Below are 57,671 nucleotides of genomic sequence, written 5' to 3'. Positions count from 1 at the left end.
TGGAGACGACGCCCGTCGAGACGATGATGTCGAGCACGCATTCGGTGAAGGCGTCGGACATGGTCTTGGCGCGGAAGTCGTCGAGGGCCTGACGGCCGAACTGCAGGAGCGGCTCTTGGCAGGCGCATGCGAGCTGGGCGCCGAGGAGCGGTGTGTGGAAGAGGTGCTTGCCGCGCGTGCAGTAGAGCACTTCGATCTGCTTGGAGAGCGCGTCGCCGAGGCCCGCCCAGAAGAGGGGCTCGGGGCTGTCCATGATGACGGACGTGTTGATGAAGCAGTGGGCGGGGCAGGCCTTGCCGAAGTGGTAGCCGTGCAGAGAGCCGTCCTCCTTGTAGAGCACGGCGATGGCGGAGACCGGCGCGCAGTTGGAGGCGACGGTCGGGCAGGTCATGACGGGCTTGCCCATCATGTCAGCCGCAGTCTTGACGGCGTCGCAGCAGCGGCCGCCGCCCACGGCGAGGATCACGTCGGCATTCCTGACGCCGGAGCGGGCCTTGATCGCCTCGACGTTGGCGACCGTGGAGTCATGACCGTAGACGTGGACGTCCGTGACGGTGAGGCCGGCCGCCTCGAGCGCGGGCAGAAGGGAGGGATTGGCCTTCGTCATGGCCGTTTCGCCGCCGACGACCGCAACGCGGGTGCCGTAGGGTCGAATGATGTCGCCAACAAGGCTGTAGGCTTCGGGACCGACGGAATAGTGCGGGAGGCTGACGGAGTAGTTCGGCTGCATGATGAAATCCTTTTCTTTTTTCTGCAGGGGTTGTGCGGGTTCGATGCCGTCTTTTTCAAGCGGCGTAGGGTCCATTGTCACGCGGAATCGGGCCGGAGAGATCCGACAAACGCCTTAGTGGTCCTGCGGATAGTCAGGGAGGCGTCAAAAAAGATGCGCGAAGGGCACGGACGTGCGATTCGCGTGTGGAGAAGGCGTTTGCAAAATAAAAAAAAGAGGGAGGTCCGCAGTGCGAACCTCCCTCTCGTAAGGCTTCATTGAAGGAAGAGGCTTCCTTCAGAACCCTTGCTTCGGGCGAAGAAGATTACTTGGCCTTGGCGAGGGCGTCCTGAACGGCGGCCTTGATGCCGTCGGAGGACATCGTGGCGCCGCCGACGCTTTCAACGCCTTCAACACCGTTCTTGGCGACGATTTCCGGAATCATCGTTTCGATCGGAGCAGCGATGATCATGTCGGTCTCGCCGTGCTTGAGAACCTTGACAGCGGCGATCTTGCCGCCGGCGACGTCGACCTGGACCTGGATCTGGGATTCGCGGCCCTTGCCTTCGCCCGTGTAGGAACCGTCCTTGTAGGAGGCGGCCTGGGCGCCGGCGGCGACGAGAGCGGCAGCGGCGACGACGATAAGCTTCTTCATCATGATGTAAAAACCTCGGTTTGTAGTGGTTTTGAAATGCGTGTGTGCGTCTTCCCGAGGCCGGCCGATCGGTTTGTGGAGCGGGCGTCGGAGAAGCAGGCGCGGCGATAATAGCACATCGAAAGGCAAGAAAAGCGAGCATGCCGCAGAAAAAATTGCAAGCACTCCTTTCGGACTAGAGAGGTTGTCCTAGGGAAGCTGTCCAAAGTCAAATCCGGCACGGGGCGACATTTATATATAAGGATCGATGCCTGTGTCTGAGAACATTTTTGTCGGGGGGAAGGTCCATGAGAGAAAGGAAAAACGAAAAGACGACGGGAGCGGACGAGGAGGGCGCCGTCGTGCTCACGGGACTCGTGCCCGTCGTGGGCGAGGCGCCCCTCATCCTGATTCTCGGTAGCATGCCGGGAGCGGCGTCGCTCGCCGCAGCACAGTACTACGCGCATCCCGCCAACCGCTTCTGGCCGCTGATGGCGCTGCTGTTTCCGGAGGAGACGGCTCGTCTCTCGTCTCCCGACTATGAGGAGAGGCTCGAAGGACTCAGGCGGTCGGGCGTTGCGCTCTGGGACACGATCGGCTCGTGCGAGCGGGCGGGAAGCCTCGACAGCAGCATCCGGAACATGACGCCCAACGACGTGGCGGGTCTTCTGAAGTCGCATCCGACGATCGGGACGGTGGTTCTCAACGGCTCAAAGAGTGCGGTGGTCTGGAGGCGGCATGCGCAGCGGGAGGCGCTCTTGGAGCGGCCCGACCTTCGCGTTCTCGCGCTTCCCTCGACGAGTCCCGCGAACGCGCGCCTGCGGCTCGCTGATCTTGAGATGACCTGGCGGGAGGCGCTGGCTGTCGGGTAAAACCCGCTTGGCCATAGGGTTTGGGAGGATGGCGAAATTTCGGTACGGATGGGTAAAATTTCCGGATTGCCGCCCTGCGGATATCCACCAACGATTGTCCCGCAGGGCGCAACCCGACTTGAAACCATAAGGAGACAGACATGAAACCGACGCTTTCCGAAGCAATGAAGGCCCGCCTTGCCGACCTGTGCGGCGACGACCGCGTGAAGACCGCCCTGCAGGTCTGTGTGGATGAAGCGGACCGCGCGATGGAGGAGCAGATTCACATTTCCGAGATTGAATCCCCCACGTTTGCCGAAGGCGTCCGCGGCGAGGAAATCGCCCGTCTTCTGAAGGAATACGGTCTGACCGACGTCGTGATCGATCCTAGCGGCAACGTCGTCGGCCGTCGTCCGGGCACAGGCTCGGGCCCCGTGCTCGCCATCGCCGCCCACCTTGACACGGTCTTCCCGGCCGGTACGAACCTCAAGGTCCGCAAGGAAGGTCATCTCTACTACGGTCCCGGCATCGGCGACAACGCCTCCGGCCTCCGTTCCATGCTTCAGGTGCTCCGCGCCCTTGAAAAGGCCGGCATCGAGACGGACGGTGACATCCTCTTCGTCGGCACGGTCGGCGAGGAAGGCAACGGCGACATCCGCGGCGCCAAGGCCCTCTTCGACGGCTCCCGTAAGATCGACGGCTTCATGGCCCTCGACATGGCCGACGTCTTCACGGTTCAGAACGGCGCCACGGGCGCTCATCGCTGGCGTCTTGCCATCGAGGGCGAAGGCGGCCACTCCTACCTCGACTACGGCCACGTGCCCTCCGCCATCCACGCGATGTGCCGCGCCGGCGCGATGATCGCCGACCTTGACCTGCCTGAGGATCCTAAGACCACCTACACGATCGGCACGATCAAGGGCGGCACGACCGTCAATACGATCGCTGCGCGCTGCGAAGTCGACGTCGACATGCGCAGCGTCGACCTGCCGACCCTCGAAGCGCTCGAAGCCAAGGTGCTCGCCGCCTTCGAAGAGGCCGTCCGCATTGAAAACGCCCACTGGCCCAAGGCCGACGAAGCCCACCAGCTCAAGCTCGTGAAGACCCAGATCGGCAATCGTCCCGCCGGCATGCGTCCCGCCGACTGCCCGGCGGTCCAGGCCGCCCTCGGCGCCCTTGACGCCCTCGGCATCGAAGCCCGCCACGTCAAGTGCAGCTCCACCGACGCCAACCAGCCGATGTCCCTCAACATCCCGGCCATCTGCGTTGGCACGGGCGGCGAGACCTTCCTCGAACACAGCCTCAAGGAATACTTCGACTCGACCGACATGCACCTCGGCCCGCAGCTCGCTCTGCTCGCTGCGCTCGCCATGGTCGGCCGCAAGGGCGAAAAGGGCTCCCTCGCCGCCTGAGGCAGGCCCCTGCAGCATGAAGAGGGTCTGAGCCTCAGGCCTGTCTTCTGAATGAAAAGGACGGACACCTCCGCGGTCTCCGTCCTTTCTTTGTGCCCGTGAAAAACCATTTCCGCATGTGTCCGGCGGTTCTGCAAAACTGAACGAAACCGGGATGCCCGCCTTCGTCGGACCGGATCGAGGGCCATGCTGATGAATGCATGCCGCCTTCATGCATCACCATGAACAACTGTTCAGGAGGGCTTCAGGGAGCGTTTTACAACCTTAAGATTCGCGCCCCGGCAAAGCGGCTCGAGCCTTCGCCCGAGTGCGGGAAAATTCGTGCCAAATCGAAAAAACGGCACTCTTTCAGGCGAAGAGAAGGTGCGCGGGCGCTGTTTCAATGAATCCGAACACGACGTTCGGACCTTAAGATAAGCCGTTTTGTGCGATTGGAAAAAATAAATCGAGAGATCTTAGTCATAGAGGATCGCAATCGAAACGGCGGTTTTTGCAGGTCGACATATCCCCCTTTCGCTATGTTCGGAAAGATCGAACGATGGGTTCAAGCAAATGTAAATGGCTAAGTGAAAACTAGGGGCTAGCGAGTAGAGGCGCCGTTTTGCGAAACCATGCGTTCCGATAAGTGAAACGGAACCTCGCCAACCCTTAGGGATTTGGCGTCGAATACTCCCAAAGAGGTAGTTCCTCAGAGAGGGGTGAAAAGGGACGGGAAAAGGATATCCCAGTACCATTGATTTTTCAAAATGCCTGTGGGACAGTTGTTTTTGTGGTGTTATGGTGGCCGTGTCAGGGTTTGCTTGCCCCTGATTGATCTAGGTCAACTGAGATGCGAAACAGGGCATTTTCAGAATTACCTAAGCAAATCGACTGATGCATCATACCGTTGCGGTTCTTCGGGACCGCATTGACCCCATTGCCTCTCCTCGTTTCCCGGGGAAGGGATAACAATCCCCGCCCGATTCTCAGATCGGAAAGGGAAGACAACCAAAAATCGATGTTGCTCGTCGCGCTGAAGACGACGGCCTCTTCTTCACGCGATGATGCCTTTTCCGATCTGGGGAACGGAGAAGACAGACATTAGGAGATAAAACTATGCAATCCACTACCAGAAAAGCAGCGGCTTCCGTCCTGTTTTGCTCGGTCGCCATGGCTCTGGCCGCTCAGGCTGTTGCTGCGGACGCCCCGGGTGTCGGTAACAAGAATGTGAACGCGCTCACGCAGCCGATTTACGCGAACCCGGACGGCGACGAAGCCACGAAGGGCGTCAAGACGCTGCAGGACTACATCGTTCAGGAAAAGGAACTCTTCGACTTCCTCTTCGAAAACCACCCCGTTTTCAAGTACGCAGCCGAAAACCGCATCAAGGGCGTCTACAAGGTGTCCACGCGCGGTTCCGAATTCCTCGGTGAAGGCAATGCCCAGAAGTACACGAAGGCCGCCGGCGCCAAGCCGTCCGCTTCCCAGTACCGTCTCGCTGCCAAGTCCATTCTCGACTACCCGAACAAGTTTGTGGGTCCGGAACGTTGCGGCGAATGCCACGCGGTCCAGTACCAGAAGTGGAAGCGCTCCCGTCATGCTCAGACGATCCGCTTCCCGGGCGAACATCCGGAAGTCGACAACGACCTGAAGAAGAAGCTGTACGGCTCCGACGCTTCGATCCTGCCTGACGGCATCACGCCTGATGTCATCTACGCTACGGTCGGCACGCCCCGCACGAAGTACGGCTACGTCGACGCTTGGCTCGTCCGCGGTTCCTACCATATCCGCGACGGCCTTCTCCGTGACGGTACGGGTACGCTCGTCGCCGGCGGCAACCAGTTCTCCCGCGGCTGGGCTTCCTGGCTCTCCCCGGAACGCTGCGCTGAAATCGCCAAGGTGATCCCCGACTTCCCGACCAAGATGGAAGACTTCGGTGCGTCCGGCTCCCACCAGTGGGGCATGACCTCCTACGGTTCCAAGTACGAAAAGGAATTCCTCTTCCAGCCGGCTTCCTCCTACTGCGAAGTCTGCCACGCCTTCAAGTTCGACTTTAAGGACAAGAAGGAATTCTTCGCCGCTCTCGGCAACCCGAAGGAACTCCAGAAGCACACCATCTCCAAGGGTATTGCTTGTGAAGAATGCCACGGCGCCGGCGGCCACCTTGTTGGTGCCGAGTCCAACGGCTTCCAGACGAACTGCGAACGCTGCCACCAGCGCTCCAACTTCATCCCGGAAGACGTGAACACGGAAGCCGGTCAGGGCAAGATCGAAAACGGCTTCAACGTCAAGACGAAGTCCTCCTGCCCGTCCTGCGGTACGGAAGGCTCCCAGCTCATGATGTCCAAGCATTATGAAAAGGGCATGCGCTGCGTTACCTGCCACGACCCGCATGAAGTCACCAGCAACGACTGGAAGGACTACTACACCAAGCCGGCCATCAAGCAGACCTGCCAGGACTGCCATAAGGAACAGGCTGATGTCGTCGCCCAGACCGACACCCACAAGAAGATGGACTGCATCGACTGCCATATGCCGTTCACGATGTCCTGTGAAAACTTCACGGCCATCCAGCGTCCGGACATGGCCGGCTTCGACGCCGTCCGCCGTTCGCACGTGTTCAACATCAAGGTCGACCCGACCGCCAAGATGATGAACCCGGCCGAAGGTCAGTCCCGCGCCTCCAACTCCAAGGGCTGGCGCATTGCCAAGGACGAGGAAGGCCACGGCTACCTCGACCTTATGTGGTCCTGCGCCCGTACGGCCAACGCTGAAGTTGCCGTTACGGAAAACAAGGGCTGCCACTCCGTCTTCATGTCTGAACTTGAAAAGGGTCTCCAGTACTCCGATCAGAAGCAGGCCTATGACGACGTCATGGAATGGCAGACCCCGGTCAAGGACGGCTACAAGGCTGCCGTCGGCGCTCAGGAACGCATCGTGAAGCTTCTTGAAGTCACGAAGCTCGACGCCACCGCCAAGACCGAAGTCCTGATGCTCCTCGACAAGTCGAAGGACATCACGAAGGAAATCGAGAAGGACGGCTCCTGGGGTGTCCACGCTCCGAAGTACCTGAAGCAGCGTGCTGAAACCGCTCAGGCTTACCTTGACAAGGCCCAGTCGATCATCGACCAGGCTGCCGCCAAGTAAGTTTGGAAGTCACGTTTGCTTCCAGCCTTAAATCCCCGGGCCTCTCATGAGGTCCGGGGGAAAGACCAAGAAGGAATTATGAAAGCGCATCTGAAACGGTCGGTCATGGGTTTGATCATGGCCATCAGCGCATCGGCCGCCATGGCCGGTGCCGACGGTCCGATCGAGCCGGCCCCCGTCTATGACGAAGTTCTCAATCAGATTTCGCTTCGGGAAGCTGAAATGCTTTTCGAGGAAGGCGTGCAGTTCTACGATGCCAACGAGTTGGAGATCTGGGCCCAGGGTTACATCCCCGGCGCGATCTTCTTCAACGTGAAGGATTGGAAGAAGCTGCTCCCCGAGGACAAGAGCACCACGCTCGTGTTCTATTGCGTCAACCCGCTCTGCACGAGCAGCGAGATGGCAGCGCGCGAAGTCATGAAGCTTGGTTATACGGATGTTCGTCAGATGCCCGAGGGCATCGTCGGCTGGCGTCGTTCAAACCGGCCGATCGAGCTTCCGTAAGATGCGTGCCTCGCCTCAGGGCGGGACGGTAATTCACACAGACATTCAATTGAGAAAATTATGTTTACCCTGAAAAAAGTCATTCTCTCTGCCTCGCTTGCGCTGACCGTGAGCTCCGTGGCATTTGCACAGGCTCCGCAGACGCAGATCCAGAAGGAGTCTTACAGTATGGGTGCTACGCTCGGCAACGTCATTGCCGGGCAGGTCTATCGCCAGACCGAACTGGGCGCCGAAGTCGACATGGCTGCGGTCGTCCAGGGCTTCAACGATGCTCTCAAGGGCAAGACCGAGCTTTCCGACGACGACATGCTGAAGATCCTCAACGTGCGCGCCGAACAGCTCAACAAGCTCGAAGAGGCTCACCTGGAAAAGGTCGCCAAGGCCAATTCCGAGAAGTCCAAGGCTTACCTCGCTGAAAACGCCAAGAAGAAGGGCGTTGTCACGACCAAGTCCGGCCTGCAGTACGAAGTCCTGACCGAAGGCAAGGGCGACAAGCCCCGCGTGGAGGATGTGGTTACCGTCAATTACGTCGGATCCTTCATCGACGGCAAGGAGTTTGAAAACACCTGGCAGACGAAGGAACCGGCCCGCTTTGTGATGATGTCCGTGATTCCGGGCCTCGCCGAAGGCGTCGCCCTCATGACCCCGGGCTCCCGCTACCGCTTCACGGTTCCGGCCGAGCTTGCCTACGGTCATGACGGCGCAGGTCAGATTCCTCCCGAATCCGCCCTCGTCTTCGACCTCCAGCTCGTCAAGGTCGAAAAGGTTGGTGCTCATCAGCAGAGCTTCGGCATGCCCGGCATGTCCGGCGGCATGTCCAAGGAAATGATGGAGAAGATGAATCCCCACAAGTGAGGATGATTCTTCGCAATCGCATGGAGAACGCGTGATGAACATGCTCGCAGCCCTCTTCGCAGGCGCCGCCCTCCTCGCAGGTGCGGTTCTTGCAGGCTACCGGATGCGGACCCGTGGTCCGGCCGCCGCAGGCAAGAGCGTGTTCCTCGCCGGTTTCGCAGGCGTGCTGCTCGTCTCAAGCCTCGGCGTCTATGCAACGCTTGGACGCTGGAGCGACTGGGACAAGGCAGAGGTCGACCACGACGTCGACTATCTGCTCGCCGCGAAGCTGACGGATGCGCGCCGTCTGGTCCAGATGACCCCCGACAGCGCATACGCTCAGCAGCAGCTCGCACTGGTCTCGCTCGAAGTGGGCCGGTACGAGGATGCAGTCTCGGCGATTGACCGCAGCATCAGCATCGCGGGAGAAACTCCCGAGCTGCTGGGCATCAAGGTCTTCGCCCAGTACTATCGCGACGGCAGGCAGTTCGCCCCCGAGACGCAGGCCGCCGTCGGGCGGGTGTTCGACATGAACCCCCTTGAGGTCCGCACCAGGATGCTCCTCGGTCAGGACGCCTTCCTCAACGGCAGATACGCCGAAGCGGTTGTCCATTGGCGGATGCTTCTGGATGCGGGAGCGGCTCCCGACAAGGAGCGCGCCCTCAAGACTGCGATTGCCAAAGCCGAAGCCAGGATGACTCGGTAAGCAATTTAACCGACAGATTCTCCTAACCCCGGGAGGTCTGTCATTGGAGAACATCGTGAGCGAAAAGATCGACAGGAGAAAATTTCTCGCTGGCGCCGGTGCTGGCTCCCTGGTCCTCGTGTCCCTCGGCGGATGCGGCTCCAGCCAGGTCCGTCAGCCCGGTACGCCTCACTATGGTATGGTCTTCGACCAGAACAAGTGCGTTGGCTGCCGCGACTGCAGAATCGCCTGCAACGAAACGAACAAGCTTCCCAAGGGAGTGACTCGTCTGTTGCTCGAGTTGCAGGACGACAAAATCGAAGGCAAGCGCGGCTATGCCGCCGACCGCCGCTACGTGCGCGTGTCCTGCCAGCAGTGCTCTGACGCCCCGTGCGTCACGGTCTGCCCGACGGGCGCCGCCCATCGCGACCCGAAGACCGGCATCGTGACGATGTACGCCGACAAGTGCGTCGGCTGCAAGTACTGCATCGTCGCCTGCCCGTACAACGCGCGTTTCATCAATGAGGAGACGAAGGTCGCCGACAACTGCGACTTCTGCCTGCACACGCGACTCGAAAAGGGTCAGCAGCCTGCATGCGTGGAAGCCTGCAAGTACGACGCCCTCGTGTTCGGTGACCTCAACGATCCGAACTCGTACATCAACAAGCTGCTCGCCGTCAAGGATTCCGTGCGCATCCGCCCGGAACTCGGCACGGAGCCCAGCCTGCGTTACATCCCCATTGTTAAGCAAGGAGTGTAAAGATGGACATCGCCATGAACTTTACACTTGGTCTGAGCCAAGGGATCGCCTGGCCGTGGCCGATCGCCGTGTACCTGTTCCTCGCAGGCATCTCGGGCGGCGCCGTGGCTGTGGCGCTCATGCTTAACCGCTACCGCAACCAGGTTGCGGAGAACACGCCGGTTCTCAAGGCCGCGACGCTCGTCGGCTTTGTCACCATCGTGCTCGGCATGATCTGCCTCGTGGCCGACTTGACGAATCCGCTGGTATTCTGGCGCATTCTCATCTACTACAACCTGACCTCCGTGATGAGCCTCGGTGTTATAGCGCTTCTGTTCTATATCCCGCTCGTCTTCGTGCTCATGCTCGTCGCCTTCCGCAAGGAAGTGAAGGGCTGCGGCGCGCTGGCCTGGCTCGACGGCATCATCGGCGCCTTTGACGGCATCCGCGGTGCGCTTCAGTGGATCGTCCTGATTCTCGCAATCACGATCTGCGCGTACACCGGCTTCCTGATCTCCGCCCTGATCCGCTTCCCGCTCATCAACACGGCTGTGCTCCCGGCGCTATTCATCGCCTCGGGTCTGTCCGCCGGTGCCGCTGCTGCCAAGCTCGTCGCCGTCGGCTGCTTCGGCGAAGAAGAACACAGTGCCGACATGAAGCTCCTGCACGGCGCCGAATGGCCGATCATGGCCGCCGAAGCGCTCTGCATCTTCATGATCGCGGTCTCCCTGATCTCCGGCAACGCCGCTGCTCAGGCTGCCGTCGAGGCCTTTGTCTCGGGTACCTGGTCCACCGTGTTCTGGGTCGGTGTCGTCGGCGTCGGCTTCGTGCTGCCCGTGCTGCTGAACTTCGTCAAGAGCACCGCGAGCTTCTACCTCGCCGGTCTCTGCAGCGTCGTCGGCATGCTCTGCCTGCGTCACTTCATCCTGTACGCCGGTCAGATCTTCGGTCTCTAATGTCCCTCGCGGTCATCTGAACCGAAGCGTGTGAAAGCACGCGACCAATCAACCATCCGCCCCGCCGGCAACGGCGGGGCAGATGGCTGAGAAAAAATCGAGAATTCCCCCGAGCCCGTCAACGGGCCGTTTTTTTATCAGGAGACCCGTCCGCATTTTCGAACGCATCGTTCGAGAACGTCGTACGATTGGATTTTTCCCCGAAGCTTTCCGCCAACCATATGAGGAGCGTGCAATGACGATGCAGAAGAAGATGTTGAAGACCGCCGCGGCCGCCTGCGCTGCGGCTCTCGCGGCCGTCCTGCTTGCAGGATGCGGCGATGAGGCCTCGAAGAAGACCTACTCGCCTGTCCCCTTCACCAAGCACGACCGCTGCCATCTCTGCGGCATGGTCCTTGCACACTACGAGGGCCCCAAGGCCCAGATCATCATCAAGGGCGCAGAAGACACACCGCTCATGTTCTGCAGCGGTCGCGACGCCTTCACCTACGCGCTCCAGCCCGAGAACCAGCGCAGGCTTCTCGCCTTCTTCATCCACGACCTCGGCAAGACCTCCTGGGAGACGCCCGCCGACGACGCGCTCGTGCTCGCGGCTTCCGCCATGTACGTCTACGGCCACGGCCGCGAGGGCGTGATGGGGGACGAACCCGTCGCCTTCACCGAAAAGTCCAGGGCCGACGCCTTTATCGCAAAGTGGGGCGGCCAGGTCTACAAGTACGAGGAAATCACCCTCAAGCGCCTTGACTGAGGAAGCCCGGCATGAACGCATTTGCGCGGCTTCTCCTTTGCACGGCCCTCTCGGGCCTCGCCCTCGGGGCGCAGGCGCGCACCTTCGAGGTCTCCGACTTCGCCGAGCTTGACAACGCCGTCATCGAGGCCGAGGACGGCGACGAGATCGTGATCAAGAAGGGCGTCTACGAACTCGAGGCTCCGCTCGAAATCTTCTCGCGCGTCACCGTGCGGGGCGAGCAGGGCGCCGTCATCGACGCGGGCGGTCGGGGCTCGGGCTTCATCGTCCGCGTCCCGAAGGTCAGGATCGAGAACCTCACCGTGCGCAACTACGGGGGCGACCTTTATGCGCGCGACGCGGGCGTGATGGTGGGCGACGGCGCCGACGGCACCGAGCTCGTCAACCTCACGCTTCAGGGCCCGGGCTTCGGCGTCAGGGCCGACCGCATGAACGCCCTCGTGGTCGAGGGCTGCACGATTGAGGGCGACGCGGCCCGCCACGTACTCGACCGCGGCGACGGCATCTTCCTCTCCTACGTGAAGAACGCGCGCCTCAACCACAATTCGCTTCGCAACGTGCGCGACGGCTACTACCTCGAAAACGTCGACGCCGCGAAGTCCGACTTCAACTACTTCACGGGCGCCCAGTACGGCATCCACTACATGTACACGCGCGACTGCACCGCCACGGGCAACCGCGCCGTGGGCGTGCGAGGCGGCTACGCCCTCATGAGCAGCGACCGCGTGACGCTCACGAAGAGCTACAGCTCGCGCAACATCGAGTTCGGCATCCTCCTCAACGTGGCCGACGGCTGCCTCGTCGAGGAGAACACCGTCGAGGGCGTGCACAATTCCAAGGGACGCGCGGCGCTCGACAATGAAGGGAAGGGCATCTTCATCTACGGTCCCGGCAAGAGCCGCGTAACCCGCAACTGGATCGCCGAAAGCGACATCGGCATCGGCGTCGCCCTGGGCGGCGAGGGCAACGTCCTCTGGGACAACGCCTTCGTCGACAATCAGATCCAGGTCCGCTACGTGGGCGAGACGCCGCTCGAGTGGAGCTTCGAGGGTCGCGGCAACTACTGGAGCACGAACCTCGGTTGGGACGTCGACCATGACGGCATCTCCGACCGCGCCTATCAGCCCAACGACAGCCTCGACCGCATCTTCTGGATCTATCCCGAGGCCCGCTTCCTGATGGACAGCCCCGTGACGGCGCTCCTCAGGTGGCTCGCCAGCCAGTTTGAAATCGACCGCGGCAAGGGCGTTACCGACTCCCACCCGCTCGTGCGCCCGCCCGTCGGCCCCGACGTGCACGAAATCAAGACAGACAACGCGAAGAACAAGGAGCCTGCCAAATGAACGCCATCACATGCGACGACCTCGTCTTCCGCCGCGGCGACAGGACCGTCCTCAACAGGATCGGCTTCGAGCTCGCTCCGGGAAGGCTTCTCGGCCTCATCGGTCACAACGGCGCAGGCAAGTCGACCCTCATCAAGCTGATCCTCGGCCTTCTCAAGCCCGCTTCGGGCAGGCTCGAGGTGCTCGGCGGTGCGCCGGGCGCCTCGCCCCTTGACGTGGGCTACCTGCCCGAGAACGTGAGCTTCTACGACGCCATGACCGTCGAGGAGCATCTCCGCTACTTCGCGGGCCTCAAGGGCGTCGCGCGCCCGCGCATCGACGAGCTCGTCGAGGAGCTCGGGCTCGGTGTCGTGCTGCGCCAGCGCCTCGGCCAGTGCTCGAAGGGCCAGCGCCAGCGCCTCGGCCTTGCACAGGCGCTTCTCACCCGCCCGCGCCTTCTGATGCTCGACGAGCCGACCGTGGGCCTCGACCCCGCCGCCTCGTCCCTCATGTACCGCGAGCTCTCCGCGCTTCGCGACGCGGGCTGCGCCGTCGTCGTCTGCACGCACGAGCTTGCGCTCGTCGAACCCTATCTCGACCAGGTGCTGCTTCTGGCCACAGGCGAGTGCCGCGGCAGCGGCACGCTTGAGGACCTGCGCGCCAAGGCCGCGCTGCCCGCGCTCATCACGAACGTCGGCAGCGGCGACGCGCTTGCCGACCCCGAGCTCGCGCCCTACGTGCGCGGCACGCGTCTCGCCGTTCCCGAGGGCGACGTCGCCCGCGTCGTCAGGCGCCTCACCGAGGCGCACGGCGTCTACGACTTCCAGCTTCGCAAGGCGGATCTGGGCATGATCTTCGCGCACTTCGTTCTGGACGTGCCCGTGGAGGAACTGTAATGACTTCTAGCACTTCATCCGCCATCGGCACCGGCTCCCGCATCGGCGCCCTCGCCACCGTCTCCATCGTGGCGGGCAAGGAGTTCCGCGACTGCTTGAGAAGCCGCTGGCTCGTCTTCGGAAGCGCGCTCTTCGCGATTCTGGGTCTGGCCGTCTTCTTCGGCACGGCCGCCATCGGCGGCACGCTTCAGTACCAGCCGCTGCCTTCCGTGATGAACTCGCTCCTGAGCCTCACGGTCTTCCTGCTGCCGCTTCTCGCGCTGCTCCTCTCCTACGACGCCTTCGTGGGCGAGGCGGAGTCGGGCACGCTTCTTCTGATGCTCACCTATCCGCTCTCGCGCCTTCAGTGGCTCGCAGGCAAGGCGCTCGGGCAGGGGGCGGCGCTCCTTCTCGTTCTCGTGCTGGGCTTTGCGGTCCTGCCGCTCATCCAGGCCTTCCTGCCGGTGCCCTACGGCATGGGTGAGTTGCTTTCGTCTCTCTGCGTGCTCGTTCTGAGCGGGTGGGCGCTCGGACTCCTCTTCATGCTCGCCGCCTACTGGGTGAGCCTTTCGGTTCGTCACAAGGCGCAGGCCCTCGCGCTTCTGCTCGTCGTCTGGTTCGTCGCCGTGCTTCTCTACGACCTCGGTCTTCTTGTCGTGACGGTTGCGGGTGCGGACGTGCTCGGCCGCGGAACATTGACGGCCCTCATGCTCGCCAATCCCGCGAGCGTCTTCAGGCTTCTCAACCAGTCCGTGATCGGTGTCCTCTCCTTCGAGGTGCCGTCCGCTGCGGTCCTCTCGGGCATTCTCGCCGCATGGATTGCGGTGCTCTTCGCGATCTGCGCAAGGACGCTCGCCGTCCGCAGGCTATAAGCTCCGCAGAAGGTCGTCCGGGTCACGAACAGGAATCGCCGGTCGTGCCGCTGCAGTTTGTACGGCAGGCACGACGGGCGTTTCGCAGGCCCTCGGACCGGAAGCCGTCTTAAGCCTCAGTGCAGGTTTGCGCGTTAAATTCCAGTCTGCATACATCCGACCAGACCAACCATCAGGACATCCAAAGTGATCCCCGAACTCGGCCACTTCCTGCTCATCATCGCCGCCATGACGGCGCTCCTTGCACCCGCCGTGGTCTTCTACGGCATTCGAAGGGGCGACGACTTCTATGCGGGCTTCAGCCGCCCTGCGTCTCTTCTGACGGCGCTCATGCTCACGCTTTCGACGGCCGCGCTCGTCTGGGCCTTCCTGACCGACGATTTCTCCGTCGCCTACGTCGCAAATCACTCGAACACCAAGCTCGCGCCCGCCTACAAGGCCGCGGCCCTCTGGGGCTCGCACGAAGGCTCGATGCTCCTCTGGATCTGGCTCATGGCGGTCGGCACGGCCGGGGCGGGCTTCGTCCGGTGCGCCGACAGGCTCTTCACGGCGCGGCTTCAGGGGCTGATGCTTGCGGTGCTCGCGGGCTTCTGCGCGTTCCTGCTCTTCACGTCGAATCCGTTCCTGCGCAACCTGCCGATGGTGCCGCCCGACGGTCGTGACCTCAATCCCATCCTGCAGGACATCGGCATGATCCTGCATCCGCCCGTGCTCTTCATGGGCTATGCGGGCCTGGCGCTGATGTTCGCGGCCATGTGCGCGCTGCTGCTTTCGGGCCGCTGGTCGAAGACGGCCATCGACTTCACGACGCGTCTTTCGATCGTCACCTGGGGCTTCCTGACGGCGGGCAACATGCTCGGATCCTGGTGGGCCTACAACGAGCTCGGCTGGGGCGGCTGGTGGTTCTGGGATCCCGTTGAGAACGCGTCCTTCATTCCGTGGCTGACGACCACCGCGCTCATGCACGCGCTCATCCAGACGAGAAGGCGAGGGCAACTCAGGCGCCTCACCGTCTTCCTCACGCTCGTGGGCTTCGCGCTCTGCCTGCTCGGCACCTTCCTCGTGCGCTCGGGCGCCATGCAGTCCGTGCATGCGTTCGCGACGGATCCGGGCCGCGGGATCGCGCTTCAGGTGCTCGCCATTGTGCTGCTCGTGCCCGCCGCCTTCCTCTACTGCGCGCGCATCGAGCCTGTCTGCAGGACCGAGGAGGCGCCGATGAACGGCTCGGACGCCCTGATGACGGGCGCCGTGTTCCTGTTGATGGCCGCCGCCTTCGCGGTGCTCTTCGGCACGCTCTATCCGCTTGGATACGAGGTCTTCGCGGGCCGCACGCTGACGGTCGGCGCGCCGTACTTCAACAACTTCTTCGCGCCGATGACTCTCATCGCCGCGGCGCTCGCGGGCGCCGCCCAGCTCGGCCTCAGGAATCCGGTCCGCTGGGCCGTCTGCGCAGCGGCCTCCGTCGCCGCAGGCGCAGCCGTCGCGCTCCTCACCGACCCGCGCTCGCCCGTCATGACGGGCTTTGCGGTCGCGGCCGCCGTCTGGCTCGTCGTCACGGCCGTCTCGCACTGCCTGCCTTTCCCGGCCCGCCGCATGAGCCTTGCCGCGCTGCTCGCGCACGTGGGCATCGCCGTCTCCATTGCGGGTGCGGTCGGCGTCGAGCAGTACGAGAGCGAGGCGCTCGTGCGCATGGGGCCCGGCCTCGGCAAGCCCGTCGACGACGTGGTCTTCGTCTATACGGAGACGCGCTTCGTCAACAACCACTCCTACTTCGGACAGCAGGGCGTGATCGAGGTGCTCAGGCTTGACGACGAGTCCCTCATCACGACGCTCAGGCCCGAGCGCCAGACCTTCGTCGCCAACGGCATGCAGATGTCCGCAGCCGGCATCGACCACGGCTTCCTGCGCGACTACTATGTCTCGATGGGCAACAAGCTCACCGACACCGAGTGGCTCGTCAGGCTCTCCATCAAGCCGCTCGCCGGCTGGATTTGGGGCGGCGGCGCCGTCATGATTCTGGCCGCGCTCATCATTCTCTTCACGCGCCGTCGCGAAACCGAGACGGCGGCGCAGGAGTTGGAGGCTCCTTCCAAATGATCTTCATGACACGCAGGACCCTCGTGAGAACGGCAGCGCTCGAGACGGGCATGATGCTCGCCGCGCCGCTCCTCGCCGCCGAGACGAAGCCGCTTACGGGGGCCGAGCTTCAGAAGGAGGCCGTGAGCATCTCCAAGGTGCTCCGCTGCCCAGTCTCGCCCAACCTCACGCTCTACGACAGCGAGAGCGCCATCGCCAACGAGCTCAAGGGCGTCATCTACGAAAAGCTGCGCGCGGGCGAAACCCGCGAGCAGATCTTCGACTTCATGGTCGCCCGCTACGGCGAGCAGATCCGCTACGAGCCCGACATGAACGCGGGCACCGCCGCCCTCTGGGCCGCGCCCTGGGTAGCGCTCGGCGCCTGCGGGCTCTTCCTCGCCGCGCGCATGCGCAGGAAGGGTGCCAAGGCCGACAGGGCCTGAGACGCCTCGTCCAGCCTCGGAATTCAAAAGACAGAATCGACAGACAGCATTCAGAGAGGAGATTCACCGACATGTTCAAGAAAGCCCTGATCGCGCTCGCCTTCGTGATCGGCGCCCAGTGCGCCTCGGCCGCGCTTCCCGCCTTCAACCAGAAGTTCGAGAAGAACGGCCAGCCCATCGCCGAAAAGCCCCTTGTCGCCCGCGACTTCATCGAGTTCCGCACCGCCCGCGGCTTCCCGCTCGACGGCTACAAGGACCTCGCAGGCAATCCGCAGTCGCTTTCGCAGTTCAAGGACAAGCTCGTGATCGTCGACGTCTGGGGTTCCTGGAGCGCCACCTGCCAGCGCAGCGCGCCGCTCATGGCCGAATTCCAGGCGAAGTACAACAAGCCCGAGAGCCGCATCCGCTTCGTTTCCATCTCGCTCGACAAGAACCCGAAGCGCGTGACGAAGTTCGTGAAGAAGACGAAGCTCCCCGAGACCTTCACCTCCTGGCATGATCCCGACCTCGTCATTCCCGCGACGCTTCCCGCCGACGTGCTGCCCGGCTTCTTCGTCCTCGACGGCCACGGCCACCTCGTGGGCTTCGTGCGCGGCTTCGTTGACTGGGCCGATCCCGCCGTGCCCGCCTACTTCGAAAAGCTCGCCGACAAGTACGCCGTTCGCAAGTAACTGAAAACGGAAGGAACGGAAGGCGCGGCCTTTCGTTTGCATTTTCCCCGGGCCGCCTGCCGCTTTCATGCGCCGGCGGCCTCTTCACATCCGCGAAGCACGTCCGTGTGCGTCACATAATGACGCACGGGCGCGTATCGTGGCATGAGGGGCGGGTCTTTTGTCAACACCCGCTAGAATGAACTCATTCCTGTTTCAAGCGATCCTCCAGACATGATCCACACCGTCTACAGCAACAGCTACGAGGTCTTGCGCGTCTGCCTCATGAACAACATCGAGGCGCTCGGCGTCTCCACAGGCGGGTCGGGCGGCGCCAGTCTTTTCGAGCGCGCCTTCGAGAAAGTGCCCGTCATCACGCCCAACAACGCGGTTGAGGAGGACCTCCGCCGCGCCGTTGCCGACCGCGACGGCATCTGCGCGGGCATCGACTTCATGAAGCTCTCCTCCTGGATGGGCTTCTTCTCCAAGGAGCCCATGGCCAACATCGTCGGCAACGAGGCCGACTGGATGATCTGGGACCTGTTGCGCCGCACGGGGTCTGGGAGCTTCCGCGAGGGCCCGGGTCGCGAGCGCCTGCGCCACTATCTCGAGGGCAGGAGCGACGAGGACGTCTGGCATCTGGCGAGGCGCATCGCCGAGGTGTTCGTCGTCTATTCGACCTATCGTCTCGACTGGGTCCTCGACTGGCTGGGCATGCATCCCGAGATGCTCAACGACACGGACGCACGCACGACAGAGCAGAAGGTGCTTGAGCGCCATCCCGACTTTGCATGGCAGCGCGACCTCTGGCGCGAGCTCGCGAGCCGCCCGTCCTGGCGCGGACGCCGCTTCCTCGAGGGCTTCCCCGACATGCTCCGCCGCCTCGCCGCGAGCGGCGGCTCTAAGCGCGTGAAGCTCGAGAACGACTTCACCGTGACGCTTCCCGATGCGCTGCACGTGTTCGTGCCTTTCGTCGTGCCGCCCGTCATGCTGCCGATCATCAAGGCCTATGCGGCCTCGGGGCGCGACGTCTGGTTCTATCTTCTCAATCCCACGAGCGAATACTGGTACGACCTTCTGCCGCGCAGGCTCTTCGACTGGAAGAACGCCCCCGAGGGCGCCGAGCTCGACGGACATCCGCTTCTTGCCGACAACGGCGGGTCGACCCGCGCCAACATCGACCGAATCTGGCGATTCACGGCCGCGCCTGACACGGCTGCGGGCCTTTCGGAACTCGGCGTGTCCGAGGAGCTCGATGAGGACACCGTCAGTCGTCTGCCGCAGGGAACCCGTAGGTTCCTGTCGTCGGACTTCCTCAAGGGATATGCGGGCCGGCATCAGGAGATCCGTGCCGACATGGCCGTTGCCAACGACAGCTACTACATCGAGCGGAACAGCACCGATCTTCTCTCCCGCGTGCAGGACTCGATCCTGAACCTTGATGCGGATCTCAAGAAGACGGGAGGAGGCGCGCCGCTCTTTCGCGAGGACGACCGCTCGATCCGCTTCATGCGCTCGCCCACGCCCACGCGCGAGCTTGAGGCGCTTGCCGACTGGCTGCACGCGCAGTTTGCGGCCGATCCCGGACTCGGTCCCGACGACGTGCTCGTCGTGACGCCCGACATCTCGACCGCCGCGCCGCTCATCGCCAACGTCTTCGACAGCCTGCCGCCCGAGCGCCGCATCGAATGGCGCATCTCGGGCCTTTCGGGCTTCGAGGCCGACAAGGCGGCTCAGGCCGTGCTCGGACTCGTTGAGCTCGTCACGGGCCGCGCCACGCTCGAGTCGTTCGAGGCTTGGATTGCGCTCCCGCATGTTGCGAAGCGCTTCGGCTTCACGTCCGAGACGGTGCCGATGCTCGGCACCTGGCTTCGCGCCGCGGGCTACCGCTACGGTCTTTCCGACGCGCACCTGCGCAATCTCGATCCCGTCACCCATGCGAACGTCAGGGACATGACGCTCTCGCGCGCCGTCGAGCGCCTCGTGATGGGCTTTGCGCTGCCCGCCTCCGAAGGCGATCCGCTCTTTGACACGCTGCCCGTCAGGGGCACCGAGGAGGACGGCTGGAAGGACGTGAGCGAGGAGCCCGGACTGCTCGACGCCGTGAGCAGGCTCGCCGCCTCGCTCGAGGGCTTCAGGCTGCGCACCGAGAAGGCTGCGGCCCCCGAGGCCTGGACGACGTGGCTCGCTGACGCAACCGCCGTTTTCTTCAGGGATGACGAGGGCGGGGCCTTCAACCGCATCCGCAACGCGGCCGCCACGTTGCGCGAGGAGATCGAGCGCGCGGGCGTGACCGAAATTCCGTTCGGCATCTTCATGAAGAGCCTCGAACTTGCCCAGGAGACCTCGCCCGGCGGCGGCATGCCGACGCCCCGCGTCACCTTCACGGGCATGTCGCAGCTGCGTCCGCTTCCCTACAAGATCATCGCCGTCGTGGGTCTCAACGAGGACTGCGCCTTCCCCGGCAATCCGCACCGCCAGGAGTTCGACCTCATGGCGCATGCAGCCCGCCGCGGGGACCGCGACAGCCGCCGCGACAACCGCAACGTCTTCCTCGACATCCTGCTCGCCGCGAGAAGGACGCTCCTCATCTCGTACGTCTGCGGAACGGGTGCGGGTTCGGCCGAGCGCCAGCCATCCGTGGTCGCGCAGGAGCTTCGAGAATGGCTGCTCACCTTTGCGCCGGGCCGCGCCGAACGCCGCCGCGCAGAGGCGCTCCTCACCGTCAACGTGCCGCTCAACGCCTATTCGACCGAGAGCTTCCGCGATGCGGGCAGGGGCTGGCGAAGCCATGATCCCGCTCTTTTCGAGGCGCTCAGGAAGGCCGTGTCGGCGGGCTACGCCGCGACCGAGCAGAAGTTCGCCGATACTGGCCTCGAGGTCTTCAGGCGCACCGAAGTCTCGGTGCGCGAGATCTGCGACTTCTGGAAGGCGCCTGCCAGGAAGACGCTGGCTGCGGCCGGCGTCAGGCTTCCGGACGAGGCAGGCGACGACGAGCGCGGCATGATGCCGCCCGATGACGGACTCTCGAGCTGGATGCGCAGGAACGAGGCCCTCGAGGCCGCTGCGTCGGGCGACTGCGCGAACTGGCTCAGGCGCACCGCCTGCGATCCGAGGTTCGGAGCCGAGGGCATTCGCGACTGGCTCAGCGAGGACGCGGCCGCCTATGCGGCCAGGGTCGAGGAGCTCAGGATCGAGGCCGCCGTCGGCAGGGAGCTGCCCGAGGAGGATCTCGAGATCGACCTCGGCGAGGGCTTCCCCCGCGTGACGATGCGCCTCAGGGGCGTGTACGAGTCCGGCGACGTGCGCCGCTTCGTGCGCGCGACGGTTTCGAAGGGCACGGGCAACCCCGTGACGCTGGCCTTCACCGAATTCATCGCGGCTTGCGCGCTTGAGCGCGTCGACGAGGGCGCAATCATCGCGGGCTGGACCAAAGAGCTCGGCAACGGCGTGAAGGAGCCCAAGGACGACACCAATCCCGAGAAGCTCGTGACGATCGCCTTCAAGGCCTATTCGGCCGATGAGGCGCGCAGGATCCTCCGCGCCCTGCTCAGGCCCTGTCTCGCTGCGGCGGCTTCGGCCGCCCAGGGCGTCGACACGTTCGGTGATTATGGGGAGGAGGACGAGTCCGCCGACCTCATTCTCTGGCGCGGAGGCGACTTAGACAGGATGCGCAGGGTTGCGGACGAAAGGCGCAAGATGCGCTTCGAGCTTTTCAAGAAGAAGCTGCTCAAGAAGACACAGGACGAAAAACTGGTGGCCGCTTTTGAAGAAAAGGTGGACGAGGCCCTCAAGGCCATGGCTGAACCGACGCAGGATGACCAGCAAGATGACTAAAGACACGAATTCCCGTTTCGAAGCGGTGCCGCCGCTTTCGGAACTCAATGACGGCGACGCTGCGGCCGCCTGCGACGCCGTGCCCGAGTACTGCGACGATGTGCCGTCGTGTGCGGACGTCGAGGACTGCGCGGCTGCGCAGGAATCCTGCGTCCCCGACGATTTCTTCGACGACGCTCCCGCGTCCGAACCTGAGCATGAGGAGTCCCTCGCCGTGAAGTCCGCCGACAGCGACGGCTTCGTGGTGGAGAAGGCCGACCTCACCGTTCCGACGCTTCTTGAGGCGTCTGCGGGCACGGGCAAGACCTTCTCGATCAAGCATCTGGTGCTCAGGCTGATCGTCGAGCAGGAGATCCCGATCAACAGTCTTCTCGTCGTGACCTTCACGAAGGCGGCCACGGCGGAGCTCAAGAGCCGCATCCGCGAGCATCTTGCCGAGACGCACAGCTATCTGACGGGCATCTACGCCGCCGAGGACGTCGATCCCCTCGTCGTGAGGCAGGTGGAGATCTGGCGTGGCATGTCCATCAGCGACGAGGATGCCGTCAAGCGCCTGCGCGAATCGCTTGCGCGCTTTGACGACTCGGCCATCAACACGATTCACGGCTTCTGCCAGAAGATGCTCTCCGAACACGTCTTCACGTCGGCGGGGAACTTCGATACGGAGCTCTCGGACGACGACGCAGCCCTGCGCGACGAGGTGACGGAGTCCTTCCTGCGACGCGAACTCGACGCCTGCACGTCGGCCGACGAGCGTCGCCTGCTTATGCAGGGCGACGACTGGGCGGAAAAGCTCAGAACGCTGGCCGGCCTGCCCGAAGATCTGGCAAAGCGCGTCATTCCCGACGATGTCGAGCCGCTGCCCCGCGAATGGCTCGAGCGCTTCATCGGCACCGCGCCTGCGGCGCTTCGCGCCCTCAAGCGCGCCAGGAGGCTCGCGACCTACGACGACCTGCTCGCCGAGATGTGGCTCACGCTGCGCGACGATGCCACGGGCGCCTTTGTGGCCGGCATCAGGAACACTTACAGGGGCGTGCTGATCGACGAGTTCCAGGACACGGACCCCGTGCAGTTTGCCATCTTCAGGAAGCTCTTCCTCGAGATCCCGAAGAGCGAGCGCTCGGCGGACAAGCCCCGCGCGCTCTTCTTCGTGGGCGACCCGAAGCAGGCCATCTACAGCTTCCGCTCGGCCGACCTCGACACCTACATGCGTGCGCGCAAGCTCATCAGTCGCCACAGCCGCCTCGGACGCAACTTCCGCTCCTGCCCGAAGCTCGTCGAGGCGGTCAACCGGTTCTTCTCGATCGCGGGTCCCGACGCCTTCCTGCGCCACGACCTCGCCTACAAGCCCGTCGATGCGAAGGTCGACCGCACGGGCCTCTTCCTGCTCGACGAGGATGGGATCTGGCGCGAGGCGGACGTATTTGAAATCTGGTACACCGAGGAAGGGCTTGAGGGCAAGGACGCGATGAACGTTGCGACGGCCCGCTCTGTTGCCGACGACATCGCCCGACTCATCACGCTCGGGCGCGACGGCAGGGCTGCGATCGCCGCAGGTCCCGACGACCATGTGATCGGCTCGGTCGTGATCGAAGTCGAGGACGGCGAGACGAAGAAGCCCGTGGCGAAGACCATTGCTCTTCGCGCCGTCGAGGCCCGCGACATTGCGATCCTCGTGCAGAAGCGCGGTCACGTCGACAATGTGAAGCGGGCGCTCGCCCGCCGAGGCGTGCGCGTCGTCATGAAGAGCAACGACGACGTCTTCAGGACCGAGGAGGCGCACGACATGCTCTGCCTGCTGCACGCCTTCGCCGAGCCCGGCGTCGAGCGCGTGCTCACGGCGCTCAGGGCGACCCGTCTCATGGCCGCCACGCTCTCCGAGCTCTGCGACCAGGACGAGCAGGCGCGCTCGGACCTTCGCGAGCGCCTTGAGGCGGGCGTCGCCCGCTGGCGTCGTGCGGGTGCGGCGGCTGCGCTCTCGGCCTTCATCGACGAGGAGCACCTCGCCGAGCGCCTGTTGCCCGTCGAGGGCGGCGAGCAGCGCCTCACGAACTACGCGCACATCATCGAGCTTCTCAACGAGGCGGGCAGGAAGTATGCGACGCCTGCAGGCCTGCTGAGCTGGTTCGAGTCCGCCAGGGCGCAAAAGGGCGGCGAGACGCGCAACCTGCGCCTTGCCTCCGACGCGAACCTCGTGACGGTCGAGACCATTCACTCGAGCAAGGGCCTGCAGTATCCGATCGTCTATCTGCCGAGTGCCGAGTCCATGGCCGTCATGAAGGGGGAGAAGCGCTCCGTCTTCAAGCAGAGCGACGCTTCGGGCATGGAGCTCTCGATCACCCACGGGGAGGTGCAGGAGTCCGATGCGCTCAAGGTCAAGCGCAAGGAGGAGCTCGTGCGCCTTGCCTACGTCGCCATGACCCGTGCGGCGTGCCGGCTCGTGCTCGTGGTGCCACAAAACAGAACGTCTACGGGCTGGCACGGGAATTACAGGAAGAACGCCTACTTCATGGCGCTCACGGGCTCGCTCGAGCCGGATCGCGACATCGTGCTCGACAGTTTCCGGGAGCTCGGCAGCCTGCCCGGCGTGCGCTGCGTCGAGATCGAGACGCTCCTTACGGAGACGGCCGACGACATTACGGTCGCGCCGCCCGCGCTCGATACCGATCTCGGCGTCGATCACGCGAAGCCCATCCTGCCGAAGTGGCGCGTGAGCTCGTTCTCAAGCATCAACCGCTCCGTCACCGACGACGAAGTCGCCTGGTTCGGTCCAAAGCAGTCGGCCGGTCCGCTCGAGGGCATTCTGGCCTTCCCGCGCGGCACGAAGGCGGGTGACGCGATGCACGGCATGCTTGAGATCGCCGACTTTCCCGCAGTTGCGCCCGATACGCCCGAGGCCGATGCGCTGCGCCGCAGCATCGCCCGCAGCCGGATCGAACAGTTCCTCTCCTTCCCCGATGAGGCCTCGCTCGACAAGGCCGTCGGAGAGGCCGCGCGCATGATCTACGACGTCGTCAACGCCGAGATCCTGCCCGGCATCCGCCTGCGCGACGTGAAGATGACGGAGCGAGCCTCCGAAATGCCGTTCCTCCTGCGCATGCGGGACGGACTCAGCGCGTCGGACCTCAAGGATACGCTTGAGAGGTTCGGGGATATGTACGCGATTCCGAACCTCTCGGACGACGACCTCTCGGGCTTTCTCACGGGCTTCATCGACCTTGCGTTCGGCGCGAAGGGCAGGTTCTGGATTCTCGACTGGAAGAGCAATGCGATCACCCGCTTCGTGAGGACGCAGGCCGACTTCACGCAGCATGTCATGTCCGACGAGATGCGCGTGCACCGCTACCGTCTCCAGTACCTCATCTACCTTGTGGCGCTCAGGCGCTTCCTCAAGGCGAGGCTCGGGCGCGACTACGACGACTCACTCCTCGGTGGCGCCTGCTACGTGTTCCTGCGCGGCGTCAGCGCCGATGCCCGGCGAGGCCCCGAAGGCATCCAGGGCGTCGTATACGACCCCGTGGGCGCCGAAAGGATCGCCCGCCTTGACGAACTCTTCCTGCCTGAATGGGAGCAGAAATGACGAACATCACCACCAACGATCCCGGCCGCACACTCCCGCCCAAGCTTGCGGAGTTCGGCGAGTCGCTTCTTCGCATCGCCGACCGTGCGCGCGAGGCGCAGGGGCTCGAGCCCTTCGGCGAGGACATGCACGTCTTCATGCGTGCCGTCACGTCCGCCTTCGCGGGCGCCGACGACCGCGGCAGCGTCTGCGTAAGGCTTTTCGACGTTGCGCGCCGCATGGGCCTTGAGGTCGGGGAGGACGAGGAGGCGTACGACGCGGACATCCGCGCGCATCTCGAAGAGCTCGCCCGCTGGGGGCTTGCCGCTGCGGGTGCACCCGCAGAGGGCGCGCGCCCCTTGGCGCCCCTCATGCTCGACGAAGGCGCAGGCGGGCTTACCTCCCGACTTTATTTTGCGAGGTTCTTCGCCGAGGAGCAGCGCCTTGCGGCTGCGCTCGTGCGGATCGCCTCGAAGCCTCCGCGCACGCTTCCCGAGGTGACGGCCGCGCTCGTCGAGAAGCTCACGGGCGCCCTGCACGCCGACGAACTCCAGACCAAGGCCGTGAGGCTTGCGCTCGAGAACCGCCTTGCGGTGATTTCGGGCGGTCCCGGCACTGGCAAGACGACCACCGTGGTTCTCATCCTCGAGTGTCTGCTCGAGGAGAACAAGGACCTTTCCATCTATCTTGCCGCTCCGACGGGCAAGGCCACGAGTCGCATGCGCCAGTCGATCGTCGCGATGACCCAGGGCCCGATCGCGGGCAATTTCCCGCGCATGAAGGAGGTCGTTTCCGAGGAGACGGCTCAGGGCGCCCCGCGACGCGTCGAGGAGCACACGATCCACAAGTGGCTCGTCAAGAAGACGCCTTCGGGCGAGAAGCCCTCGGCGGACAATCCGCTTCCCGCCGACGTGCTCATCATCGACGAGGCCTCGATGGTCGACATCCATCTGGCGGCCCGCCTCTTCGAGGTGGTCTCGGAGAGTACGCGCGTGATCATTCTTGGCGACAAGCACCAGCTCGCCGCCGTGGGACCGGGCGCCGTCTTTGCGGACATCTCCGCCACCGACGGCGCGCTTGCCGCAAGCACGGTCGACCTCAAGACGAGCCGCCGCTTCGCCGAAGGCTCCGTCATCGCCAAGCTTGCCGCCGCGATCAATCACGACGGCGGGATTTCGAGCTCCACCGCCTGCACGACGGTCAAGCGCCTGCTGGCCGACGCGCAGACCGACGGCGACCCTGACTGGCGCATCGCCTGGGACGACGCCATGCCGCAGGGCGAAGGCGGTTACGGCCTGGCGCCCGCTGCCACCGCGTGGCTCGAGGAACGCTTCTCGCGCTACACGGCCGCGCTCATCGACTACATGCGCGTCGTCACGCGCCCCGAGCCGAAGGCCGACGACCTGAAGGCCGCGGGCCGCGCCCTCTGGGAGATCTTCCAGACCTTCAGGCCGCTGTGCGCCCAGCGCCGCGGCCCGCAGAGCGTCGAGGGCATCAACGCCTGGGCCGAGGCTAAGGTCAGGACGGCGCTCGCCGGCGCAGACTTCAAAACCTTCGCCGAGGACCGCTGGAACTATCCCGGCCGCGCCGTCATCATCCGAAGCAACGACGACATCCTCGGCGTCTTTAACGGCGACGTCGGCATCGTGCTCCCCGACGAGCACGGCGACCTGCGCGCCGTCTTCTTCGACGCCGACCGCAGCATGCCGCCCGCGCTCATGCCCGCGCACGACACGGCCTTCGCCATGACGATCCACCAGTCCCAGGGGTCCGAATTCCCCGAGGTCGCCGTCTTCCTGCCGACCGACCCCGCCTCGGGCCTCGCCACCCGCGAGCTCCTCTACACGGGCGTCACCCGCACCAAGCGCTCCGTCGACATCTTTGGCACGGAGCGGGTCCTCAACGCCTCCGTCGAGAATCGCACCGTGCGCGTCTCGGGCCTCGCCGACCGCCTCGCCGAGCGCGCGAAGGCCGCCCGCGGCTGACCTTCCCGCACCGTCACCAGAACCTCGAAAAGGCCTCTCCCCGCGTCCGAATAGGGGCCGGGAGGGGCCTTTTGCACCCTCATTGTGAAATGGCCGGTCAGTACAAAACAAAGGTGACCGACGGGTTCAAAATGGGCTGGAACGGTGTTATAGTCTCCTTAAGAAAATGAACCGGGCGATTCAAAATGAATCCGCCCTCAAGGAGGCTTGAAATGGCGGTTGGAAAGAAGGCCGTGGTGCTGGTCGTTGCGGCGGCGGTCGCGGCGGGAGCAGGCTGGGGCTTCGCAGAGTGGCAGAAGAGCCGCGAGGCGAAGCCGAGCGTGGCCTGGGGCAGCGTGGATGCGCGCGAGGTGTCCCTGGCCTTCGAGGGGGGCGGGCGCATCGCCGAGCTTCTCAGGGAGGAAGGCGAGGCCGTGAAGGCGGGCGACGTGATCGGGCGCCTCGACACGCGTGCGCTCGAGATCGAGCGCCGTCGCGCAGAAGCGCAGGCCGAAGGGCTTGACGCCCAGTGGCGTCTGGCCGAAGAGGGCTTCCGCAAGGAGGAGATCAGTTCCGCGAAGGCCGAGCTCGATGCGGTGGAGAGCAATCTTGCGCTTGCAAGAAAGACCGAGGACCGCCAGCTCAAGCTCTGGAAGGCCAACGCCACGACGGCTCAGAACGTGGACAACGCGCGCTGGAGCCGCATTGTGCTTGAAAAGCAGGCTGCGAGCGCCCGTGCGGTCTACGAACTCAAGGTCGCGGGTCTGCGTCCCGACGAGGTCCGCCAAACGAAGGCCGCCCTTGATGCGGGCCGCGCCGCCGTCGACTCGCTCACCTATCAGATCGAGACGGCCGCCGTTCTCGTCTCGCCCGTCAACGGCGTCGTGCGCACGCGCATGGCCGAGCCGGGCGACATGGCCTCCGCCGCGAGGACCGTCTATCAGATCAGCATCATGGATCCGAAGTGGGTCCGCGCCTACGTTTCCGAGACCCAGCTCAAGTACGTGCAGGAAGGCGCCGAGGCGCTCGTGACGACCGACACGACCGAGCCGCTCAAGGCCCGCGTGGGCCACATCTCGAGCGAGGCCGAGTTCACGCCCAAGACCGTTGCGACGCAGGACCTGCGCACGGTGCTCGTCTACGAGGTGAGGCTCAACGTCGAGGATCCGGGCAACCGCCTGCGTCTCGGCCAGCCCGTGACCGTGGACTTCGCGCCCTGAATCCGCCGCTGGAGGAAAGCACGTCATGACGACATCCGTCATTGAAGCGTCGGCGCTCTGCAGGGTCTTTGCGTCCGAGGACGGACGCGAGCCCGTGCGTGCGGTCGACGGCGTCACCTTCGCCGTACCGCCCGAGGCGCGCTTGGTCGCGCTCATCGGTCCCGACGGCGCGGGCAAGTCGACGCTCATGCAGATGATCTGCGGGCTCGTGGGCCAGGACTCAGGCTCGCTCAGCGTGCTCGGGCGTACTCCGGACCCCGACGACGAGGACTTCGTCAACGCCGTGGGCTACATGCCGCAGACGCTCGGCCTCTACAAGGACCTCTCCGTCATGGAGAACATGAAGCTCTTCGGTGCGCTCAGGGGCGCGAAGCCTCCCGAAGACATGACGATCGAGGCGTACTACGCGAGCCTCATTGCGCTCACGGGCCTTGAGGGCTTCGAGGGCCGCCCTGCGGGCAAGCTCTCGGGCGGCATGAAGCAGAAGCTCGCGCTGGCCGTCGCGCTCGTGCGCGCGCCCGCGCTCCTTCTCCTCGACGAGCCCACCGTGGGCGTCGACCCGCTCTCGCGCCGCGAGCTCTGGGCCGTGATCCGGCGCATGGTCGGGCAGGGCGTCACGACGTGCTTCTTCTCCACCGCCTATCTCGAGGAGGCTGAGTCGGCCGACTGGGTGCTCTGCATGTCGGAGGGTCGCATCATCGGCTCGGGCACGCCCGCGGAGCTTCTCGGGCGCACGAAGGGCCGCACCTATGCGCTCGATCTTTCGGGTTTTTCAGACGCCGAGAGGAAGTCGCTCTCGCGCCGCATGATGCTCAAGGTTTCGCCTGCCCCCGAAAAGTCGGTCTTTCTCGACGCCGTCCCCCGCGACGGCGGCATCGACCTGCTGCTCAACGCCCCCAACACCCGCGAATTCGCCGAGCGCGAGGTCGAACTCGCGCTTCGCAGGGACGAGACGGGGACCGTTCCCGACTTCGACGTTCTCGAACGTGCGCCGCGCATGGAGGACGCCTATGCGCTCCTCACCTTCACGATGGAGACCGTGCGCGCCGACGACGCCGCCTCGTCCGCAGCGCCCGACCCCGACGATCCGGGGCGGCTTGACACGGGCGACGTGCCGATCCGCGCGCGCGATCTTTCGCGCACGTTCGGCAGCTTCGTGGCGGTCGCTGACACGACCTTTGACGTGAAGCGCGGAGAGATCTTCGGCCTGCTCGGCCCCAACGGCGCGGGCAAGACCACGACCTTCCGCATGCTCTGCGGCCTTCTTGCGCCTTCGGGCGGAGAGATCGAGGTCGTGGGCTGGGATCTTCGCGAGGCCAAGGCCGAGGTGCGCGCCGAGATCGGCTACGTCGCCCAGAAGTTCTCCCTCTACGACAAGCTCACGGTCGAGCAGAACCTGCGCTACTTCGGGCGAAGCTACGGCTTCTGGGGTCCGAGGCTCACCCGCCGCGTCGCCGAGGCGATGCGCGGCTACGGGCTTTCGGCCTACAGGCGCATGCCTGCCAAGTCGCTGCCCGTGGGTGCGAAGCGCGATTTGTCGATCGCCTGCGCGCTTCTTCACCATCCGAAGATCCTCTTTCTTGACGAGGCGACCTCGGGCGCCGACCTCGCGTCCCGCCGCGCCTTCTGGCGCAGTCTCACGAAGCTTGCGGCCGCAGGTACGACGATCGTCGTGACGACTCACTTCATGGAGGAGGCAGAGTACTGCGACCGTTTCCTCATCCAGGACGCGGGTCGCATTCTGGCGCTGGGTTCGCCCGGTGAGGTGCGCGCCTTCGCCGCCAAGGATGCGCCGGGCCGCACGATCCGCTCGATCGAGGACGCCTTCATCGCCATCGTCGAAGCCGCCCGAGCTGTGAGGAAAAAGGAGGCCGCATCATGACCGCCGCGAGAAAAACAGGACTGCTGCGCTTTTCGGCTTCCAGATGTCTGGCGCTCATCGTCAAGGAGTGGCACCAGATCGGGTGCGATCCGTCTGCGCTCGTCATCGGCGTCTTCCTGCCGCTCTTCATGCTGCTCGTCTGCGGCTTCGGCATCTCGATGGACATGAAGGACGTGCCCGTCGCGATCGTCCTCGAGGAGCGCACGCCCGTCGCGCAGCGCATTGCCGTCGACTTCACCGCGAATCCGTACTTCGACGCGAAGGTCTTCTACGCGAAGGCGCCCGCCGAAAAGGCGCTTGAGGCCCGCGAGGTCGAGTGCATCCTCACGATTCCGGCGGGCTTTGCGGCCAACGCCCAGCAGGGCGAGGCGGCCGAGCTCGGCCTCACGGTCTACGGCGTCGACAGCAATTCCGCGACGCTCTTCAAGAGCTACGTGCTCGGACAGCTCAACAGCTCCGTCACGAAGATGGTATCGAACGGCATGATCGAGTCCGCCGTCGCCTCGCGCGTCTCGGCTGGGCCCGTCAAGTCGCTCGCGTCCCGCAGTTGGTTCAACGAGGCGAGCATCTCGACCTGGTACCTCGTACCGGGCATCCTCGTCATCGTCGTGGGCGCAGCGTCCACCATGATGAGCGCCATCGTGATCGCGCGCGAATGGGAGCGCGGCACCATGGCCGCGATCTTCGCGACGCCGGCCTCGCCCCTTGAGATCTTCCTCGCGAAGTGGCTCAGCTACTGGACGATCGCCTTCGGCGGCTCGCTCCTCTCGCTCTGCACGAGCTTCCTCGTCTTCGGACAGCCGCTCAGGGGAAGCATCGCGGGCGTGCTCGCCATCCTGCTCACCCTGACCGCCATGGGCACGGCGCTCGGCCTCTTCATCTCCGCCAAGGTGAAGAACCAGTTCCTCGCGATCGAGCTCGCCGTCGTGCTCGCCTACATGCCGAGCCTGATGCTTTCGGGCTTCCTCTTCGATCTGAGGAGCGTCCCTGTCTGGATCGAGTTCGTCGGCAGGCTCCTGCCGCCCACCTACGCCGTCGAGGCCTTCAAGCAGTGCTTCCTGGCGGGCGACGGTCCGATCCTGTGGCGCAACGTCGGGATCCTCTGCTGCTGGGCCGCGCTCTTCTTCTGCATGGCCGTGCGGGTCCTGCGCAAGCGCCCGCCTGTGACGGTCCCCGACAAGTCCGAACCGAAGGGAGGCGCATCATGCTGAAGTCCCTCTGGCGGGACGTGCGCGCGTCTCTCAACCGCATCTTCGCCATCGTCGTGAAGGAGTTCGCCGTCACGTTCGGCGACAAGGGCTCGCGCATGGTGCTCATCGCGCCTGTGTTCCTGCAGGCCATTCTCTTTGGCTACGGCGCGACCTTCAACCTTGAGCGCGTGCCCTGGGTGCTTCTTGACGAGTCGCACTCGTCGGCCTCGGCCGAAATCGTGCGCGGCATCACGGGCAACGGCATCTTCGACCTCAAGCGAAACGCCGTCTCGCTCGCCGACTTCGAGAAGAGCATCGACTCGAGTGAGGCGCTCGTCGGGGTCTACTTCCCGAACGACTTCGACCGCAAGGGCGAGATGATGGTCGTCTCCGACGCTCGCAACTCCACGACCGCGGGCATCGCTTACGGCTACATCAGCTCGATCGCGACGCAGGTCAACGCGAAGCACGGCGGCGGGCTCGCCGTCGAGGTGCGCGACCGCGCGCGTTGGAATGAGAACGGGATCACCCGCTACACGATCGTGCCTGGCCTCATTCCCGTGCTCGCGCTCATTCAGGTGCTGCTGCTTGCCGGTCTCTCGGTCTCGCGCGAGCGCGAGGACGGCTCGTTCGACATGATGCTCATGACGCCCGCCGACAGCATCGAGATCCTGATCGGCAAGGCCGTCATGCCGACCCTCATCGCCTGCGGACAGGCCTTCCTGATCTTCGAGATCGGCTTCCTCTGGTTCGAGCTTCCTTTCAAGGGCTCGTTCCTGCTGCTCGGCCTCGTGATCTTTGGATTCAGCCTCTGCATGGTGGGCCTGGGTCTGGGCGTCTCGGCCGTTGCGGACAACATCCAGCAGTCGATCGTCATGATCATCGTGATGATGCTCCCGATGGTGATCCTCTCGGGCCTCATGACGAGCGTGCGCGCCATGCCCCACTGGATGCAGACCGCTACGATCCTCAATCCGCTTCGCTACAGCATCCAGGCCATCCGCGCCGTCTACTTCGAGGGCGCGGGCCTCATGGACATCCTGCCGCTCGTCTGGCCCGTCGCTCTCGTGGGGCTCGGCTCGATGAGCCTCGCAACCTATCTCTTCAGGCACAAGATCTCGTGATCTGCGCCGAAGACAAGAAACTTTTGAAAAGGGAGTCAACCGGACATGGCCGTCAAGACTGAAGACAAGCGCCGCCGCATCCTTTCGGCGGCCCTCGACTGCTTCGAGGAAAGGGGCTTTGCCGCCACCCGAATGGAAGACATCGCCCGCAGCGCGGGCGTCGCCAAGGGGACGATCTACAACTACTTCAAGGGCAAGGAGGAACTCCTGCACGCGCTTGCCGAAGGCATCGCGGGCGTCATGCACCGCAACCTCGAAAACGTGACGAGCTCCGAAAACGAGGGCCTTCCCCTCAAGGATAGGCTCATGAAGGTCGTCGCGCCGCTCACCGACGGCACGCCGCGCTCAAAGCGCAACCTGCGCGTTTTCCGACTCGTCTGGGCCGAGGGCCTGCGCTCGCCCGAGATCATGCACGACCTTTACGCGAGGCTCTTCGTGCCTGTCTTCAGAAATGACGGCCTTCTTGCCCGCATGCTCGAGAAGGAGGACGTCCCCGACTTCGTGCGCAACCGTCCCGTCGTCCTCGTCGCGCCGCTCATCCAGTCGATCTTAATCCACGTGCTCGTGGGCAACGAGCTCATCGGCTCGCCCCGCGAGTACATCAGCGACTACTTCGACTTCATCCTCTCGAAGAACGCACGCGAGGAGCACGTCCCCGACGTTCGCCTGCCCGACGAAGACGCCTGACGAGCGGCCCTCAAGCTTCATTCGGGGCGGGGCGCAAGGCCGCCCGCCCCGTTCGTTCCTCACACAGAGCAAGTCTCCCGCAGCGGCTTGATGTGCGTCATTGACGCCGCTTCAGGCCGCTGCCTTCGCCGGACGGCTGCGCTAAGATTCTCATCCGCCAAAAAAACGCAGGTCCCGCCTGCGGATGAAAACGACAGTCCCGGACAAAATCAAAGCGCACATCATCATGACCGACACCGGCGAAAAGACCATCTTCATGCGTTGGCTTCCCGTATTGACGCTCACGCTCTGCACCTTCGTCTTCAACACCTCCGAATTCATTCCGATCGGGCTTCTCACCGACATCGGCCGTGACTTCGGCCGCACCGAGGCCGAGATGGGTTGGCTCGTGACGACCTACGCCTGGGTCGTCGCGCTCATGTCGCTGCCGCTGATGCTGCTCGCCTCGAAGATGGAGTGTCGTCGCCTCATGATGTCGGTGCTTGCGCTCTTCGTCGCGAGCCACGTGCTCTCGGTCGTCGCATCCAACTACTGGATTCTCCTCGCGTCGCGCCTTGGCGTCGCCTGCTCGCACGCGATTTTCTGGTCCGTCGTGAGCCCGCTTGCCGTCGAGGTTGCACCGAAGCACAAGACCTCCGCCGCGCTCGGCCTTGTGGTCGCGGGTTCGTCCATCGCCATGATCGCGGGCCTGCCGCTCGGACGCGTGCTCGGCCTCTATCTGGGCTGGCGCATGACCTTCCTCGCCATCGGGCTTGTCGCGGCGATTGCGCTCGTCTGCCTCTGGCGCTTTTTCCCGAGCGTGCACAGCCGCAATGCCGTGGCGCTCGACAAGGTGCCAGCACTTCTGAGCCGGCCCGCTCTCATGGGCATCTATATCCTGACGCCGCTCATCATGACGGGGAACTTCACGGTCTACTCGTACATCGAGCCCTTCCTCGCGCAGGTGACCGGCATGCATCCCGACCGCATTACCTGGGTGCTCGTCGCCTACGGCGCCGTGGGCATTCTCGGCAGCTGGATCTTCTCGCACTTCTTTGACCGCCGTCCGATCGGCTTCCTGCAGTTCTCAGTGTTCGGCATCGTCGCGAGCCTCTTTCTCATGGCGCCTCTGGGCGGCGGCGAACTCACGATCGTGCTGCTCTGCATCTTCTGGGGGCTTGCGGTGACGCTCTACAACCTGGTCTTCCAGTCGGCCATCATCCGTGCCGTTCCGTCGGGCACGGCCGTTGCCATGAGCGTCTATTCGGGCATCTATAACGTGGGCATCGGTTCGGGCGCCCTCGTGGGCGGCCTCGTCTGCACCCACGCCTCGATCGCCGACATCGGTTGGGCGGGCGGTGCCATTGCGGCCGCAGGCGCGCTCTTCTGTCTCCTGCGCGTCGGTCCCGTCATGCGCGGTGTCTTCGCGAAGTCCTGAGATGCATGCGGGCTTGACGCATGAATGAAAGGCGGGCGTCCCTTCGAATGAAGGATGAACCACCGCGCGCCTTGGCTTCAGGCTGCATGGGAAGCGCCACCAGATTGCCGATGCTGCTGTTGCCGCGCGGCAGTTCGTCCTGACAGGGAATGATGCGGTCGAAGGAGTCGAGCTTGAGTAGCCCCTCATCGGCGATTGTGAGCGCAATCAGTCTTTCAAGAACCCGTCTGACCACTGCGGCCTGCATGGGTACGGACAGGAAGAGCCACAGGTGCACGCCGCAGGCGGATCGGGAGATTTCAGGAACGAGTGGAATGCCGTGCTTTCTGGCGGTCTTGATGACGGCTTTGCCGTCACGCTCCCAGTCACTGTTATCAAAGTCAAGAACGGCAAATCGGCAGGTGTTGTCCGTCAGGAGCGGATAGACGCCCATCACGATGTCGCCTTTGAGATGGAAGTAGTAGGTCCCGGCAGTCACCTTTTCGTAGGCTCGGTGCGGGCACAGGTGGCACTTCAGGCTGCAGCCTTCGGTGTAACGCATGGTGCATTTCGGCGAGTAGCCGGACTTTTGCGCGTCGGTCCTGGAGGCCCAGCGGGTTGCGTAGACATCGGATCTGCCTGCAAATAGACCTGCGAACAGCTCGACCTTCTCTCGTGAAGTGAGATCCGTTTCCGCAACAATCTTCGGCGTCTTGACCAATTGTTTTCCGGTGCTGCCGCATGGGGCTTGTGTTTTGGCTTCAGCGTCCGTCCACGGCTCATCAGGAATCTCGAGGCCTGACGTGGCGGTTGCGGGCGGGGTTTCGACTGCTTTGAGCGGTTCGACGGCTTTGGGCAAACTGCTTTGGCTGCGCAGCGCCGAGATTTCCGCCTTGAGTTCGAGCACGACTTTCTGAAGGTCAGTGACGACCCGTGTCAAAAGGGCAAGTTGAGCCTTCACGTCTTCCATGACGCATCTCCGGGAGCTTCAGGATTTTTCGAGTATATCCGAAGGCTCTCGACAATCCTTGAGCCGTCTGAAGAGGAGGGGAGCCTTCCTGATGCACGAACTCCGCTTTTCTTTTGCCTTTAGGCAAAGGTTTCGCTTTTTCCGAGCTTGAAATCAGACTTGAAGCCTCCATATAGTCCTCAGAGAGAGGTGCGGGGCGCCCGAAAGGGTGCCGCACAGGCACTTCTCCGAATGCACACCGCCATGGTCGACGGCAGAAGACAATGAAGGAAAACAAAATGCTGCTTCCGTCTGTTTTTGGTGAAGACCTTTTCGATGAAACGTTCCCGTTCGCCGGCATGACCGATCGTCACGGTCATGACAAGCTCTTCGGCAACCGCGCCGGCCGTCTGATGAAGACCGACGTGCGCGAAGGCGAAAAGAGCTGGGAGCTTGATGTTGAGCTTCCGGGCTTCCGCAAGGAGAACATCAGCGCCACGCTCAAGGACGGCTATCTGACGATCAGCGCTGAAAAGGCCGTTGAGGAGACGCAGGAGGCCGAAAAGAAGGGCCAGTGCGTTCGCCGCGAACGCTGGTCCGGCGCTCTGAGCCGCGCGTTCTACGTGGGCGAGGGCGTGACTGAAGAAGACGTCAAGGCGAAGTACGAAAACGGCGTCCTGAGCATCTCGATCCCGAAGAAGGAGGCGATCGAAGCCAAGGCCAAGAAGATGATCGCCATCGAATGAGGTCATTCCTCTGGTTTTCGTCGATGCATTGACGCATGAATGAGACGCGGGCGTCTTCCTGATCGGAAGGCGCCCGCTTTCAGTCATGCGGATTGTGCTTATCGGATGATGAGCAGCGGCACGGAGCTGTTGGCCGCGATCTTCTGGGCGGTGGAGCCCATGAGCGCGGAGCGCAGGTTGCCGTAGCCGTGCGAGCCCATGAGGAGCAGGTCGAGCGGCGTGTTTTCGGCGTAGTCGGCGATCACTTCGCCGGGGTTGCCGTCAAGGCGCACGGGGCGCGGCTTGATGCCTTCGGCCTCGAACTTGGGCATGAGGGCGGCCATCACTGCGTCGAAGTGCTGGCCGCGAAGCTTGACCATGTCGGCGGCGGCCGTCGGACTCGACATCATGCTTGCCATCGAGGAGAGGCCGATCGTATGGGTGGAGCGGCCCGCGTTGAGAAGCTCGTAGCGGGTTTCGGAGCCGAAGAGCGCGCGGTTCTTGAGCACGAAGTCCACGGCGCGCTCGCCGTATTCGGAGCCGTCGCAGGCGATGCCGATGCGAAGAAGCGAGGTCCCTTCGGGGAGCTTGTCGCGCAGCATCAGGATCGGACGGTGGGTGTGGGCGAGAACGGCGTTCGAGACGGAGCCGAAGAGGAAGCTGCTCACGGCGGAATGCCCGCGGATGCCCATGATGATGAGGTCGGCGTCGACGAGGTCGGCTTCCTTCACGATCTCCTCGGCGGGAGAGCCGACGGCGTAGTGCATCTCGATGTTGAGCTTCGTGTCGCCGAGCAGGGCGCGCACGGACGCGAAGAGGCTTTCGGCCTCCTCGGCGTAGTAGTCCTTGATCGTGAGCGGTTCGAGGCTCGTGATCATGCGCTGCGGCACGGGATGCTGCGAGAAGAAGATCGTGATCTTCGGAGCGGCGCCGAGCAGGTCGGTGCGGGTGGTCAGGAATTCAACGGCGCGCAGGCTGTGTTCGGTGCCGTCGACGGGAACGAGAATGTTCATAAGTTTACCTCCAGTGCCCTCTTCGCCTCTTCTGCGGACCGCCGACAGGCAGGCCCTGAGCGAGGGACCTCATGTGAATATCATGCCTGCTTTTTTTGCTTTTGTCTAAACAACCTCGCCACTGAAGTGGGAGGGTTTCGATACAGTCGAGGCTTTTCGCCTCGGGGTTGTCCCCGATTTGCTGTCACTCCGACCACGAAATCCTTGCTGACGCAACCCTTGTACGGTAAGGGACGGAATCCCCCGCCGTCGGAACCTCCCGAACTCGCGCTCGGTGATTCCTTCTCGGGCTTGAATGACTACGACACCGGCGTCAAGCCAGGCTGTTACTCCGGCTAGAACGGCCTCACAGATCCGTTCCGGGACGTAGGTTTGTTTTTCAAGATCTGCGTACAACAGATTCAGACAAGCCGCCGCATCGCGGTCGATCCAGCGATCGTCGTCATCGTTGCCCAATCGTACGCGGCGCTCCCAAAGTTCGTGCTTGACAAATTGGCCCGTCAGCAGATTGTGCTGCGTGGGCTTGAGCTTCTTTGGCGATACGACTTCCACCAACAAACCGGCGCTTTCAGCCTTGTTCGTCAGTTGTGCGTATAACGCTGCCGGCGCATGTCGCCCGATGGTCTTGCCGAACCGTCCCCTCTGGAACGCCTTATAACTATTGTCCTCCACAATGATGTGGCCCGCATGGCCGAGAAGCCAGTTGCAGACCTCGCCGTGCTCGCGCTTGCGAGTTGCGGCCGAAAGACGAAAAATCTCCGCTAGTTCTGCCCGCAGACTTTCATAGCGCTTCGAGAACCGCCACTGAAGCCTTCCGGACTTCACCTTCAGAGACTTGTGCTTCTTGCCGTGACGAACCACCTCAACCGTTTCGTAGTTGTCGGGATTCGTCGCTTGGCGGCTGCGCTCCATCGCACGCTGAAGCTTGCGCACGGCACGGTGATCCGTGTCCGCGCTCGGCGCAATCTGCACTTTGGCAATTGTCCCGTCTTCAGTCGCATAGGTGAGCGACCCGAGTCCCGGATCAATGGCCATGCGCAGATCCTTGCCGGCGTAGGCGTGCTTCAGAGGGCTTGTTCCTTCGGCAACAAGTTGCAGGAGAAAGCGCTCCTTGCCCTTGCGCATTTCACGCACGATCCGACAATACTTCACCTTTCTGGGCCTTGTGGGATCCGTCGGATCCTGCAAAGCTCGGGTGAGCCAGTCGTCGCACTTGTCAACGCGAACACGGTATACGTGCTTGCAGACGGTTACGCACTGCTGATCTGCTTTCCAGATGATGCCGGTGCGATTGGTCTTCCCTTCGATCGAATGCAGTCCGCGTCGAGAACTGATGAACCTCGGAGAGCCGCCGTTGTAGAGGTGGCGTTCCACCGAGATCCACGCTCTCGAAGCAAGTTTTTGAGATTCGTTGATACCGAGCAGGTGGCAACGTCCCGAAGCCTTGCGGTGCTTGGCGACGTCGGCATGAAAGTCGTACTCGCTCAAGCGGAACCGCACGCGAAGATCGCGGAAAGCCTTGGTTCTTTCACTGCTCTTCGGCATGGCTCTTGCGGTCTGCCACTCGGCCGTGGCGCGCATTTTAATTAGATGGTCAGCTCCAGAAGGGGCATCGAACACCGGAGACCATCAATGCAGAACTTGACAACTTGCAAACAAAAGAAGCACTCTCTCTTAAATCTCGCTTCTGGCCGAGAGTACCGCGGCATCTAAGTGCCAATGAGTCCAGTGAAAACTCAAACGATAAGAGGAGTGCTTCGTCATGAATACTACACAAGTTTTTGAGAAACGCAAGATTGCCGTTGCGATCGGCATCGACCTGGCCAAAGACCATTGCGACGTTGTTGCATACAATGCCGACAACAAGATCTGCTTCACCAAAGCCAACTGGGCCTACCCGCACCTTATGGAATGGCTTGCAAACGCACAGCCTGCAGTTGTCCTGATGGAGTCATGCAAAGGTTGCCATGTTCGCGCACGTGACATTGCCGATCTCGGCCATGACACCCGGCTCGTCAAAGGGGCTGATGTCAAGGCATTGCGCAATGTTTGTCAAAAGAACGACATTCGAGATGCGGACTACATTGCCAGGCTCCTCTACGTCCCCGGCACCAAATTCGTCTTCGTGAAGAATCAACGCCAACAGTCGCTGCAATTCCTTCAGAACGAGTACAAGAGCATTCAGGAGTTGCGGATCCAGGTGGGGAATCAGATCCATGCCGGTCTCGAAGAGTTCGGCTGTCCCGGACCCAAGTCGAAAAAATTCATCCAGTCTCGCATGATGGCTCACCTTGAAAAGAATGCGGAACCGATTCCTGAGGAAGTGATGTCGTCTTTTCTCCGACGACGCGAGATGTGGCTCAACCTGTTCGAGCAAGAGGAGGAAGCCAAAAAGCGCATGGAGGAGATCGCCAAGACGGATGACGACGCCCAACGCATTATGACCGTACCGGGGGTTGGTGCTCAGACGGCAGTCGGAATGTTGGTGCACATCGGAGGCGACATCGGGCGGTTCAAAAACAGCGGGCAGTTTGCCGCCTCCATTGGGCTTGTTCCAAAGCAGAACAGCACCGGTGGCAACACCACGCTAAACGGCATCACAAAATGCGGCCCCAAGAGGCTGCGAGCGAATCTGGTGCAATGCGGACAGGTAATACTCATGCACGCCGATAAGCTGAAAGGGAATTTTGGCGATTGGGTTCGAAAGTTGCGAGACAGCGGCAAGAAACGAGGTGTGATTGTCTGTGCAATTGCAGCCAAGATCGCCAGAATTGTTTATCGCCTGATGAAGGACAAGGTAGATTACACACCCGTACCGAGCCGTTAAAGGTACGGATCGCGCATAGCGATCATCGGCAATATTCCGCCAAGGACTACGAAGGCAACTACTAGTGATGAATCGTGCTCAACGCAATAGAGTGATGCTGAGTGTTCTGATGTGATATCGCCTTGATGGCATTAATCACGCCATTTTTATAAAACACCTCTATTGTCCCGAATCTCACTATGTCGGCGGAGGCTTAGGAATGAATGCCTCCTGACCGCGGATGTATTTCAGTGAAGCCCTTTCTTCAACTTCGATTATTGTTGAAAGCGGTTCTTCTGGTAGAAGTCTGAACGAAGTCACTAGCGCGTTCCGCGCTAAAGATTTGGACGGGATCGAAGACTGATGACAGCTAATTGTGCGCGAGTCGATGTAGGCTCTCGAGCGTCTCTCTAAGCGCTTTCCAGGCAGGAGAATGGGGAATTTAGCCTATTCGTGCGCCAACACGCGACGCCGGAGCTTCAGACCATCGAGTTACGTTTTCAGAATGTGGCTTCGCCACGGAATTGAATGAGGGCGCGCGTTTGGGTTTGCGCGCCCTCAGGGGGAAGCTGTACCCTAAAAGCGACACCCAACCCTTGCAAAAAGGGAGCTGACCATGTATCAGAACACGATCCCATCCACCACCCATGACGGCGTTCTGAAGGTTGCAGCCGAAGCTGAAACTCTTCTGCAGCCGACGGCGGTCGTGATGATCGGAAGACTGATGATGAAGGATTTCGTGCTCATGGAAGTACCTTAGCACAGGGGCTGGAAAGACACACGCCTTTCATCGGGGACAACAAATAGATTGGAAGAGAGAGGTTTGCTGCGTTCCTCCATCCGAATGAATTCGGAGGCTTCCTGCGGCTGTTTCTGTGAAAAACGCCGCCATTTTGCGCATTCGCTTCTCATTCCCTGCAGGAAAGGCGTATTCAGGCAAAGACGCAACGTGCCGGAGGCGGATTTCGGTGCAGGGAAAAATCCTGAGAGCCGAAGACGCAGAAAGGGCGCCCGTCCGAATGGTCAGGGCGCCCTTTCGCGTTCATGTCGGGTGCCTTGGCTGCGTCAGTTTTCGACGGTCTTCTGCGCGGGCATGTTGCCGAGGATCCAGTCGAGGAAGCCGCCCTTGTTGCGCGAGCAGACGAGGACCTTGCCCGTGCCGCGGAACTTGAGCACGACGCCTTCGCCCGTCGTCTGGCTGTTGACGAGCTTGCCGAGGAAGCCGCTCTTGCCCGTGTTGATGCTCAGGTCGTAGCTCAGGCGTGCGTCCCAGGCGACGAGGTGGCCGTTGTCGACCGTGATCGGGCGCTCGGGCGTGACGTCGAGCTCGCGGATGGAGCCGAAGCCCGAGACGGCGATGCGGCCGCTGCCCTCGGTGCCCATCACGAAGAAGCCGCCGGAGTCGCCGAGCAGCGCGCGGCCGATTCCCTGGGACTTCGTCGAGAGTTCGACGCCCTCGGTGCAGGCGAGAAAGGCGCCGTCCGAGAGCAGGTACTGCGCGGGACCCACGTCGAGGATGCGCACGTCGCCGGGAAGGTTCGGCGCGAGGAGCACCGTGCCCGCCTGGTCGTCCGCCTCGATCCTCTGCTGGAAGAACGTCTCGTCGTTCATGAACTTGCGGGCGATCGAGCCCATGAGGCCGCCGCGGGTCTTTCCCTTGAGGGAGAGCGCCGTGTCCATGGCGACCATGGCGTTCGACTCGGCGAGAATTGCCTCGCCCTTCTCAAGCGTCACCGCAAGGAGCGGATCGATCCCGCCCGTAATCTCAAAAGCAGCCATCTCGTGGTCTCCGGAAGTGATTCGATGATCATGCAATTATAGAAAGCCGGCCTTCGCCGCCATCCCCTGCGTCACATTCCGAAAAGGCTTTTTCTTTTTTTCCGCCTTCGGGAGGGCGCGGCGGGAGAACGAATCGAAGGACAAGCCGAAGGACGATGGGCGGGAAAAAGGAAGGGCCGCGTCCTTCCCATGAAGGCCGCGGCCCCTTAGGACCGGTAGTCAGCCGGCGGCTAGCCGAGCTTCACCGCCATCTTCGCGGCATCCATGTGCCTTGCGATGTAGCGGATCTTCGGATGCGTGCCCGCAGCTTCGTTCATCGGGCGGGCGGCCTCGATGAGTTTTGCTGTTTCGGGCGTCGGGTTGTCGTAGTCGACGAGCGTCATGGCGTGGATGCCGCAGGCCTCGACGCAGGCCGGTAGCAGGCCGCGCTCGGTGCGGTGCACGCACAGCGTGCAGTGCTCGGCCTTGCCCGGCGTGCGCTCGGTGTGAGGCTTGGCCGGACGCACGACGAGCGGCTGCTTGTCGCCGAAGTAGCTGGTCCTGCCTTCGGTGTTGAAGACGGGAACGTCGTACGGGCAGGCATTGGCGCACATCTTGCAGCCGATGCACTTCTGCTGGTCGACGAGCACTTCGCCGTGCGGGCCCTTGTGGATCGCCTTCATCGGGCAGACCTTCATGCAGGCCGGATCGTCGCAGTGCATGCAGCTCATGCGGAACCAGTTGATGACGTTGTCGCGGACGTTTTCGTCGCGCTTGATCTTTTCCCAGAAGATGCCGGGAGCGACCTGGTTTTCTTCCTTGCAGGCGATCGCGCAGGCAAAGCACCCGGCGCAGCGGTCGACGTTGACGATGATGCCGTAACGGGACATGGTGAACCTCCTTTATGCCTTTTCAACGCGGATGCAGACGTCATTGCAGCACGGGTAGCCTGAGATCGGGTCCCAGTTCTTGCGCGGAATGAGCGGCTGCGTTTCCTGATCGCCGCGCCAGCCGTACTGGGCGTCGATGAGGCCGGGCTGGCAGAGGATCGTCACGCGGACCTTGGCACGCACCTTGTGGTCGCAGTAGGGCGAGACGAGCCAGACGCCGTCGCCTTCCTTGATGCCGAGCTTTTCGGCGTCCTTCGGGTGCATGTTGATCGTGCTCTCGGGTTCGAGCTCAAGCAGGTAGGGTTGGTCGCTACGGGTCTTCGAGTGCGTGATGTACGGGCGCCTCGTGCCGTTGAGGAGCTTGAACGGATATTCGGCCGTGGGCTTGGGCGGCTCGACGTAGACGGGCAGGCCGGGGAAGCCGTGCTTGGCCTGAAGGCTCGCGACGAGCTCGATCTTGCCCGACGGCGTCCTGAAGCCGGGCTTGCCGTCGAAGCGCAGAAGCGCCTTCTCGTGCTTGCCGGTCGTCTGCGGCGGGAAGAACTCTACGGTCTGCAGGTTCGGAAGCACGCCCTGCTGCTTTTCATACGTGACGCCCCAGTCCTTGAGGATCGAGTCGCAGGCCTTGACGGGATCGCCGTGGAAGAAGGTCTCGGGGTCGCAGACGGCGGCGCTGATCGTGCAGGCGATCTTCCAGTCCTCCCAGACTTCGCCCTGAGGCTTCACGGGACGGCGCACGCTCACCTTGCGGCCGTGCACGCCGAAGGGCGCGTAGCGCTCGAAGTTGAGGGCGGCGGGCAACACGATGTCCATGTCGTGATGCGTTTCGTCACGGTAGAAGTTGTCGGCGGCAAACGAGAAGTCGACCTTCCTGATGGCCTCCTGATACTGTTCGGGCGAGGGCCAGATGAGGGCGTTCATGCCGAAGCCCGCGAGCGCGATGACGGCGCTCATGAGCGAGGTGGGCACGCTCGCGACCGTCTCCATGATGGGATTGACGTAGCTGTAGCAGGCGAAGAAGCCGCCGTTGCCGAGGCCGATGGCGCCGAGCACGAGCCAGGGCGTCAGGTGTCCGAGAAAGCGGAACTGGGCCCTGAAGCCCTTGTTGGGCAGGGCGGGCACATGGGGCATCCAGAGCCTGAGCGCCAGAATGAGGAGGAGCGCCGCACAGGCCACGACGGCGAAGGTGGCGCGCCACGAGAGCGACCACGCGAGGAAGCTGCCGAGCGGCACGCCGACGAGGTTGGCGATCGTCATGCCCGTGACCATCAGGCAGACGTCTCGCGAGGCCTGGCCGGGCGCCGCGAGACTGATCGCCACGATGGCGCCCACGCCGAAGTAGGCGCCGTGCGGAAGGCCCGCGATGAATCGTGCGGCGAGCATCGACCAGTAGTCGAAGGCGAGGGCCGCGAAGAGGTTTCCCGCGAAGATCAGGCCCGCCAGGAGGTAGAGCATGCGCGAGAGCGCGATGCCGCGGGCGGCGACCACCATGACGGCGACGCCCGCACACACGCCGAGCGCGAGGGCGAGAAGGTGTCTGGGCATGTTGCTGCCTTTTTGGCCGGCGTGCGTGCGCCGTGCCTTTGGTGCGTTTGTTGTATTGACTGAGGCTTAGGGAAAACCCGGGTGCAGATTGGAGCGCGAAACGCCGTGACACATCGGGGCGGCAGGCGTTTTGAGAAGGGAAAAACGAAAGAACTCCCGCCTGCAGGGCAGACGGGAGTTCTTGGAGGCCTGCAGGACGCCGTCCCTGAGGACGGCGCCTTCAGTCATCGGCTTGAGTCCGATTACTTCTTGGCCTTGTCGGCGGCAGCGGCCTGCATCGCGTAGATGTAGGACTGCTGGCCGGCGATGCGGCCGAAGGTCACGATGTCGGCCTGGGCGTTACCGCCGAGGCGGTTGCCGCCGTGGACGCCGCCGGTGATTTCACCCGCAGCGAAGAGGCCCGGAACGACCTGGCCCTTGGTGTTGTAGACCTGGGTCTTGGAGTCGATCTTGATGCCACCCATGGTGTGGTGGACGGCCGGCGTGACCATGATGGCGTAGAACGGAGCCTGATCGAGGTTGCGCGGCATGTCGGCGCGGCCGAAGGCGTCCTTGCCGGCAGCCTTGCCCTTCTTCCAGGCGTCGATGGAGGCCTGGAGTTCGGCGGCGGGAACGCCCATCTTGCCGGCGACTTCTTCAATCGTGGCGCCGGAGACGCAGTAGGACTGCTTGATGTACTTGTTCGTGGCCTTCAGGGACTTCTGCATGTCGGAGTCGAAGAAGAGGTAGGCCACGCCGTCCTTCTGCTTGAGGATGGCGGCGGAGACCGCGTCGCGGGTGTTGAGCTCGTTGAAGAAGCGCTTGCCGTCCTTGTTGATGAGGATGGCGCCGTTGCCGCGAACGGCTTCGGTGATCATTTCGCCGACTTTCGGCACCACGGTCGGGTGCGTCTGGATTTCGGTCATGTCGATGAGCTGGGCACCGGCCTTTTCAGCGAGGACGAGGCCGTCGCCCGTGGCGCCCGGATGGTTCGTCGTGGCGAAGCCCTTCAGGCGGGGCACGTACTTGGAGACGAGGTCGTTGTTGGCACCGAAGCCGCCGGCGGCGTCAACGACGGCCTTGGCGTGGATCGTGTAGGTGCCGTCCTTCTTGTTCGTGACCTGGATGCCCGTGACCTTGCCGTCCTTCATGAGGATCTTCGTGGCCTGCGTGTTCATGCGCATGTCGATCTGGCGGGCCTTGGCGGCATTGTAGAGGGTCTTGACGACTTCAGGACCGACGAGGGCGCCGCCGGTCGGGCGGTGCGTGCGGGGCTGGGAGGCGCCGGCCATCAGGCCGACGTCGCGCAGGTCGCCGCCGAGGGCGAGGAGCCATTCGACGGAGCCGGCAGCGCCGGAAACAAGCGTGCGAACGAGTTCGGGATCGTTCTTCCAGTGACCGCCCTTCATCGTGTCGAAGTAGGCGATTTCAACGGAGTCCTTCGTGCCCTTGGCCTGCTGCAGGGCCGTGCCGGCAGCATTGAGACCGCCAGCGGCGCGGATCGTGTTGCCGCCGGGCATGCCCATCTTTTCAACGACGACGACCTTGGCGCCGAGGTTGGCGGCTTCCACTGCGGCGGAAAGGCCTGCGCCTCCCGCGCCGATCACGGCGACGTCGACGGTGATGTCTTCGGCAGCCTGAACGCCGGAAACGCCGAAGGCGGCGGCGACAGCAGTGGCAACCAGAATCTTCTTCATGGAAAGTTCTCCTATCTCAAGTCTTCCGAACCCCCGCCGGTCTTCTTCGGACCTCTCCTAGCGGGCATTCGGGAAATTGTGTGCCGGACAACAGGTCCGGCTTTTTTTCCAGCCCTAAATATAGAGGAGAGTCCCATGTTAAGACGCCCTGAAATTTGCCGTAACGCAAACGTTTGCAATAAAGCGCACTGAGAGAGGGAAGAAGAGGAAAAAAGTGCCGCTTTCAATAGGTTGAAATACCCATATAGAGGTAGGTTAGATCCCTTATTTAAATGGGCGGGCGGCGGGTGGAATGATGTCGGCGCGAGGAGCTTGCGCAGAATGCGGGTGCATTTGATGATAGGGGGAAACGTGGTCAGGTATACCCTCTGAGTGGTAGTGTTGATGGGGCTTTCCCCGAGTGGGTAAACCCGTTTGGCAAAAGACCCAATGGTACTGATCGGACGGGGCCCTTATGATGAACTGCATGAAGACGGACAGTCGAGGGCCGGCCAATGCCGCGCGTCCCCGCAAAAACGGCGTTTCAGGCATGTGTTCCGGACCAGCTGCCCCCAACTAGGCCTTTCATCGGCGTTCTGCTCCCCGATCCGTCAAGGAGAAACCATGCACAAGATCCCCACCGACGCCTTTGACATGCTCGTCACGCTTGAAAAGCGCCCCTTTGAACGCGCGGGTCGCGAAGTGGTCGTGCGTCTTCTCGACGAGACGCTCCCCGACGGCACGAAGCTCGTCGCCGCCTCCGATCCCTCCTATCCGCCCGAGCTTGCCGCCCTTGAGGAGCATCCCGCCGTGCTCGTGCACGAAGGCGACCTGTCGCTCACCGAGCGCCAGCTGCGCGTCTCGATCGTGGGTTCGAGGGATGCGTCCGACTCAGCCCGCGCCGATGCGCGTCGCGTCGCCCGCGAGCTTGCCGCACGCGGGGCCGTCGTCGTCTCGGGGCTTGCCGCAGGCATCGACACCGCCGCCCACGAGGGCGCGCTCGAGGCGAGGAGTCCGTCGGGCACGGTCGGGCGCACCATCGCCGTCATGGGCACGCCGCTCTCGCAGCCCTGGCCGCCCGCCAACGCGCGCCTTGCGCGCCGCATCGCCGAATACGGCCTGCTCATCTCGCTCGCCCCTCAGGTGAACGGACTCTCGTTCACGGACGAGGAGCGCGCGGAGAGCCTTCGCGCACGCAACCGCGCGATCGCGGCCCTCGGGCTCGGAAGTCTGGTGATGGCGGGAAAGGAGGGCTCGAGCACCCTGCGCGAGGTCGCGTTCTCGCTCGAGCTTGGACACCCCGTGCTGCTGTGGCACTCGATCGTCGAGGAGGGCGAGCCGTGGGCGATCAGGCTTCTTGAGAATCCTCCCCTCGATTCGCAGGGACGCCCGCTCGTTCAGACGGTTTCGTCCGCCGCGGACGTGGAGGAGGCGCTGTCGCCCTGGAGCACCGTCTGGTGGCTTTGATGGGAGGACAAGGAGGGAAGAGGACGGGGCCTCGCCGGAGGTCCCTGAATCGGAAGGGAAAAATCCATTTTACTATGAAGGACCTGCAGTAATAAACCCGTCCGTTGGCCTTTCCTGACGTGCCGCAAGAACCGTTCAAAGAAGGGGCTTGAGTGCGGATGCTTGTTCTATGATGATTCAAGCAAGCACTTGCGCTTCTCTCTCGAGCTCCCGTGTTGCATCATTACCTCCTGGCTCAACCGGTGAAGCTCGCGCAATATGAAGCTTGCTGTTTCCCCGCAGTGCGGCAGGCCCAAGCCTCTTCCCGTAGCCCGCTGCGGGTTTTTTTGTCCCGTGCATTTCCGCACGGTCCGCCAAAACACAACAACACTGCACAACGCACAACAGGCCCTCATCATGACCTTCTCCGTCTGGCTCACATTCCTCGGCGCGAGCCTGCTGCTTTCTGCCGCTCCCGGTCCCGACAATCTCTTTGTGCTCGCGCAGAGCGCCGTCTACGGCGTGCGAGCGGGCGTCACCGTCGTGTTCGGCCTCATGACCGGTCTGGTGCTGCAGACGTTCTTCGCGGCCTGTGGCCTTGCAGCCGTCGTCGCGGCCGTTCCTGCACTCTTCATGGCGATCAAGCTCGCGGGCGCCGCCTATCTTCTTTATCTTGCCTGGGGTGCATGGACCCACGCGGCCGATCCCGTCGGCACGGAGCGCGCCGTCGAGCTCTCGCCCGTGCAACTCTGGCGCCGCGGCCTCATCATGAACATCACGAACCCGAAGGTGCAGATCTTCTTTCTTGCCTTCTTCCCGCAGTTCGTCGCACCCGGCACGACGGGCTGGGCTCTGGTCCTTCAGATGGTCGTGCAGGGCCTCACCTTCATCCTCGCCACCTTCGTCGTCTTCTCGGCCATCGCCTGGGCGGCGGGCGCTGCGGCGAAGAAGCTGCAGAGCCCCGCATTTTCGCTCTGGCTCAACCGCGGCAGCGCTGTGCTCTTCCTCGCGCTCGCGGTCTTCACGGTTTTCTCCTGAGGGCGGGTTTTCCAAAGCCTTCGTTCCCAAAAGCAAAGAACGGGAGCCGGCTCCGAGTCCGCTCCCGTTCTTCATCCCTGTATTTCGGGCGCCTCATCGTGCGCCGGAATCATTCATCACCAGCAGGCGCGGCCGCCATGGAACCCGAAGCCGTGACCGAAGCCGAAGCCGCAGTCGCCCCGGTCGTGATCGCGGTGGCCGTATCCGCGGCCGTCGTGCATGTGGCGACCTTCGCCGATGCCGAATTCGTCGGCGGCGACCACCTTGCCCGTCTGCGCGTCCACGAAGGTGTGGACGTTCGTGCCGTCGTCCTTCACCACGCGGACGTCCAAGACGGGACCGTATTCGCGGCTCATGTGCAGGCGGGCGGAGCGGGTCTGTCCGCCGTAGGCCTCTTCGGCCGCAGCAGTTGCGGCGCTCATGCCAACCTGCGGCTGCGCGTTTTCCGTGATCTGCGGGACGGATGCGGGGGCGGCGTCGACGGCCCAGGCGGTGGTGGCGGCCGTCATGGCGGCAGTGGTGTTCTTGATCTTCATTGTCAAAACCTCTTCAAACAGTTGCTGTTGCCGGTGCGCGGGAGAGCGGCTCGCTTGCCGCGGCGCACTGTTCGAATCGGACTGAAGTCTAAGAAGTGAAAATTAGCGCAGACATGGGCGGAACTGAGGACTTCCTATGTCAGTGCAACGAATTTTTCAGACAAAAAGGCACCCGCAGGCGTCTTGTCCTGCGGGTGCCTCAAAAAGATATCTCGGATCGGGAGATCCTGAGAAGGACTTGTGCGGGCGTCAGATGTTGCGCTCGACGAAGGCCTTGAGCTCGCCCGGCGTCTTCACCTCGACGATCCGGTCGACTTCCCTGCCGCCCTTGAGCGCGACCATCGTCGGGATGTGCTGCACGGCGTACTTCGCGACGACCTGCGGATTCTGCTCGGAGTCGCAGGAGGCGAAGACGGCGCGTTCGGCGTTGACAGCCGCGAGCTGCGTGAAGAAGGGCTGGGCGCGGCGGCAGTCGGGGCACCAGCTCGCGCCGATGGCGAGAATCACGGGCTTGTCGGCTGCAATCACGGATTCGACGTTGGCGTCGTTGACCATCACGATGTCGTTCATGAGAATTTCTCCTTCAAGAGGACGGGAGCTTTCGGGGCGGCGGGTTCGCCTGCCTCCGGGATGCCGTCGTTTGATTTGTTAGATACATCCTATCATGTACCATCCTCTAATTGCAAGTGTTTTCTGCTTGCGTGACGTGACTGTTGGACGTCAGACATCTTTTGCAACCGCGTTGCAGGCGTTTAGACGCTGTTTCTTGTGAAGAAGGCAGGGCGCCAGCAGAAGTTTTCGTCTGCGGGTGCCCCTTTTTTAATAATCTAAAAACATTTGGAATGCTCATGCGTGGTCCATGGTTCTTCAGGCCGTTCGCGTGGCGGCCTTGAAGGAGGCGGCGGCGCTGCCGAGGGCCTTGAGCATGGCGTCCCTGTCGCCGAGGTGTTCGGAGACGATCTTCACGAGGGCGGAGCCCACGATGACGCCTGCGGCGCCCGCTTCGAGCGCGCGCCTGACGTGTCCGGGCGTGGAGATGCCGAAGCCGAGCAGGGTGGGCGGGGCCTTGGCCCTCTCGAGGTCGCGGATGATGCGCTCTGCGGGCGTGCCCGAGGCGTGGTCGGTGCCGGTGATGCCGACGCGCGAGAGCAGATAGGTGTATCCGCTCGTGAGTCCCGCGATTCTTGCGACGCGCTCGTCGGAGGCGTTGGGCGGCACGATGGCGACGAGGTGCAGGCCCGCCTCGCGGGCGGCCTCGTCCCATTCGGGCTCGGCCTCGCGCATGCTCGTCGGGAGGTCGGGAATGAGCACGGCGTCTGCGCCCGCGTCGGCGGCGGCCTGCATGAAGCGCCTGACGCCGGGGGTCGCGACGAGGTTGATGTAGAGCATGAGGCAGACGGGCGTCTCGGGATGTGCGGTCCTGAACCTGCGCAGTACGTCGAGGCAGCGTGCGGGCGTGGCGCCGTTGGCGAGGGCCCTGTCGGCGGAGGCCTCGACGACGGGGCCGTCGGCGCACGGGTCGGAGAACGGGATCCCGAGCTCTAGCGCGTCGGCGCCCGAGGCGACGAGCGTTTCGAGAACGGCGAGCGAGGTCTCGGGATCGGGGTCGCAGAGGTTCACGAAGGGGACGAATGCGCCCTCGCGCCTTTGGGCGAGTCGGGCGAAGAGGTTTTCAAAGCGTTCGGTCATGGCGTCTCTCATTCAGCAGTGTTTCCGTTGTGTGTTCCGTAGTCTTTTTCCGCATCTCAGTCGGCGTAGGCTCCGAGTGCGTCGGAGCTGAGGCGGCCGTCCTTCAGGCAGCCGTCGGCCTCGAGCCTCGCGGCCACCTGGAAGATGTCCTTGTCGCCTCGGCCCGAGAGGTTGACGACGAGCTTCTGTTCCTTTTCAGGTTCCGCGCGGGCCATCTTGAGCGCGTAGGCGAGGGCGTGGGAGCTTTCGAGCGCGGGGATGATGCCTTCCTTGAGGGAGAGTTCGAGGAAGGCGCCGAGGGCTTCGCGGTCGGTGACGCTCACGTACTCGGCCCTGCCCGTGTACTTGAGGTGGGCGTGTTCGGGGCCGACCGACGGGAAGTCGAGGCCGGCCGAGATCGAGTACGACTCGTTGATCTGGCCTTCGGGCGTCTGCATGTTGTAGGAGCGCGCGCCGAAGAAGATGCCGAGCTGACCCTCGCCGAGCGTGACGCCGTGCTTGCCCGAGGCGATGCCCATGCCCGCGGGCTCGACGCCGATAAGGCGGGTGTCTTCGAAGGGCCTGAAGTCCGTGAAGAGGCCGATGGCGTTGGAGCCCCCGCCCACGCAGGCGATGACGGCGTCGGGCAGGAGTCCGTTCTCGGCCTCGGCGAACTGGGCGCGGGCCTCCTCGCCGATCACCTTCTGGAACTCACGCACGATCGTCGGGAAGGGATGAGGGCCCGCGGCGGTGCCGAGCATGTAGTGCGTGTCCTCGAAGGATTCGGCCCAGTTGCGAAGGGCCGCGTTGCAGGCCTCCTTGAGCGTGCCGCTTCCCGCCGTGACGGGCACGACCTCGGCGCCCATGAGCTCCATCCTGAAGACGTTGGGCTTCTGGCGCTCAACGTCCTTGGCGCCCATGTAGATCCTGCACTTGAAGCCGAATAGGGCCGAGGCGAGCGCCGTGGCGACGCCGTGCTGGCCCGCGCCCGTCTCGGCGATCACGCGGGTCTTGCCCATGCGCTTCGTGAGGAGCGCCTGGCCGAGCACCTGGTTCGTTTTGTGGGCGCCGCCGTGCAGCAAGTCCTCGCGCTTGAGGTAGATCGTCGTCTTCGTGCCCTCCGTAAGGCGCGTGAGCCTCGTGAGCGGCGTCGGACGGCCCGCATAGGTCGTCAGCAGGCGGTCGAGCTCCGTCCTGAAGGCGGGATCGTCCTTCGCGTCGACGTAGGCGCGCTCGAGCTGGTCGAGGGCGGGAAGGAGAAGCTCGGGGACGAACTGGCCGCCGTATTGGCCGAAGTAGGGATTGAGCAGCATGATGGAGATTCCTTTTTCGAGTTCGGTTCTGTGTAGTTCAGTGTGTTCGGTTTTTGGGTCTGCGTCGGGGGCATCCCCGCACGGCGCCCGCGAAGAGGGCCAGAAGGCGCGGATCCTTGAGGCCCGGCGCCGACTCGACGCCCGAGTTCGCGTCGAGCCCCGCCGCACCCGCAGCTGCGGCGGTCCGTGCGTTTTCGGGCGTGAGTCCGCCCGCGAGGCCGTCCGAGGTGCCGTCGACGACGATCCTTTCGGCGAGTCCCCGCTCGAGAAGCCCCTCGAGCCTGCGGGCCGCCTCGGCGAGCGCGACGGGGTCCTCGGGGAGAGCGGCCGCGAGATGGAGGGCCTTTCCCGGAAACAGGACACGAAGTCCTTCGAGGTCTGCGTCCGTCACGTCACCGTGGATCTGGAGGGGCGTGAAGGCGCCTGCGGCGGCGGGCGAGGCGATGGCCCGGAGAACGTCCGTTTCGTCTGTGTCGACGACGGCCGTGACGGGCATCGTGAGGCCGAGGGCCTTCGTGCGTTCCTTGATCTCATTCGAGAGGACCGCGAGTCCTTCGGGTGTGACCGCTCTGGGTGAGCGCTTCGCGAGCACGACGCCTGCTGCGGAAAAGCCCTCGAGCGCGGCCCTGGTCGCATCGTCGGCCCGTGTGATGCCGCAGACCGTCATTTCGCCGAAGACGAGTCTTCTCACGGCGAGCGAGACGTCGTCGGCCTGATTGAGGACGGAGCCCACGAGGAAGACGCGGGCCGCGCGTGCGACGCGCTCGACGTCGGCGTGGGTGCGGATGCCGGACTGGGCGACGAGGCGCCCGACGGGGACGACACGCCGCGGTTGCCGTGCTTGGCGATCCTGAGACCTGCGCCCGCCGCGGCGAGCGCCGTCATCGTCGAGACGTTGATCGTGCCTGCGCCGTCGCCGCCCGTGCCGACGATCTCGCCCACCTCGAAGGCGGATTTCGGGAAGGGCCTCGCGGCGCGCAGCATCGCGGCGGCCGCTCCGCGGATTTCGTCGAGCGTCTCGCCCTTCATCTTCAGGGCGGTGAGAAGGGACGCAAGCTCAGGCTCGCTCATGCTGCCTGCAAAGACCTCGGTGAAGAGGGTGTCGGTTTCGGCAGTGCTCAGGGGCTGCATGCGGTAGAGGGTTTCAAGTCGGGCATCCATTTCGTGCTCCTTTCATTCCCGGTCGGCTTTTTCCGTTGGTTTTCAATTGATTTTCAGTTGATCCTGTGTTTTCGCGGACGCTTCAGGGGAGGCGTCCCGCGGGGATTCCGGCCGTGCCGGCGGGCGCGCGGAGAAAGCCGGGCCAGGGCCTGGCCTCGGGCTTGAGGGTCTTCAGGAGCAGTTGTCTGATGAGGGGGAGAACTGGGCTTGACATCGCAAAACCTTTGTCTGGTGCTTGCGGCTGCCGAACCGGAGGGGGAGATTGGATAAAAGAAAACCCGCTGATTCGACATCCGCGGGTTGTGGGGAAACTGTTGACTTGCGTTCTTGACGCTCGTGACTATCTCTGGCCGGTACCCGCTTGCTGGGGGTGCCACCACCAAAGAAGAGACTGAGCGTTGAAGGCGTGCGTCATGATGACTTCCGTTTCCAAATCCAATTGATCTTTTGATTGATCTTGAACTGCAGGTGCCGTTCGAGGCACCGCTTCCGCATACTCTACGCCCCCATACCGCATTCGCGCAATAGGTCAAACACCCTGGTTCCTCTGAAAAGCGTACAAAGTCCCGTCGCACAAGCCTCGTAAATAATCCTTATTGTCCGGTTAGGCCTCCCTTATTGGCGCGCGGGCGGGTTTCTCTGTACTATGAGACTCACTTCACGGACGCAAGTTCTTGTGTCCGTTCACGCTTCAAACCACAAGATGTTGTGGGTGTGCCTTCAGGCGCCTCTGCCGCAGACATCTGCCAGGATTCCACGAAATTCCGAAATCCCTTTTGAAAGGAACCCCATCGATGGCCGTTCAGATCGATCAGAGCCGCGACGCGCTCTTTGATGAGCTCGGGCTCATGCGCCTTCGCGAAAGCTACATGCGCGCGGACGAGAAGAGTCCGCAGGAGCGCTTCAAGTTCGTGGCCGAGACCTTCGGCTCGAACCCGGAGCACGCCGCCCGCATCTACGAATACGCAAGCCGCCACTGGCTTTCCTTTGCGACGCCCATTCTCGCCTTCGGCCGCACGGGCCGCGGGCTTCCCGTCTCGTGCTATCTCTCCTACATGGACGACAGCGCCGAAGGCCTCATCGAGACGCTCTCCGAGGTTAACCGCCTCTCCATGCTCGGCGGCGGCGTGGGCATCCACGTCGGCATCCGCTCGGCCGACGAGAAGTCCGTGGGCGTGATGCCGCACCTCAAGGTCTACGACGCCTCCTGCCTCGCCTACCGTCAGGGTTCTACCCGCCGCGGCTCCTACGCCGCCTTCCTCTCGATCGACCATCCGGACATCATTCCGTTCATCGAGATGCGCAAGCCCACGGGCGACCAGAACCTCAAGGCCCTCAATCTGCACCACGGCGTCAACATCACCGACGCCTTCATGGAGAAGATCGAGGCCTCGATGCGCGACGCCGATGCGGACGACTCCTGGGATCTTCGTCACCCGACCACGGGCGAGGTCGTCGCGACCGTCTCCGCCCGCGACCTCTGGCAGCGCCTCCTTGAGATGCGCATGCACACGGGCGAGCCCTATCTCGTCTTCACCGACACGGCCAACCGCGCGCTGCCCTCCTGGCTCAAGGACAAGGGGCTCTCCATTCACGGCTCCAACCTCTGCACCGAGATTTTCCTGCCGACCTCGAAGGACCGCACGGCCGTCTGCTGCCTCTCCTCCGTCAACCTCGAGTACTACGACGAGTGGCGCGGCAACGAGCAGTTCATCGACGACGCGATGGAGTTCCTCGACAACGTGCTCCAGTACTTCATCGAGCACGCGCCCGACGGCATCCGCCGCGCGCGTTACTCCGCCATGCGCGAGCGCAGCGTGGGCCTCGGCGCCATGGGCTTTCACGCCTATCTGCAGAAGCGCGGCATCGCCTTCGAGTCCGCCGCCGCCAAGTTCACGAACCGCGACATGTTCAGGCACATCGCCGCAGCGGTCGAAAAGGCCGACGCGCGCCTGTGCGCCGAGCGCGGCCCCTGTCCCGACGCGGCCGACTCCGGCGTCATGCGCCGCTTCTCGCACCGCATGGCCGTCGCGCCCAATGCCTCCTCGTCCCTCATCATGGGCGGCACGAGTCCCTCGATCGAGCCCTATCGTGCCAACATCTACCGTCAGGATACGATCTCCGGCGCCTACATCGTGAAGAACCGCTTTCTCAAGGCCGAGCTCGCAAAGCGCGGCCTTGACACGGATGACGTCTGGGCCGACATCATCGCCCATGACGGCTCCGTGCAGCACCGTGAGGACCTTCCGAAGGAAGTGCGCGACGTCTTCAAGACCGCCATCGAACTCGACCAGCGCTGGATCATTGAACTTGCCGCCGACAGGCAGGCATTCATCGACCAGGGCCAGAGCGTGAACCTCTTCTTCCCGCCCGACGTCTCGATCGCCTATCTGCACGCCTGCCACTTCTCCGCCTGGAAGAAGGGCCTCAAGAGCCTCTACTACAACCGCTCCGACAAGCTCCGCAAGGCGGACCGAGTCGGCGTCCAGGTCGAGCGCCGCCGCATCGAGGATCAGATCAGTATGCAGGCCGTCGCCGACAACACCACCTGCCTCGCCTGCGAAGGCTGACCGGAGGGAACCACATCATGACCGACAAGAACACCGCCGGCGGGCTCCTTTCGACCCGCACCTGCTTCAAGCCCTTCAAGTACCCCTGGGCCTACGAGGCCTTCATGCAGTCCGAGCAGATGCACTGGCTCTGGACCGAAGTGCCCATGCTCGAGGACGTCAAGGACTACGGCCAGAAGCTCACCGACAGCGAGCGCGACTTCCTCACGAAGATCCTGCGCTTCTTCACCCAGGGCGACATCGACGTCTCGGGCGCCTACGTCAACCACTACCTCCCGCGCTTCGGTCAGCCCGAGGTCCGAATGATGCTCTCGTCGTTCGCCGCGCGCGAGGCCGTGCACATCGCTGCCTACTCGCACCTCATCGAGACGATCGGGCTCCCCGAGTCCATCTACAACGAGTTCCTGCAGTACGAGGCCATGGCCGCCAAGCACGACTTCTTCAACGAAGTCGCCGAGGACAGCCGCGACCTCGCCGCGCAGATCGCCGCCTTCTCGGCATTCACCGAGGGCATGCAGCTCTTTTCGTCCTTCGTCATGCTGCTCAACTTCACGCGAAACGGCACGATGAAGGGCATGGGCCAGATCATCGCCTGGTCCATCGCCGACGAGACGCTCCACACCGAGTCCATGACGAAGCTCTTCCGCGAGTACATCGTCGAGAACCCCGAACTCTGGAACGACTCTCTCAAGGCCAAGATCTACGGCATCGCCGAAACCATGGTCGAACTCGAGGACCGCTTCATCGACCTCGCCTTCGGCGTCTCCGAAATGCGCCGCCTCACCCGCGAGGAGGTCCGCAGCTACATCCGCTACATCGCCGACCGCCGCCTCATCGGTCTCGGCATGAAGGGCATCTTTGGCATCAAAAAGAATCCGCTTCCGTGGGTGGATGCTATGCTGGGTGTATCGCACACGAACTTTTTCGAAAATAAAGTCGTGGATTATGCAAAGGGCGCCCTTACAGGTGACTGGGGCGACGTCTGGGGCGTTGCAAAGGGTTGATGTACAGTTGTCTTCGACTTTATTGACGTACGCTGTGGCTTGACTGTGCGACATAAAAAGCTCCTGTTTCGGGAGCTTTTTTATTATTATGAGATTGTACTCGAAAAAGAACAGTCTTTCTACAAGATATCATCTGGACGGTTCGCCCTTCGGCAGCGTTCCTCAGAGCGTGCCTGCCCTCAGTTCTCTTCCTAAAAGCGGAAAAAATACACACTAACTCGATCTCTCGCCTTTAGGTGTTAACCCTCAACGGAGAATGAGCCCAAATTTTCCTCCAACATTTGAAGCGCAAGGTGATCCCTCGCCGTGCATTCGGTCGACCAACGATACTTCGCACGTTTGTTCCTAACGGTGACGGTCTCGATGCAATCAAACCAACCCAAGAACTGTCGCAGGGTGGTTTTCTTGAGCCAGGCCGCTACTCCAGCCATCCTGTCGCGTTCGAGCTTGCTCAGTTCCTCGTCTCTGGAACGGCGCTCGGCTTCTTCCTGGGTACTCTGCAAAGCATTCTGCAAATGGAAGCGGTAGCTAAGTGCAATTAAGCGGCATAGCTCCTTTCCTCTGACACGCTTTATGTCCCAACATCTGGCACGAGCGCCATCAAGCTCGCTCTTGATCATGTGGTAAGACGCTTCGATATCATTGCGTCGACGGTAATGTCGCAGAGCCTGCCAGGGGTCACGGTGCCGATTGGAGATCAGAACGAAGATTCCAAAATTCAACATTTCCGCTTTGCAGGGCTCATCCTTGATCAGGACTGTTGGCTTGCCGCGACCGCGCTTGGGAATGACAGTCAAAAACTTCTCACACATCTTCTGTTCGGCCGGCTCCAGATCTTCCCTTGCAACCCCACCTTCCAGCTTCTTCTGGATTTTATGGAGTTCGCCGACGAAGTTTTCTTCTTCCAAAGCGGCTTTGCCTTTGTTCTTGTAGTAGTGGTAATGAAGCTTTGTCGACACTTTTTCGCCCTTTGGATCGCTGGTTTTCACCGGGCCTAATTCGGTTGCCTCCGTGAAGGACGTGACATAAATGTTGGAGTCGAACGGACAAGCAGCTGATGGGTTCGCAAATATCTCACGCGCGAGGAGAGCGTCAGAAATTTTGTGTCCATGGGATAATCGGAGCCCGCCAATCGGGTGCATCCAATGAACACGAATACCAAACGCAATTCTCGTAAGAAGTCCACCAACCCCCTCGATAACCATATCGACCAGTACGTTTCCGAGCTTCGAGCATCGGGCCGCCCGCTGGGCCCCGAAGCCTTCTCCGAGGCCGTCCGTACCTTCTCCCAACGCTTCG

General features: G+C 63.1%; 47 protein-coding genes (1 of these 47 only partly in view). 30 read left to right on the top strand and 17 right to left on the bottom strand.

Translation table 11 applies throughout. The features are described 5' to 3' along the window. A protein-coding gene (locus HMPREF9465_RS05200) for an iron-containing alcohol dehydrogenase family protein (protein WP_005434761.1) crosses the window boundary here: on the bottom strand, positions 1–730 show its 5' portion. 377 nt of this gene lie to the left of the window's left edge; only the first 730 of its 1,107 coding nucleotides appear in the window; its start codon is at positions 728–730; its stop codon lies off the left edge, out of view. A 304-nt stretch (positions 731–1,034) separates the two neighbouring features. Continuing rightward, a complete protein-coding gene (locus tag HMPREF9465_RS05195) occupies positions 1,035–1,367 on the bottom strand; it encodes an FMN-binding protein (RefSeq protein ID WP_005434759.1) in 333 nt (110 codons plus the stop codon). Between the two features lie 284 nt (positions 1,368–1,651). Here HMPREF9465_RS05195 and HMPREF9465_RS05190 point away from each other — a divergent pair, with 284 nt between their 5' ends. The 24 genes from HMPREF9465_RS05190 to HMPREF9465_RS05075 all read left to right on the top strand — a co-directional run bounded on the left by HMPREF9465_RS05190 (position 1,652) and on the right by HMPREF9465_RS05075 (position 34,316). Next, positions 1,652–2,215: a DNA-deoxyinosine glycosylase gene (locus tag HMPREF9465_RS05190; RefSeq protein ID WP_005434757.1), complete on the top strand. Its 564-nt coding sequence runs from the start codon at positions 1,652–1,654 to the stop codon at positions 2,213–2,215. 140 nt (positions 2,216–2,355) lie between these two features. Continuing rightward, the gene (locus tag HMPREF9465_RS05185) at positions 2,356–3,606 is read left to right on the top strand and encodes a M20/M25/M40 family metallo-hydrolase (RefSeq protein ID WP_005434755.1); all 1,251 of its coding nucleotides are present in this window, start codon (positions 2,356–2,358) and stop codon (positions 3,604–3,606) included. Between the two features lie 1,095 nt (positions 3,607–4,701). Beyond that, entirely contained in the window at positions 4,702–6,732 is a 2,031-nt protein-coding gene (locus HMPREF9465_RS05180; protein ID WP_005434753.1) for a cytochrome c3 family protein, read from the top strand. A gap of 105 nt (positions 6,733–6,837) precedes the next feature. Beyond that, positions 6,838–7,236, top strand: a complete 399-nt coding sequence (locus HMPREF9465_RS05175) for a rhodanese-like domain-containing protein (RefSeq protein ID WP_005434751.1) — start codon at positions 6,838–6,840, stop codon at positions 7,234–7,236. Positions 7,237–7,296: 60 nt separating this feature from the next. Beyond that, a complete protein-coding gene (locus tag HMPREF9465_RS05170; RefSeq protein WP_005434750.1) occupies positions 7,297–8,091 on the top strand; it encodes an FKBP-type peptidyl-prolyl cis-trans isomerase in 795 nt (264 codons plus the stop codon). 34 nt (positions 8,092–8,125) lie between these two features. After that, positions 8,126–8,776 carry a tetratricopeptide repeat protein gene (locus HMPREF9465_RS05165; RefSeq protein WP_005434749.1) on the top strand — a complete coding sequence of 217 codons (651 nt, stop codon included), beginning with the start codon at positions 8,126–8,128 and terminating at the stop codon, positions 8,774–8,776. Positions 8,777–8,831: 55 nt separating this feature from the next. Beyond that, the gene (locus tag HMPREF9465_RS05160) at positions 8,832–9,515 is read left to right on the top strand and encodes a 4Fe-4S dicluster domain-containing protein (RefSeq protein WP_038006761.1); all 684 of its coding nucleotides are present in this window, start codon (positions 8,832–8,834) and stop codon (positions 9,513–9,515) included. A gap of 2 nt (positions 9,516–9,517) precedes the next feature. Then, positions 9,518–10,450, top strand: a complete 933-nt coding sequence (gene nrfD, locus HMPREF9465_RS05155) for an NrfD/PsrC family molybdoenzyme membrane anchor subunit (RefSeq protein WP_005434747.1) — start codon at positions 9,518–9,520, stop codon at positions 10,448–10,450. A 235-nt stretch (positions 10,451–10,685) separates the two neighbouring features. Further along, a complete protein-coding gene (locus tag HMPREF9465_RS05150; RefSeq protein ID WP_005434746.1) occupies positions 10,686–11,198 on the top strand; it encodes a nitrous oxide reductase accessory protein NosL in 513 nt (170 codons plus the stop codon). A gap of 11 nt (positions 11,199–11,209) precedes the next feature. After that, positions 11,210–12,541 (top strand): nitrous oxide reductase family maturation protein NosD, encoded by a 1,332-nt coding sequence (nosD, locus tag HMPREF9465_RS05145; RefSeq protein WP_005434745.1) that lies wholly within the window; start codon positions 11,210–11,212, stop codon positions 12,539–12,541. Next, entirely contained in the window at positions 12,538–13,416 is an 879-nt protein-coding gene (locus HMPREF9465_RS05140; protein ID WP_005434744.1) for an ABC transporter ATP-binding protein, read from the top strand. The genes nosD and HMPREF9465_RS05140 overlap by 4 nt, the downstream gene beginning before the upstream one ends. After that, on the top strand, positions 13,416–14,267 hold the full coding sequence (locus tag HMPREF9465_RS05135) for an ABC transporter permease subunit (protein WP_005434743.1): 852 nt from the start codon (positions 13,416–13,418) through the stop codon (positions 14,265–14,267). Before HMPREF9465_RS05140 ends, HMPREF9465_RS05135 begins: the two co-directional genes overlap by 1 nt. 186 nt (positions 14,268–14,453) lie before the next feature. Then, positions 14,454–16,364: a heme lyase CcmF/NrfE family subunit gene (locus HMPREF9465_RS05130; protein ID WP_005434742.1), complete on the top strand. Its 1,911-nt coding sequence runs from the start codon at positions 14,454–14,456 to the stop codon at positions 16,362–16,364. After that, positions 16,361–16,786, top strand: coding sequence for a cytochrome c-type biogenesis protein (locus HMPREF9465_RS05125; RefSeq protein WP_005434741.1), 426 nt, complete (start codon positions 16,361–16,363; stop codon positions 16,784–16,786). Before HMPREF9465_RS05130 ends, HMPREF9465_RS05125 begins: the two co-directional genes overlap by 4 nt. A 71-nt stretch (positions 16,787–16,857) precedes the next feature. Continuing rightward, a complete protein-coding gene (locus HMPREF9465_RS05120; RefSeq protein WP_005434740.1) occupies positions 16,858–17,457 on the top strand; it encodes a TlpA family protein disulfide reductase in 600 nt (199 codons plus the stop codon). 213 nt (positions 17,458–17,670) lie between these two features. Beyond that, entirely contained in the window at positions 17,671–21,273 is a 3,603-nt protein-coding gene (locus HMPREF9465_RS05115; RefSeq protein WP_005434739.1) for an exodeoxyribonuclease V subunit gamma, read from the top strand. Continuing rightward, positions 21,266–24,853 (top strand): UvrD-helicase domain-containing protein, encoded by a 3,588-nt coding sequence (locus HMPREF9465_RS05110; protein WP_005434738.1) that lies wholly within the window; start codon positions 21,266–21,268, stop codon positions 24,851–24,853. The genes HMPREF9465_RS05115 and HMPREF9465_RS05110 overlap by 8 nt, the downstream gene beginning before the upstream one ends. Further along, positions 24,850–26,817: an exodeoxyribonuclease V subunit alpha gene (gene recD / locus HMPREF9465_RS05105; RefSeq protein ID WP_005434737.1), complete on the top strand. Its 1,968-nt coding sequence runs from the start codon at positions 24,850–24,852 to the stop codon at positions 26,815–26,817. Before HMPREF9465_RS05110 ends, recD begins: the two co-directional genes overlap by 4 nt. Before the next feature lie 212 nt (positions 26,818–27,029). Beyond that, a complete protein-coding gene (locus HMPREF9465_RS05100; protein ID WP_005434736.1) occupies positions 27,030–28,016 on the top strand; it encodes an HlyD family efflux transporter periplasmic adaptor subunit in 987 nt (328 codons plus the stop codon). Between the two features lie 25 nt (positions 28,017–28,041). After that, positions 28,042–29,898 (top strand): ATP-binding cassette domain-containing protein, encoded by a 1,857-nt coding sequence (locus HMPREF9465_RS05095; protein WP_005434735.1) that lies wholly within the window; start codon positions 28,042–28,044, stop codon positions 29,896–29,898. After that, positions 29,895–31,109 (top strand): ABC transporter permease, encoded by a 1,215-nt coding sequence (locus HMPREF9465_RS05090; protein ID WP_005434734.1) that lies wholly within the window; start codon positions 29,895–29,897, stop codon positions 31,107–31,109. Before HMPREF9465_RS05095 ends, HMPREF9465_RS05090 begins: the two co-directional genes overlap by 4 nt. Continuing rightward, complete coding sequence (locus HMPREF9465_RS05085) at positions 31,103–32,212, top strand: ABC transporter permease (protein ID WP_005434733.1); 1,110 nt, start codon at positions 31,103–31,105, stop codon at positions 32,210–32,212. Before HMPREF9465_RS05090 ends, HMPREF9465_RS05085 begins: the two co-directional genes overlap by 7 nt. 45 nt (positions 32,213–32,257) lie before the next feature. Further along, entirely contained in the window at positions 32,258–32,899 is a 642-nt protein-coding gene (locus HMPREF9465_RS05080; protein ID WP_005434732.1) for a TetR/AcrR family transcriptional regulator, read from the top strand. 226 nt (positions 32,900–33,125) lie between these two features. Continuing rightward, positions 33,126–34,316: a sugar transporter gene (locus HMPREF9465_RS05075; protein ID WP_196793854.1), complete on the top strand. Its 1,191-nt coding sequence runs from the start codon at positions 33,126–33,128 to the stop codon at positions 34,314–34,316. On the opposite strand, the gene HMPREF9465_RS05070 is transcribed toward HMPREF9465_RS05075, so the two are convergent. Further along, positions 34,288–35,265, bottom strand: coding sequence for a TOTE conflict system archaeo-eukaryotic primase domain-containing protein (locus HMPREF9465_RS05070; protein WP_005434730.1), 978 nt, complete (start codon positions 35,263–35,265; stop codon positions 34,288–34,290). The genes HMPREF9465_RS05075 and HMPREF9465_RS05070 overlap by 29 nt on opposite strands. Positions 35,266–35,528: 263 nt before the next feature. Between HMPREF9465_RS05070 and HMPREF9465_RS05065 the strand changes: the two genes are divergently transcribed. Further along, positions 35,529–35,990, top strand: coding sequence for an Hsp20/alpha crystallin family protein (locus HMPREF9465_RS05065; protein WP_231289348.1), 462 nt, complete (start codon positions 35,529–35,531; stop codon positions 35,988–35,990). A gap of 98 nt (positions 35,991–36,088) precedes the next feature. Here the strand turns inward: HMPREF9465_RS05065 and HMPREF9465_RS05060 are convergent, their stop codons facing one another. Together HMPREF9465_RS05060 and HMPREF9465_RS13390 are read right to left on the bottom strand one after the other, a co-directional pair. After that, positions 36,089–36,982, bottom strand: coding sequence for a universal stress protein (locus tag HMPREF9465_RS05060; protein ID WP_005434728.1), 894 nt, complete (start codon positions 36,980–36,982; stop codon positions 36,089–36,091). 105 nt (positions 36,983–37,087) lie between these two features. After that, the gene (locus tag HMPREF9465_RS13390; protein WP_196793853.1) at positions 37,088–38,527 is read right to left on the bottom strand and encodes a hypothetical protein; all 1,440 of its coding nucleotides are present in this window, start codon (positions 38,525–38,527) and stop codon (positions 37,088–37,090) included. A 217-nt stretch (positions 38,528–38,744) separates the two neighbouring features. Between HMPREF9465_RS13390 and HMPREF9465_RS05050 the strand changes: the two genes are divergently transcribed. Further along, the gene (locus tag HMPREF9465_RS05050) at positions 38,745–39,809 is read left to right on the top strand and encodes an IS110 family transposase (RefSeq protein WP_005434726.1); all 1,065 of its coding nucleotides are present in this window, start codon (positions 38,745–38,747) and stop codon (positions 39,807–39,809) included. A 600-nt stretch (positions 39,810–40,409) separates the two neighbouring features. Here HMPREF9465_RS05050 and HMPREF9465_RS13885 read toward each other — a convergent pair. From HMPREF9465_RS13885 to HMPREF9465_RS05025, 5 genes are all read right to left on the bottom strand, one after another. Further along, on the bottom strand, positions 40,410–40,535 hold the full coding sequence (locus HMPREF9465_RS13885; protein ID WP_269208163.1) for a hypothetical protein: 126 nt from the start codon (positions 40,533–40,535) through the stop codon (positions 40,410–40,412). 318 nt (positions 40,536–40,853) lie between these two features. After that, positions 40,854–41,567, bottom strand: a complete 714-nt coding sequence (locus HMPREF9465_RS05045) for a TIGR00266 family protein (RefSeq protein ID WP_005434724.1) — start codon at positions 41,565–41,567, stop codon at positions 40,854–40,856. A 230-nt stretch (positions 41,568–41,797) separates the two neighbouring features. Next, positions 41,798–42,436, bottom strand: coding sequence for a 4Fe-4S dicluster domain-containing protein (locus HMPREF9465_RS05040; RefSeq protein WP_005434723.1), 639 nt, complete (start codon positions 42,434–42,436; stop codon positions 41,798–41,800). A gap of 12 nt (positions 42,437–42,448) precedes the next feature. After that, positions 42,449–43,981: an MFS transporter gene (locus tag HMPREF9465_RS12735; RefSeq protein WP_005434721.1), complete on the bottom strand. Its 1,533-nt coding sequence runs from the start codon at positions 43,979–43,981 to the stop codon at positions 42,449–42,451. Between the two features lie 242 nt (positions 43,982–44,223). Next, the gene (locus tag HMPREF9465_RS05025; protein ID WP_005434717.1) at positions 44,224–45,657 is read right to left on the bottom strand and encodes a flavocytochrome c; all 1,434 of its coding nucleotides are present in this window, start codon (positions 45,655–45,657) and stop codon (positions 44,224–44,226) included. A 603-nt stretch (positions 45,658–46,260) separates the two neighbouring features. Between HMPREF9465_RS05025 and HMPREF9465_RS05020 the strand changes: the two genes are divergently transcribed. Continuing rightward, on the top strand, positions 46,261–47,103 hold the full coding sequence (locus tag HMPREF9465_RS05020; RefSeq protein WP_005434716.1) for a DNA-processing protein DprA: 843 nt from the start codon (positions 46,261–46,263) through the stop codon (positions 47,101–47,103). Between the two features lie 396 nt (positions 47,104–47,499). Next, positions 47,500–48,120 (top strand): LysE family translocator, encoded by a 621-nt coding sequence (locus HMPREF9465_RS05015; protein ID WP_038006579.1) that lies wholly within the window; start codon positions 47,500–47,502, stop codon positions 48,118–48,120. Positions 48,121–48,236: 116 nt separating this feature from the next. Here the strand turns inward: HMPREF9465_RS05015 and HMPREF9465_RS05010 are convergent, their stop codons facing one another. From HMPREF9465_RS05010 to HMPREF9465_RS04985, 6 genes are all read right to left on the bottom strand, one after another. Then, on the bottom strand, positions 48,237–48,656 hold the full coding sequence (locus HMPREF9465_RS05010; RefSeq protein WP_005434708.1) for a PepSY domain-containing protein: 420 nt from the start codon (positions 48,654–48,656) through the stop codon (positions 48,237–48,239). Positions 48,657–48,905: 249 nt separating this feature from the next. Further along, a complete protein-coding gene (locus tag HMPREF9465_RS05005; RefSeq protein WP_005434700.1) occupies positions 48,906–49,226 on the bottom strand; it encodes a thioredoxin family protein in 321 nt (106 codons plus the stop codon). A gap of 297 nt (positions 49,227–49,523) precedes the next feature. Then, on the bottom strand, positions 49,524–50,345 hold the full coding sequence (gene trpA / locus HMPREF9465_RS05000) for a tryptophan synthase subunit alpha (protein WP_005434698.1): 822 nt from the start codon (positions 50,343–50,345) through the stop codon (positions 49,524–49,526). A gap of 56 nt (positions 50,346–50,401) precedes the next feature. Next, on the bottom strand, positions 50,402–51,637 hold the full coding sequence (gene trpB, locus HMPREF9465_RS04995; RefSeq protein ID WP_005434696.1) for a tryptophan synthase subunit beta: 1,236 nt from the start codon (positions 51,635–51,637) through the stop codon (positions 50,402–50,404). Between the two features lie 37 nt (positions 51,638–51,674). After that, a complete protein-coding gene (locus HMPREF9465_RS04990; protein WP_005434694.1) occupies positions 51,675–52,370 on the bottom strand; it encodes a hypothetical protein in 696 nt (231 codons plus the stop codon). After that, entirely contained in the window at positions 52,325–52,798 is a 474-nt protein-coding gene (locus HMPREF9465_RS04985; RefSeq protein ID WP_005434693.1) for a hypothetical protein, read from the bottom strand. Before HMPREF9465_RS04985 ends, HMPREF9465_RS04990 begins: the two co-directional genes overlap by 46 nt. 794 nt (positions 52,799–53,592) lie before the next feature. On the opposite strand from HMPREF9465_RS04985, the gene HMPREF9465_RS04980 reads away from it, so the two are divergent. Both HMPREF9465_RS04980 and HMPREF9465_RS04975 read left to right on the top strand, forming a co-directional pair. Next, positions 53,593–55,368, top strand: coding sequence for a ribonucleoside-diphosphate reductase subunit alpha (locus tag HMPREF9465_RS04980; RefSeq protein ID WP_005434689.1), 1,776 nt, complete (start codon positions 53,593–53,595; stop codon positions 55,366–55,368). Between the two features lie 17 nt (positions 55,369–55,385). Continuing rightward, positions 55,386–56,372 carry a ribonucleotide-diphosphate reductase subunit beta gene (locus HMPREF9465_RS04975; RefSeq protein ID WP_005434687.1) on the top strand — a complete coding sequence of 329 codons (987 nt, stop codon included), beginning with the start codon at positions 55,386–55,388 and terminating at the stop codon, positions 56,370–56,372. A 239-nt stretch (positions 56,373–56,611) separates the two neighbouring features. On the opposite strand, the gene HMPREF9465_RS13640 is transcribed toward HMPREF9465_RS04975, so the two are convergent. Beyond that, on the bottom strand, positions 56,612–57,361 hold the full coding sequence (locus HMPREF9465_RS13640) for a hypothetical protein (protein WP_147645237.1): 750 nt from the start codon (positions 57,359–57,361) through the stop codon (positions 56,612–56,614). Positions 57,362–57,671 lie beyond the last annotated feature (310 nt).

This window comes from Sutterella wadsworthensis 2_1_59BFAA (genome assembly GCF_000297775.1).
Lineage (GTDB): Bacteria > Pseudomonadota > Gammaproteobacteria > Burkholderiales > Burkholderiaceae_F > Sutterella > Sutterella wadsworthensis_A.
Note: the sequence above shows the minus strand (reverse complement) of the source record. Positions and strands in the feature narration are given on the sequence as shown.

Excerpts from the sequence above, each read along its gene's own strand:
- HMPREF9465_RS05010 (WP_005434708.1), bottom strand. The coding sequence starts at position 48,656 with ATGAAGATCAAGAACACCACTGCCGCCATGACGGCCGCCACCACCGCC.
- HMPREF9465_RS05080 (WP_005434732.1), top strand. The coding sequence starts at position 32,258 with ATGGCCGTCAAGACTGAAGACAAGCGCCGCCGCATCCTTTCGGCGGCC.
- nrfD (WP_005434747.1), top strand. The coding sequence starts at position 9,518 with ATGGACATCGCCATGAACTTTACACTTGGTCTGAGCCAAGGGATCGCC.
- nosD (WP_005434745.1), top strand. The coding sequence starts at position 11,210 with ATGAACGCATTTGCGCGGCTTCTCCTTTGCACGGCCCTCTCGGGCCTC.
- HMPREF9465_RS05025 (WP_005434717.1), bottom strand. The coding sequence starts at position 45,657 with ATGAAGAAGATTCTGGTTGCCACTGCTGTCGCCGCCGCCTTCGGCGTT.
- HMPREF9465_RS05180 (WP_005434753.1), top strand. The coding sequence starts at position 4,702 with ATGCAATCCACTACCAGAAAAGCAGCGGCTTCCGTCCTGTTTTGCTCG.
- HMPREF9465_RS05095 (WP_005434735.1), top strand. The coding sequence starts at position 28,042 with ATGACGACATCCGTCATTGAAGCGTCGGCGCTCTGCAGGGTCTTTGCG.
- HMPREF9465_RS13885 (WP_269208163.1), bottom strand. The coding sequence starts at position 40,535 with ATGAGCACGAAATCCTTCATCATCAGTCTTCCGATCATCACGACCGCC.
- HMPREF9465_RS05085 (WP_005434733.1), top strand. The coding sequence starts at position 31,103 with ATGCTGAAGTCCCTCTGGCGGGACGTGCGCGCGTCTCTCAACCGCATC.
- HMPREF9465_RS05015 (WP_038006579.1), top strand. The coding sequence starts at position 47,500 with ATGACCTTCTCCGTCTGGCTCACATTCCTCGGCGCGAGCCTGCTGCTT.
- HMPREF9465_RS05040 (WP_005434723.1), bottom strand. The coding sequence starts at position 42,436 with ATGTCCCGTTACGGCATCATCGTCAACGTCGACCGCTGCGCCGGGTGC.
- trpA (WP_005434698.1), bottom strand. The coding sequence starts at position 50,345 with ATGACCGAACGCTTTGAAAACCTCTTCGCCCGACTCGCCCAAAGGCGC.
- HMPREF9465_RS05175 (WP_005434751.1), top strand. The coding sequence starts at position 6,838 with ATGGGTTTGATCATGGCCATCAGCGCATCGGCCGCCATGGCCGGTGCC.
- HMPREF9465_RS05195 (WP_005434759.1), bottom strand. The coding sequence starts at position 1,367 with ATGATGAAGAAGCTTATCGTCGTCGCCGCTGCCGCTCTCGTCGCCGCC.
- HMPREF9465_RS05100 (WP_005434736.1), top strand. The coding sequence starts at position 27,030 with ATGGCGGTTGGAAAGAAGGCCGTGGTGCTGGTCGTTGCGGCGGCGGTC.
- HMPREF9465_RS12735 (WP_005434721.1), bottom strand. The coding sequence starts at position 43,981 with ATGCCCAGACACCTTCTCGCCCTCGCGCTCGGCGTGTGTGCGGGCGTC.
- HMPREF9465_RS13390 (WP_196793853.1), bottom strand. The coding sequence starts at position 38,527 with ATGCCGAAGAGCAGTGAAAGAACCAAGGCTTTCCGCGATCTTCGCGTG.
- HMPREF9465_RS04975 (WP_005434687.1), top strand. The coding sequence starts at position 55,386 with ATGACCGACAAGAACACCGCCGGCGGGCTCCTTTCGACCCGCACCTGC.
- HMPREF9465_RS05165 (WP_005434749.1), top strand. The coding sequence starts at position 8,126 with ATGAACATGCTCGCAGCCCTCTTCGCAGGCGCCGCCCTCCTCGCAGGT.
- HMPREF9465_RS05020 (WP_005434716.1), top strand. The coding sequence starts at position 46,261 with ATGCACAAGATCCCCACCGACGCCTTTGACATGCTCGTCACGCTTGAA.
- HMPREF9465_RS05185 (WP_005434755.1), top strand. The coding sequence starts at position 2,356 with ATGAAACCGACGCTTTCCGAAGCAATGAAGGCCCGCCTTGCCGACCTG.
- HMPREF9465_RS05170 (WP_005434750.1), top strand. The coding sequence starts at position 7,297 with ATGTTTACCCTGAAAAAAGTCATTCTCTCTGCCTCGCTTGCGCTGACC.
- HMPREF9465_RS05005 (WP_005434700.1), bottom strand. The coding sequence starts at position 49,226 with ATGAACGACATCGTGATGGTCAACGACGCCAACGTCGAATCCGTGATT.
- HMPREF9465_RS05065 (WP_231289348.1), top strand. The coding sequence starts at position 35,529 with ATGAAGGAAAACAAAATGCTGCTTCCGTCTGTTTTTGGTGAAGACCTT.
- HMPREF9465_RS05110 (WP_005434738.1), top strand. The coding sequence starts at position 21,266 with ATGACTAAAGACACGAATTCCCGTTTCGAAGCGGTGCCGCCGCTTTCG.
- HMPREF9465_RS05135 (WP_005434743.1), top strand. The coding sequence starts at position 13,416 with ATGACTTCTAGCACTTCATCCGCCATCGGCACCGGCTCCCGCATCGGC.
- HMPREF9465_RS05140 (WP_005434744.1), top strand. The coding sequence starts at position 12,538 with ATGAACGCCATCACATGCGACGACCTCGTCTTCCGCCGCGGCGACAGG.
- HMPREF9465_RS04980 (WP_005434689.1), top strand. The coding sequence starts at position 53,593 with ATGGCCGTTCAGATCGATCAGAGCCGCGACGCGCTCTTTGATGAGCTC.
- HMPREF9465_RS04985 (WP_005434693.1), bottom strand. The coding sequence starts at position 52,798 with ATGGATGCCCGACTTGAAACCCTCTACCGCATGCAGCCCCTGAGCACT.
- HMPREF9465_RS05125 (WP_005434741.1), top strand. The coding sequence starts at position 16,361 with ATGATCTTCATGACACGCAGGACCCTCGTGAGAACGGCAGCGCTCGAG.
- HMPREF9465_RS05075 (WP_196793854.1), top strand. The coding sequence starts at position 33,126 with ATGACCGACACCGGCGAAAAGACCATCTTCATGCGTTGGCTTCCCGTA.
- HMPREF9465_RS05050 (WP_005434726.1), top strand. The coding sequence starts at position 38,745 with ATGAATACTACACAAGTTTTTGAGAAACGCAAGATTGCCGTTGCGATC.
- HMPREF9465_RS05115 (WP_005434739.1), top strand. The coding sequence starts at position 17,671 with ATGATCCACACCGTCTACAGCAACAGCTACGAGGTCTTGCGCGTCTGC.
- HMPREF9465_RS05070 (WP_005434730.1), bottom strand. The coding sequence starts at position 35,265 with ATGGAAGACGTGAAGGCTCAACTTGCCCTTTTGACACGGGTCGTCACT.
- HMPREF9465_RS05190 (WP_005434757.1), top strand. The coding sequence starts at position 1,652 with ATGAGAGAAAGGAAAAACGAAAAGACGACGGGAGCGGACGAGGAGGGC.
- HMPREF9465_RS05150 (WP_005434746.1), top strand. The coding sequence starts at position 10,686 with ATGACGATGCAGAAGAAGATGTTGAAGACCGCCGCGGCCGCCTGCGCT.
- HMPREF9465_RS05120 (WP_005434740.1), top strand. The coding sequence starts at position 16,858 with ATGTTCAAGAAAGCCCTGATCGCGCTCGCCTTCGTGATCGGCGCCCAG.
- recD (WP_005434737.1), top strand. The coding sequence starts at position 24,850 with ATGACGAACATCACCACCAACGATCCCGGCCGCACACTCCCGCCCAAG.
- trpB (WP_005434696.1), bottom strand. The coding sequence starts at position 51,637 with ATGCTGCTCAATCCCTACTTCGGCCAATACGGCGGCCAGTTCGTCCCC.
- HMPREF9465_RS05060 (WP_005434728.1), bottom strand. The coding sequence starts at position 36,982 with ATGAACATTCTCGTTCCCGTCGACGGCACCGAACACAGCCTGCGCGCC.
- HMPREF9465_RS05090 (WP_005434734.1), top strand. The coding sequence starts at position 29,895 with ATGACCGCCGCGAGAAAAACAGGACTGCTGCGCTTTTCGGCTTCCAGA.
- HMPREF9465_RS05045 (WP_005434724.1), bottom strand. The coding sequence starts at position 41,567 with ATGGCTGCTTTTGAGATTACGGGCGGGATCGATCCGCTCCTTGCGGTG.